This window comes from Pseudomonas sp. B23(2017) (genome assembly GCF_002113725.1).
Lineage (GTDB): Bacteria > Pseudomonadota > Gammaproteobacteria > Pseudomonadales > Pseudomonadaceae > Aquipseudomonas > Aquipseudomonas putida_Z.
On the sequence record NZ_NEJM01000008.1, the window covers coordinates 57672 to 113644 of the forward strand.

General features: G+C 64.6%; 53 protein-coding genes and 1 tRNA gene (2 of these 54 cut by a window edge). 33 read left to right on the forward strand and 21 right to left on the reverse strand.

Features of this window, described 5'->3' with window-relative positions:
* The 3 genes from CAG46_RS14675 to CAG46_RS14690 all read right to left on the reverse strand — a co-directional run.
* A protein-coding gene (locus tag CAG46_RS14675; RefSeq protein WP_038409214.1) for an Mpo1-like protein crosses the window boundary here: on the reverse strand, window positions 1-74 show its start. 295 nt of this gene lie to the left of the window's left edge; the window shows 74 of its 369 coding nt (coding positions 1-74); the start codon lies at window positions 72-74; its stop codon lies beyond the left edge, outside the window.
* Between the two features lie 75 nt (window positions 75-149).
* Complete coding sequence (locus CAG46_RS14680; RefSeq protein ID WP_085617512.1) at window positions 150-1628, reverse strand: methyl-accepting chemotaxis protein; 1479 nt, start codon at window positions 1626-1628, stop codon at window positions 150-152.
* 256 nt (window positions 1629-1884) lie between these two features.
* Entirely contained in the window at window positions 1885-2682 is a 798-nt protein-coding gene (locus CAG46_RS14690; RefSeq protein WP_085617516.1) for a TatD family hydrolase, read from the reverse strand.
* Window positions 2683-2840: 158 nt separating this feature from the next.
* Between CAG46_RS14690 and CAG46_RS14695 the strand changes: the two genes are divergently transcribed.
* The 4 genes from CAG46_RS14695 (at window position 2841) to greB (ending at window position 5815) form a co-directional block, all read left to right on the forward strand.
* Window positions 2841-4247 (forward strand): transglycosylase SLT domain-containing protein, encoded by a 1407-nt coding sequence (locus CAG46_RS14695; protein ID WP_085617518.1) that lies wholly within the window; start codon window positions 2841-2843, stop codon window positions 4245-4247.
* 113 nt (window positions 4248-4360) lie between these two features.
* Complete coding sequence (locus CAG46_RS14700; RefSeq protein WP_015269705.1) at window positions 4361-4798, forward strand: DoxX family protein; 438 nt, start codon at window positions 4361-4363, stop codon at window positions 4796-4798.
* A 223-nt stretch (window positions 4799-5021) separates the two neighbouring features.
* Window positions 5022-5330 carry a hypothetical protein gene (locus CAG46_RS14705; RefSeq protein ID WP_025338428.1) on the forward strand — a complete coding sequence of 103 codons (309 nt, stop codon included), beginning with the start codon at window positions 5022-5024 and terminating at the stop codon, window positions 5328-5330.
* Window positions 5331-5341: 11 nt separating this feature from the next.
* Complete coding sequence (greB, locus tag CAG46_RS14710; protein WP_063914016.1) at window positions 5342-5815, forward strand: transcription elongation factor GreB; 474 nt, start codon at window positions 5342-5344, stop codon at window positions 5813-5815.
* Between the two features lie 126 nt (window positions 5816-5941).
* Here the strand turns inward: greB and CAG46_RS14715 are convergent, their stop codons facing one another.
* Together CAG46_RS14715 and CAG46_RS14720 are read right to left on the reverse strand one after the other, a co-directional pair.
* Window positions 5942-8449: an ABC transporter permease gene (locus CAG46_RS14715; protein WP_085617521.1), complete on the reverse strand. Its 2508-nt coding sequence runs from the start codon at window positions 8447-8449 to the stop codon at window positions 5942-5944.
* Window positions 8449-9132, reverse strand: coding sequence for an ABC transporter ATP-binding protein (locus CAG46_RS14720; protein WP_016714756.1), 684 nt, complete (start codon window positions 9130-9132; stop codon window positions 8449-8451). Before CAG46_RS14720 ends, CAG46_RS14715 begins: the two co-directional genes overlap by 1 nt.
* Before the next feature lie 10 nt (window positions 9133-9142).
* Here CAG46_RS14720 and CAG46_RS14725 point away from each other — a divergent pair, with 10 nt between their 5' ends.
* From CAG46_RS14725 to CAG46_RS14735, 3 genes are all read left to right on the forward strand, one after another.
* Window positions 9143-9748, forward strand: coding sequence for an arylesterase (locus CAG46_RS14725; RefSeq protein WP_085617523.1), 606 nt, complete (start codon window positions 9143-9145; stop codon window positions 9746-9748).
* Between the two features lie 58 nt (window positions 9749-9806).
* The gene (locus tag CAG46_RS14730; protein ID WP_025338431.1) at window positions 9807-10097 is read left to right on the forward strand and encodes a hypothetical protein; all 291 of its coding nucleotides are present in this window, start codon (window positions 9807-9809) and stop codon (window positions 10095-10097) included.
* A 111-nt stretch (window positions 10098-10208) separates the two neighbouring features.
* Window positions 10209-11186, forward strand: coding sequence for a L,D-transpeptidase family protein (locus CAG46_RS14735; RefSeq protein WP_085592905.1), 978 nt, complete (start codon window positions 10209-10211; stop codon window positions 11184-11186).
* Between the two features lie 132 nt (window positions 11187-11318).
* Here CAG46_RS14735 and oprI read toward each other — a convergent pair whose 3' ends face one another.
* Window positions 11319-11570, reverse strand: coding sequence for an outer membrane lipoprotei OprI (gene oprI, locus CAG46_RS14740; RefSeq protein WP_003259780.1), 252 nt, complete (start codon window positions 11568-11570; stop codon window positions 11319-11321).
* 509 nt (window positions 11571-12079) lie between these two features.
* On the opposite strand from oprI, the gene CAG46_RS14745 reads away from it, so the two are divergent.
* Window positions 12080-12361: a GNAT family N-acetyltransferase gene (locus CAG46_RS14745; protein ID WP_025338432.1), complete on the forward strand. Its 282-nt coding sequence runs from the start codon at window positions 12080-12082 to the stop codon at window positions 12359-12361.
* 130 nt (window positions 12362-12491) lie between these two features.
* Here CAG46_RS14745 and CAG46_RS14750 read toward each other — a convergent pair whose 3' ends face one another.
* On the reverse strand, window positions 12492-13568 hold the full coding sequence (locus CAG46_RS14750; protein WP_025338433.1) for a 3-deoxy-7-phosphoheptulonate synthase: 1077 nt from the start codon (window positions 13566-13568) through the stop codon (window positions 12492-12494).
* Between the two features lie 231 nt (window positions 13569-13799).
* On the opposite strand from CAG46_RS14750, the gene CAG46_RS14755 reads away from it, so the two are divergent.
* From CAG46_RS14755 to cysB, 3 genes are all read left to right on the forward strand, one after another.
* Window positions 13800-14747, forward strand: coding sequence for a putative 2-dehydropantoate 2-reductase (locus tag CAG46_RS14755; protein ID WP_085617622.1), 948 nt, complete (start codon window positions 13800-13802; stop codon window positions 14745-14747).
* A 124-nt stretch (window positions 14748-14871) separates the two neighbouring features.
* Complete coding sequence (locus CAG46_RS14760) at window positions 14872-15369, forward strand: universal stress protein (protein ID WP_015269711.1); 498 nt, start codon at window positions 14872-14874, stop codon at window positions 15367-15369.
* 128 nt (window positions 15370-15497) lie between these two features.
* A complete protein-coding gene (gene cysB / locus CAG46_RS14765; RefSeq protein ID WP_013971904.1) occupies window positions 15498-16472 on the forward strand; it encodes an HTH-type transcriptional regulator CysB in 975 nt (324 codons plus the stop codon).
* A 136-nt stretch (window positions 16473-16608) separates the two neighbouring features.
* On the opposite strand, the gene CAG46_RS14770 is transcribed toward cysB, so the two are convergent.
* The 5 genes from CAG46_RS14770 to CAG46_RS14790 form a co-directional block, all read right to left on the reverse strand.
* Window positions 16609-17343 carry a phosphoadenylyl-sulfate reductase gene (locus CAG46_RS14770; protein WP_015269712.1) on the reverse strand — a complete coding sequence of 245 codons (735 nt, stop codon included), beginning with the start codon at window positions 17341-17343 and terminating at the stop codon, window positions 16609-16611.
* A 92-nt stretch (window positions 17344-17435) separates the two neighbouring features.
* The gene (pabB, locus tag CAG46_RS14775) at window positions 17436-18779 is read right to left on the reverse strand and encodes an aminodeoxychorismate synthase component I (RefSeq protein WP_085617525.1); all 1344 of its coding nucleotides are present in this window, start codon (window positions 18777-18779) and stop codon (window positions 17436-17438) included.
* Window positions 18780-18979: 200 nt separating this feature from the next.
* Window positions 18980-19960, reverse strand: a complete 981-nt coding sequence (locus tag CAG46_RS14780) for an alpha-L-glutamate ligase-like protein (RefSeq protein WP_025338436.1) — start codon at window positions 19958-19960, stop codon at window positions 18980-18982.
* A complete protein-coding gene (locus CAG46_RS14785) occupies window positions 19960-21495 on the reverse strand; it encodes an inactive transglutaminase family protein (RefSeq protein ID WP_025338437.1) in 1536 nt (511 codons plus the stop codon). The genes CAG46_RS14780 and CAG46_RS14785 overlap by 1 nt, the downstream gene beginning before the upstream one ends.
* Window positions 21496-21500: 5 nt before the next feature.
* Window positions 21501-22037: an ATP-dependent zinc protease gene (locus CAG46_RS14790; RefSeq protein ID WP_085617527.1), complete on the reverse strand. Its 537-nt coding sequence runs from the start codon at window positions 22035-22037 to the stop codon at window positions 21501-21503.
* 329 nt (window positions 22038-22366) lie between these two features.
* Between CAG46_RS14790 and CAG46_RS14795 the strand changes: the two genes are divergently transcribed.
* The 6 genes from CAG46_RS14795 to prpD all read left to right on the forward strand — a co-directional run bounded on the left by CAG46_RS14795 (window position 22367) and on the right by prpD (window position 31020).
* Window positions 22367-23083: a GntR family transcriptional regulator gene (locus tag CAG46_RS14795; RefSeq protein WP_085592915.1), complete on the forward strand. Its 717-nt coding sequence runs from the start codon at window positions 22367-22369 to the stop codon at window positions 23081-23083.
* Window positions 23080-23970, forward strand: a complete 891-nt coding sequence (gene prpB, locus CAG46_RS14800) for a methylisocitrate lyase (protein WP_003259689.1) — start codon at window positions 23080-23082, stop codon at window positions 23968-23970. Before CAG46_RS14795 ends, prpB begins: the two co-directional genes overlap by 4 nt.
* Window positions 23971-24147: 177 nt before the next feature.
* A complete protein-coding gene (prpC, locus tag CAG46_RS14805) occupies window positions 24148-25275 on the forward strand; it encodes a 2-methylcitrate synthase (protein WP_013971911.1) in 1128 nt (375 codons plus the stop codon).
* A gap of 191 nt (window positions 25276-25466) precedes the next feature.
* Window positions 25467-28055: a Fe/S-dependent 2-methylisocitrate dehydratase AcnD gene (acnD, locus tag CAG46_RS14815; RefSeq protein WP_025338440.1), complete on the forward strand. Its 2589-nt coding sequence runs from the start codon at window positions 25467-25469 to the stop codon at window positions 28053-28055.
* Between the two features lie 135 nt (window positions 28056-28190).
* Complete coding sequence (prpF, locus tag CAG46_RS14820; RefSeq protein WP_085617531.1) at window positions 28191-29381, forward strand: 2-methylaconitate cis-trans isomerase PrpF; 1191 nt, start codon at window positions 28191-28193, stop codon at window positions 29379-29381.
* Between the two features lie 154 nt (window positions 29382-29535).
* The gene (gene prpD / locus CAG46_RS14825) at window positions 29536-31020 is read left to right on the forward strand and encodes a 2-methylcitrate dehydratase (protein WP_085617533.1); all 1485 of its coding nucleotides are present in this window, start codon (window positions 29536-29538) and stop codon (window positions 31018-31020) included.
* Window positions 31021-31196: 176 nt separating this feature from the next.
* Here prpD and acnB read toward each other — a convergent pair whose 3' ends face one another.
* Window positions 31197-33806 (reverse strand): bifunctional aconitate hydratase 2/2-methylisocitrate dehydratase, encoded by a 2610-nt coding sequence (gene acnB / locus CAG46_RS14830; protein ID WP_025338443.1) that lies wholly within the window; start codon window positions 33804-33806, stop codon window positions 31197-31199.
* A gap of 406 nt (window positions 33807-34212) precedes the next feature.
* On the opposite strand from acnB, the gene CAG46_RS14835 reads away from it, so the two are divergent.
* Together CAG46_RS14835 and CAG46_RS14840 are read left to right on the forward strand one after the other, a co-directional pair.
* Window positions 34213-34680, forward strand: coding sequence for a DUF1289 domain-containing protein (locus CAG46_RS14835; RefSeq protein ID WP_161795747.1), 468 nt, complete (start codon window positions 34213-34215; stop codon window positions 34678-34680).
* 71 nt (window positions 34681-34751) lie between these two features.
* Window positions 34752-36020 (forward strand): hypothetical protein, encoded by a 1269-nt coding sequence (locus CAG46_RS14840; protein WP_085617535.1) that lies wholly within the window; start codon window positions 34752-34754, stop codon window positions 36018-36020.
* Window positions 36021-36060: 40 nt separating this feature from the next.
* On the opposite strand, the gene queD is transcribed toward CAG46_RS14840, so the two are convergent.
* Complete coding sequence (gene queD / locus CAG46_RS14845; RefSeq protein WP_025338446.1) at window positions 36061-36417, reverse strand: 6-carboxytetrahydropterin synthase QueD; 357 nt, start codon at window positions 36415-36417, stop codon at window positions 36061-36063.
* 53 nt (window positions 36418-36470) lie between these two features.
* Complete coding sequence (locus CAG46_RS14850; protein WP_025338447.1) at window positions 36471-37550, reverse strand: patatin-like phospholipase family protein; 1080 nt, start codon at window positions 37548-37550, stop codon at window positions 36471-36473.
* Window positions 37551-37829: 279 nt separating this feature from the next.
* On the opposite strand from CAG46_RS14850, the gene CAG46_RS14855 reads away from it, so the two are divergent.
* The 5 genes from CAG46_RS14855 to CAG46_RS14880 all read left to right on the forward strand — a co-directional run bounded on the left by CAG46_RS14855 (window position 37830) and on the right by CAG46_RS14880 (window position 41935).
* Window positions 37830-38141: a PepSY domain-containing protein gene (locus CAG46_RS14855; RefSeq protein ID WP_025338449.1), complete on the forward strand. Its 312-nt coding sequence runs from the start codon at window positions 37830-37832 to the stop codon at window positions 38139-38141.
* Window positions 38141-38455 (forward strand): PepSY domain-containing protein, encoded by a 315-nt coding sequence (locus CAG46_RS14860; protein WP_025338450.1) that lies wholly within the window; start codon window positions 38141-38143, stop codon window positions 38453-38455. The genes CAG46_RS14855 and CAG46_RS14860 overlap by 1 nt, the downstream gene beginning before the upstream one ends.
* Entirely contained in the window at window positions 38456-39124 is a 669-nt protein-coding gene (locus CAG46_RS14865; RefSeq protein ID WP_013971919.1) for a response regulator transcription factor, read from the forward strand. It begins immediately after the preceding gene.
* Complete coding sequence (locus CAG46_RS14870; protein ID WP_085617537.1) at window positions 39121-40440, forward strand: sensor histidine kinase; 1320 nt, start codon at window positions 39121-39123, stop codon at window positions 40438-40440. Before CAG46_RS14865 ends, CAG46_RS14870 begins: the two co-directional genes overlap by 4 nt.
* A 340-nt stretch (window positions 40441-40780) precedes the next feature.
* The gene (locus CAG46_RS14880) at window positions 40781-41935 is read left to right on the forward strand and encodes an HPP family protein (protein ID WP_085617539.1); all 1155 of its coding nucleotides are present in this window, start codon (window positions 40781-40783) and stop codon (window positions 41933-41935) included.
* Here the strand turns inward: CAG46_RS14880 and CAG46_RS14885 are convergent.
* On the reverse strand, window positions 41909-42775 hold the full coding sequence (locus tag CAG46_RS14885; protein WP_085592929.1) for a LysR family transcriptional regulator: 867 nt from the start codon (window positions 42773-42775) through the stop codon (window positions 41909-41911). The genes CAG46_RS14880 and CAG46_RS14885 overlap by 27 nt on opposite strands.
* A gap of 180 nt (window positions 42776-42955) precedes the next feature.
* Here CAG46_RS14885 and CAG46_RS14890 point away from each other — a divergent pair, with 180 nt between their 5' ends.
* Window positions 42956-44845 (forward strand): propionyl-CoA synthetase, encoded by a 1890-nt coding sequence (locus tag CAG46_RS14890; protein WP_085617541.1) that lies wholly within the window; start codon window positions 42956-42958, stop codon window positions 44843-44845.
* Between the two features lie 127 nt (window positions 44846-44972).
* Here the strand turns inward: CAG46_RS14890 and zapE are convergent, their stop codons facing one another.
* On the reverse strand, window positions 44973-46043 hold the full coding sequence (gene zapE, locus CAG46_RS14895) for a cell division protein ZapE (RefSeq protein ID WP_084785133.1): 1071 nt from the start codon (window positions 46041-46043) through the stop codon (window positions 44973-44975).
* A 159-nt stretch (window positions 46044-46202) separates the two neighbouring features.
* Between zapE and CAG46_RS14900 the strand changes: the two genes are divergently transcribed.
* Window positions 46203-46628: a DUF1810 domain-containing protein gene (locus CAG46_RS14900; protein WP_075044616.1), complete on the forward strand. Its 426-nt coding sequence runs from the start codon at window positions 46203-46205 to the stop codon at window positions 46626-46628.
* A gap of 1 nt (window position 46629) precedes the next feature.
* Here the strand turns inward: CAG46_RS14900 and CAG46_RS14905 are convergent, their stop codons facing one another.
* Window positions 46630-46872: a DUF465 domain-containing protein gene (locus CAG46_RS14905; RefSeq protein ID WP_025338457.1), complete on the reverse strand. Its 243-nt coding sequence runs from the start codon at window positions 46870-46872 to the stop codon at window positions 46630-46632.
* A 260-nt stretch (window positions 46873-47132) separates the two neighbouring features.
* Here CAG46_RS14905 and CAG46_RS14910 point away from each other — a divergent pair.
* A tRNA-Gln gene (locus tag CAG46_RS14910) sits at window positions 47133-47207 on the forward strand.
* Window positions 47208-47298: 91 nt separating this feature from the next.
* On the opposite strand, the gene CAG46_RS14915 is transcribed toward CAG46_RS14910, so the two are convergent.
* Genes CAG46_RS14915 through CAG46_RS14925 form a run of 3 tightly spaced genes read right to left on the reverse strand, consistent with a single transcriptional unit; the run spans window position 47299 to window position 52426 of the window.
* Window positions 47299-49686, reverse strand: coding sequence for a response regulator (locus CAG46_RS14915; RefSeq protein ID WP_085617543.1), 2388 nt, complete (start codon window positions 49684-49686; stop codon window positions 47299-47301).
* A 13-nt stretch (window positions 49687-49699) separates the two neighbouring features.
* Window positions 49700-50161, reverse strand: coding sequence for a response regulator (locus CAG46_RS14920; protein WP_015269730.1), 462 nt, complete (start codon window positions 50159-50161; stop codon window positions 49700-49702).
* Between the two features lie 15 nt (window positions 50162-50176).
* The gene (locus CAG46_RS14925; protein ID WP_085617545.1) at window positions 50177-52426 is read right to left on the reverse strand and encodes an ATP-binding protein; all 2250 of its coding nucleotides are present in this window, start codon (window positions 52424-52426) and stop codon (window positions 50177-50179) included.
* A 263-nt stretch (window positions 52427-52689) separates the two neighbouring features.
* On the opposite strand from CAG46_RS14925, the gene CAG46_RS14930 reads away from it, so the two are divergent.
* The 6 genes from CAG46_RS14930 to CAG46_RS14955 all read left to right on the forward strand — a co-directional run.
* Window positions 52690-53217: a spore coat U domain-containing protein gene (locus CAG46_RS14930; protein WP_085617547.1), complete on the forward strand. Its 528-nt coding sequence runs from the start codon at window positions 52690-52692 to the stop codon at window positions 53215-53217.
* Between the two features lie 30 nt (window positions 53218-53247).
* Window positions 53248-53784 carry a spore coat U domain-containing protein gene (locus CAG46_RS14935; RefSeq protein WP_075044621.1) on the forward strand — a complete coding sequence of 179 codons (537 nt, stop codon included), beginning with the start codon at window positions 53248-53250 and terminating at the stop codon, window positions 53782-53784.
* An 18-nt stretch (window positions 53785-53802) separates the two neighbouring features.
* A complete protein-coding gene (locus CAG46_RS14940) occupies window positions 53803-54333 on the forward strand; it encodes a spore coat U domain-containing protein (RefSeq protein WP_075044622.1) in 531 nt (176 codons plus the stop codon).
* Between the two features lie 3 nt (window positions 54334-54336).
* Window positions 54337-54840 (forward strand): spore coat U domain-containing protein, encoded by a 504-nt coding sequence (locus tag CAG46_RS14945; protein ID WP_085617549.1) that lies wholly within the window; start codon window positions 54337-54339, stop codon window positions 54838-54840.
* A gap of 39 nt (window positions 54841-54879) precedes the next feature.
* A complete protein-coding gene (locus tag CAG46_RS14950; RefSeq protein WP_085617551.1) occupies window positions 54880-55656 on the forward strand; it encodes a molecular chaperone in 777 nt (258 codons plus the stop codon).
* 108 nt (window positions 55657-55764) lie between these two features.
* A protein-coding gene (locus CAG46_RS14955) for a fimbria/pilus outer membrane usher protein (protein ID WP_143493478.1) crosses the window boundary here: on the forward strand, window positions 55765-55973 show its start. Its footprint extends 2089 nt past the window's final position; 209 of the gene's 2298 nt are visible here — the first part of the coding sequence; the start codon lies at window positions 55765-55767; its stop codon lies off the right edge, out of view.

Here is a 55973-nt window from a genome sequence, read left to right on the forward strand (position 1 = left end):
TTGGTCGGGTGGCGGTGGTTGTGGTGGTAGCCGCGCCATTGCCAGGCGGGCAGGTTGGGCAGGCGTTTGCTCATGGGCATTTCCTCTCGGTCATGCCCAAAGCTTAGTGCGCCCCCCAGGCGGGGGCCAATCGAGGCTGGCTATGGTGACTATAGCTTGAGCTGGCCAATGGCCTTGTTCAGTTCACCGGCCAGGGTCGCCAGTTCGCTGCTGGTGGTCGCCGAGCCCACGGTCTGTTGCACGGTCTGTTCGGTGACATCGCGAATACTCACCACGGCGCGGTTCATTTCCTCGGCCACCTGGCTTTGCTGCTCGGCTGCCACGGCAATCTGGGTGTTGCTTTCGCGCATCTGCGCCACGGCACCGGTAATCTCGGCCAGTGCTTCGCCGGCCTCCTGGGCCTGCCTGACGCAGTCGTCGGCCTTGTACGAGCTTTCCTGCATGAAATCCACTGCATCGCGGGTGCCCGACTGCAGGGCCGAGACCATGGTGGTGATCTCGTCGGTGGAGTTCTGCACGCGCTTGGCCAGGTTGCGCACTTCATCGGCCACCACGGCAAAGCCGCGGCCCAGGTCGCCGGCGCGCGCTGCTTCGATGGCGGCATTGAGCGCCAGCAGGTTGGTCTGCTCGGCGATGCTGTGGATCACACTGACCACGCCATTGATCTTCTGGCTGTCTTCGGCCAGCTGGCGAATCATCTCGGCAGTTTGCTGAACGCCGCTGGACAGCCCGGAAATCGAGTCCTGCACCCGGCTGACCACCTCCTGGCCACTACCGGCCAGGGTGTCGGCGGTTTGTGACAGGTCACGGGTGGCGCCGGCGTGCTGGGCGATGTGGTGCACCGTCGCCGACATTTCGTTGATGGCGGTAGCGGCCTGGTCGGTCTCGCTCTGCTGGCCGAGCATGCCGTGGCGCACGTCGCTCATGCTTGCAGCCAGGCGCGCCGCACCGGAGTCCAGTTGCGCTGCGGTGTGGGCGACGGTACTGACCACGCGGTGGTAGGTCGCCTGCATGGCATTGAAGGCCCCGGCCATCTGGCCGACCTCGTCGCCACAGGCCAGCGGTACGCGGGCCGACAGGTCGCCGGTTTTTTCCACGTGCAGCATCACATCCTTGAGCGTGTTGAGCTGGCTGAGCAGGAAGCGGATCAGCAGCTGCGAGGCGCCGAGCATGGCCAGCATCAGGATCAGCACGCATACCGCGTAGTTGCTGAAGCGGTCGAGGAACACCTGGCGCAGGCTGGGCGACTGGGCCAGCACGGCCATTTGCTGATCGCCGTTGCGCAGCACCTGCGCGCCCTGTAGCGGGTTGTTGCCCAAGAGCCGGGCGGCGGGCAGTTCGACCCAGCCTTGGGCATTGCGCAGGGCCTCGAGGGGTTCACCCGCGAAGGTGGGCGTTTGCCCGGCTGACCAGCTGATGACGTTGGCCGGGCGGGGCAGCGGCTGGCCGGCCGGCCAGGCAGCCAGCAGTTGGGCCTGCGCGGCCGCCTGGGCCTGCGCGGCCTCGGCGCGGGCGCGTTGCTCCAGGTGCACGGCATAGAGCACCAGCAGCAAGGTCGTGACAAAGGCCACCGCATTGACGGCCCAGAACTTGTACTTCAGGGAAACATTGCTAAGCCAGGCACCCATGGGCAGGTCTTCTCTGAGTTGAGCGGGAACAATATTGGCAAGGTGCCATCATTGTGCCTGCGCAAGCCAGGGCCTTTCTTGATGTGCATCAAGAAAATTCTGCCGCAAGTTCTGACGCGCTTTTGTAGGAGCGGCCTTGTGTCGCGACAGGGGTGCGAAGCGCCCCCAGGTTTTCAGCTTCGCTGCATAGATTGCCGGGGCCGCGTTGCGGCCCTGTCGCGACACAAGGCCGCTCCTATAGGAGAACGCGACGGGTTCAGGGGAGTCGGAAAAACGCCTGCGCCGTTGCCGTGGTATGCGCCGCCGTATGTTCGGTCGACTCGCCCCGGTGCAAGGCCACTTCACGCAACACCTCCGGCAGGAACGCTGGTTCGTTGCGCCCGTTCTTCGGCTTGGGCCGCAGGCTGCGCGGCAGCAGGTAAGGCGCATCGCTCTCCAGCATCAGCCGCCCCTCGGCAATGTTGCCCACCAGCGGGTGCAGGTGGGTGCCACGGCGTTCGTCGCAGATCCAGCCGGTAATACCGATGTGCAGGTCCATGTCCAGGTAGGCGAACAGCGCGTCGCGCTCGCCGGTAAAGCAGTGCACCACTGCGCCGGTCAGGTGGTCGCGGTAATCCTTGAGGATCGCCAGCAGGCGTTCGCTGGCGTCGCGTTCGTGCAGGAACACCGGCAGACGCAGCTCGGCAGCCAGTGCCAACTGTGCCTCCAGGGCTTTTTCCTGCAGCGGGCGAGGGGAGAAGTCGCGGTTGAAGTCCAGGCCGCATTCGCCCACGGCGCGCACGCGTGTTTCATTCAGCAACTGGCGCAACTGGCGCTCGCTGCCGGCATCCCAGGTTTTGGCATCATGAGGGTGTACGCCTGCCGTGGCGAACAGGTGCGCGCCGCTCGCATCCAGTTGCTGGCACAGCTCCAGCGCCTGTTCGCTGACCGCCAGGCTGGTGCCCGTCAGCACCATCTGCGTGACCCCGGCCTCAAGGGCGCGCTCGACGATTGCCGCCTGCTGGTCGTGGAAACTGCTGTTGGTCAGGTTGACGCCGATATCGATCAGTTGCATGGTGCTACCTCGTGCCGCGGGGCGGCCAGCATAGCAAAAACCGTGTTTTTCTGAAAAAACCAAGAACTTCATGCTGTTGCCGTGGTCTTTTACCGTCATTTCTCTCTTGGCGGTGCAACCCCATGGATGCCGCCCACCGACCACGGACACGTTTTCGCATGCAGCGATGCTGGCTCATTTTCCTGCTGACGCTTGGGCTGACCTTGACCGGGCCTGCCCACGCGCGCGTGCCGGGACCGCAGCAGAACATCGCGCCGGCCAAGGTCCGTGACCTGCAACAGATTCGCACCAGCCAGGTGCTGCGGGTGCTGGTCAACCAGAGCCGCAACAGCTCCGGTGAGGTCAAGGGCGAGCCGGTCGGCATCGAATACTATCGCCTGCGTGCCCTGGAACATTACCTCAATGCCCGCGCCGCCGACGGCCAGGAGATCCAGCTCAAGCTGATCCCGCGGGCCAAGGAGCAGTTGCTCGGCGCCCTGGCCCGGGGCGAGGGTGACCTGGCCGCGCCGGGTGAGCTGCTCGACCCCGCCGTGGTGCGTGGGGTCAGCAGCAGCGCGCCGGTGCTCGACCAGGTGCCGCTGCTGCTGGTGGGGCGCAAGGGCGAACGCAGCTTCAGCCATGTCGAGCAGTTGTCCGGGCGTACCGTGGCCCTGACCAGCGCCAGTGCCGCCGGCCCGTTGATCCAGCAGGTCAACCAGCAGCTGGCGCTGCGCAAGCGCGCGCCGATCAAGGTGGAGTGGGTCGACTCGACCTTGGCGGTGGAGGATGTGCTGGAAATGGTCCAGGCCGGCATCTATCACCTGACCGTGGTCGAGCAGCCGATCGCCCGGCGCTGGGCCCGGGTGATGCCGCGCCTGCGCCTGGACAGCCGCGTGAAACTGGGGGCGCCGCAAGCCATGCGTTGGTATGTGAGGCCCGATGCGCCGCAGTTGCAGGCCACGGTCGATCGCTTTCTGCGGGGCTACCGCGCACCGGACAACCAGGACGCCGCGTTCGAGCGCATCTACCGCCGCCAGTACCGGGTGCACGACCCCTTGGCCAGCAAGAATCGCCAGCGCCTGACCGCGCTGCGGGCGGTGCTGCAGAAACACGGTGAGGCGCAGCAGATCGACTGGCTCAACCTGGCCGCGCTGGCCTTCAAGGAGTCGACGCTCAACCCGGCCGCGCGCGGCACCGGAGGGGCCCATGGCCTGATGCAGATCACCCCTTCGGCGGCGCAGCGCGTGGGGGTGAGCAACACCGCCACGGTTGATGGCAATGTCCAGGCCAGCGCCCGTTACCTGGCGCTGATCCGGCGCAAGTTCTTTGCCAGCGCCAAGATCAACGAGCGCGAGCGCATGGCCTTCGTGCTGGCGGCCTACAACCTGGGCCCCGAGCGCGTCCAGGCCATGCGCGCCGAAGCGCGGCGGCGCGGGCTGAATGGCGACCAGTGGTTCTTCCAGACCGAACGTATCGCCATGGAGCAGGTGGGCATGGGGCCAGTCAACTTCGTCAATAGCGTCAACAAGTACTTTGTAGCGTTCAACCGGGAGCGTGCCGCGCTGGAGCGTGTGGCTAAACGCTGACAAATCGATTTTGTCGATTGTTATCTTGGGTTTTTTGCGATTTTCATATCTATTGAATCGATTATGATGGCGCCCATCCCAACACAACTTCCCCGCTTCAAGGAGTCTTCGACATGAACAACGCTACCCTCAACGCTCTGTTCTCCACCCGCGCCGGCGCAGGCCTGAGCGTCATCCGTATCCTGGTCGGCATCATCTTCATTGCGCATGGCGCGCAAAAACTGTTCGGCATGTTCGGTGGCTATGGCCTGGAAGGCACCGGCCAGTGGATGGAGAGCATCGGCCTGGCCCCGGGTTACCTGATGGCCCTGTTGTCTGGTAGTGCCGAGTTCTTCGGCGGCCTGGCCCTGGTGATCGGCCTGCTGGCCCGCCCGGCGGCCCTGGTGCTGGCGGTGACCCTGGTGGTGGCGATCCTCTCGGTGCATATCGGCAACGGTCTGTTCATGTCCAACAACGGCTATGAGTTCGGCCTGGCCCTGCTGGCTGGCACCGTCGCGGTACTGATCGAAGGCGCTGGCCGCTTCTCGCTGGACCGCCTGATCGCCCGCTGATCCACCGCAAATGCCAAGATACAAGCCTCAGGCCGATCACTTTCGGCTTGAGGCTTGTATCTTGCCGCTTGTAGCTCTAGCATACCGTCTGCGCCGATTTAAACAGCTACTTGCGGGGCGCAGGAAAGCCCCTCTCCGGGTCATCCGAAATACCGCTAAAGCGCTGGTTCGGTGACGCCTCCCACCGCTGCCCAGCGGGATTCGCGAGGCGGAGAGAAGCTCCATGAGTTGCCCACGTACCAGTGTCTGTTTGAGTCCCTTGCCTGCCAGCCAGGCGTCCCGCACACCGCGCATCCTGCTCGGCGGCCAGCATCAACCCACTCTTTTACGTCACCTTGAAGGCCTGTCCCGGCGCAAGGGCCAGGCGCGTGCATTTCTGATCCAGTTCGCCGATACCGGCTGCCACCTCGCACAGTATGGCAATGACCGTTTCGACCTGGCCGTGATCCAGGCCCCGGCACCGGACGAGGCCGCCGAAATCATCGGCCACCTCACCCGTATCGCGCGCCAAGGCCTGATTACCCGCCGCTGAGGAGCGCGCTGTTGAGTACCAACATCATCACCACGGAAGGCCATGAGGCGCTGAAGAAAGAACTGGACCACCTGTGGCGGGTATACCGCCCGGAGATTACCCAGAAGGTTACCTGGGCGGCATCGCTGGGCGACCGCAGCGAGAATGCCGACTACCAGTACAACAAGAAGCTGCTGCGCGAGATCGACCGCCGGGTGCGTTACCTGCGCAAGCGTCTTGAAGATGTGAAGGTGGTCGCCTACTCGCCGCAGCAGGAGGGCAAGGTGTTTTTCGGTGCCTGGGTGGAGATCGAGAACGACGAGGGCGAGACCATGAAGTTTCGCATTGTCGGGTATGACGAGATCTATGGGCGCAATGACTACATCTCGATCGACTCGCCCATGGCTCGTGCCTTGCTGAAGAAGGAGGAGGGTGATGAGGTGGTGGTGCATACGCCTACCGGTGAAGCGACCTGGTATGTGAACAGCATCACTTACGGCCAGTGAGTTGATATTGCCTGTGCCGGCCTCTTCGCGGGTAAACCCGCTCCCACAGGTCCGACACAGGTTTCAAGTACTGTGGTGAACCTGTGGGAGCGGGCGCGCCCGCGAAGAGGCCAGCACGGGCTGTCATCAACTCTCGCGTAAAACCGCCAACGGGCTGGCATTCAACGCCCGCCGCGTCCCCAGCACCCCCGCACCACCTACCAGCAGCGCCCCTGCCAGTGGCAACAGCAGCAACCACACATGCGGGCTCCATTGCAGGTCGAAGGCATAGCGGTACAGCACCAGGGTAATCAGCTCGCACCCGACCGCCGCCAGCAAGCCGCTGGCCGCACCCAGCAAGCCGAACTCGATCCGCCGCGCCTTGACCAGCAATGGCCGCGCCGCGCCCAGCGCACGCAGCAAGGCGCCCTGGCGGATGCGCTCGTCTAGCGTTGCCTGCAAGCCTGCGAACAGCACAGCCAACCCGGCTGCCAGCACGAACAGCAACACGTACTCCACCGCCAGGGTCACCTGGGCGAGGATGCTGCGCAGCTGATCGAGCAAGGCATCCACCTGCAGAATGGTCACTGCCGGAAATGCCCGTGACAGCGCCACCACATCCAGGTCATGGCCCGGTGCCAGATAGAAGCTGGTCAGGTAGGTGGTCGGCAGCCCCTGCAACGTGCCGGGCTGGAAGATCATGTAGAAGTTCGGCTGGAAGCTGTCCCAGTGCACGCTGCGCAGGCTGCTGACCCGGGCCTGGCGCTGCTGGCCGCCGATGTCGAAGGTCAGCAGGTCGCCCAGTTGCAGCTTCAGGCTGCTGGCCAGTTCCGCCTCCACCGACACACCGGGGATTTCATCTTCGGCGGGCAACGCCTGCCACCAGTTGCCGCCCGTCAGTGTATTGCCTTCGGGCAGTTCGGCTGCCCAGGTCAGGCTGAGGTCGCGCTGCACGGCGCGCTCGCCTGCCGAGTCCTTGCTGACCACCTGCTGCACCGGTTGCTCGTTGATGCGCACCAGGCGGCCGGGTGTCACCGGGTACAGCGGTGCCGAGGTGGCATTGACCTGCTGCAGGTGTTGGGCGAACGGCTCACGGTCATCCGGCAGGATGTTCAGGGCGAAATGGTTGGGTGCATCCTTGGGCAGCTGTGCTTGCCAGGTGTCGAGCAGTTCCGCGCGCAGCAGCGCGACCAGGGCCATGGCCAGCAGGATCAGGCCGAAGGCCAGGGCTTGGCCGGCAGCGGCCATGGGGTGGCGCAGCAGTTGGCCCAGCCCCAGTCGCCAGGTCAGCGGGGCCCCGGCCAGCAATTGGCGCAGGCTGCGCAAACCGAGCAGCAGCAGGCCACCGAGCAGCAGCGCGGCGACCAGGCCGCCACCGAGCAGGGCGAAGGTGAGCAGCAGGTCGAGGCTCAGGCGCCACATGATCAGGCCCAGTGCGAACAGGGCCGCGCCGTACACCAGCCAGCTGCTGGGCGGTATCGGCAGCAGGTCGCGGCGTAGCACGCGCAGCGGCGGCACCTGGCCCAGCGCGGCAATTGGCGGCAGGGCGAAGCCGGCCAGGGCCACCAGCCCGGTAGCGATGCCGGCCAGGGCCGGGACGATGCCGCCTGCAGGCACCACGCTTGGCAGCAGGCCATGCAGCAGGCGGAACAGGCCCAGCTGGGCCAGCCAGCCGAGCAGGGCGCCGGCGAGCGCGGCGACCAGGCCGAGCATGGCCAATTGCAGGCAGTACAGGCCCAGTGCCTGGCGGCGCGAAAGGCCCAGGCAGCGCAGCAGGGCGCTGGCGTCCAGGCGGCGTGCGGCGTAGCGGCTGGCCGACAGGGCCACGGCGACGCCTGCCAGCAGCACCGCCACCAGGCTGGCCATGTTCAGGTAGCGCTCGGCCTTGCCCAGGGCGCCGCCGACCTGCTGGTTGCCATCGCGGGTGTCGCGCAGGCGCTGGTTGGCGGCCAGGTCCTTTTTCAGTGCCCCGCGGTACTGGGCCAACGCTTCTGCATCGCCGCGCCACAGGTCGCGGTAGGTGACCCGGCTGCCCGGCTGGATCACGCCGGTGGCCTGCAGGTCGGCCAGGTTCATCATTACCCGTGGGGTAAGGCTGTAGAAGTTGTTGGCGCGGTCCGGTTCGTAGGTCAGTACGCGGCTCATGCGTAGCGTCTTCATGCCCACGTCGATGCTGTCGCCAACCTTCAGCCCCAGTGCCGCCAACAGGCGTGGCTCGACCCATGCTTCGCCAGGTGCCGGGCCGCCGCCCGGAGTTTCTGCGGCATAGGGCTCCGCGGCACTGCGAACTTGCCCGCGCAACGGGTAGGCACCATCGGCAGCCTTGACGCTGGACAGTTGGATACCGTTGTCGCCGCCGACCACGCTGGTGAACTCGACCACCTGTGCGTGGCGCAAGCCAAGCGCCTTGCCGGCTTCTATCTGCTGGTCGCGGGCCGGGGCACTGCCCTGCAGCACCAGATCGGCACCGAGGAACTCGCTGGCGCGCAGTTGCATGGCGCCGTTGAGGCGGGCACCGAAATAACCGATGGCAGTGCTGGCCGCGACCGCCACCAGCAGGGCGAAGAACAGCACGCGCACTTCGCTGGCGCGAATGTCGCGCAGCAACTGGCGCAGGGCCAGGCCGCACAGGCGGGACAGTGGCATGTGGTTCATCAAGCCTCCACCGGGGCCACCAGGCGGCCCGCATCCAGGCGGATCTGGCGGCGGCAGCGCCGGGCCAAGCGTTCGTCATGGGTAACCAGCACCAGGGTGGTGCCGCGTTCCTTGTTCAGTTCGAACAGCAGGTCGCTGATGCGCTCGCCGGTGTGGCTGTCGAGGTTGCCGGTGGGTTCGTCGGCGAACAGCACTGCCGGTTGCGCGGCGAAGGCACGGGCAATGGCCACCCGTTGCTGTTCGCCGCCCGAAAGCTGGCGCGGGGTGTGGCTCAGGCGCTTGCCCAGGCCGACCCGTTCGAGCAGGGTGCGCGCGTGTTCGCGGGCATCGCGGCGGCCATCCAGCTCCAGCGGCAGCATGACGTTTTCCAGGGCGTTGAGGCTGTCGAGCAGCTGGAACGACTGGAACACGAAGCCCACATGTTCGGCGCGCACCCGCGCGCGCTGGTCTTCATCCAGCGGCCCCAGGTCGTGGCCTGCGAGGATGACCTTGCCGGCACTGGGCTGGTCGAGACCGGCGAGCAGGCCGAGCAGGGTCGACTTGCCCGAGCCCGAGGCGCCGACGATGGCCAGGCTGTCGCCCTGGGCCAGGTCGAGGGACAGCGCGTGCAGGATGGTCAGGTCACCTTCCGCGCTGGGGACCACTTTGCTAAGGTTCTGCGCAACGAGAATGCTGGGGCCCATGGAGAATCCGATGCGAGTGTGGTGGTTGAGTGCCGGTCTGGCCCTGTATTGCCTGGCCCAGAGCGCGGCGGCGGGAACACTGCTGGTTGTCGGCGATAGTATCAGCGCCGGTTTTGGCCTGGATACCCGCCAGGGCTGGGTCTCCCTGTTGCAGACCCGCCTGCGGGACGAAGGTTTCGACGACAAAGTGGTCAATGCATCGATCAGCGGCGACACCAGTGCAGGTGGCCAGGCGCGGCTGCCGGCGCTGCTTGAAGCGCACAAGCCGAGCCTGGTGGTGCTGGAGCTGGGCGGCAACGATGGCCTGCGCGGGCAGTCGCCAGCGCAATTGCAACAAAATCTTGCCTCGATGATCGAAAGTTCGCGCAAGGCCGGTGCCAAGGTGGTGCTGCTGGGCATGCGCCTGCCACCCAATTATGGCGTGCGCTACACCACCGCGTTCGCCCAGGTGTATGAACAGCTGGCGGCAGAAAAACAGGTGCCGCTGGTGCCGTTTTTCCTCGAGGGGGTAGGGGGCGTGCCTGAGTTGATGCAGGCGGATGGCATTCACCCGGCCCAGGCTGCCCAGCAGCGCCTGCTGGAAAATGCCTGGCCGGCGATAAAACCCTTGCTGTGACGCTTTAAACGGCGCCGGCTTTCGGCTAATGTTGCGCCCCCCGTTTCGAGTGCCACCGATGCCGCGCCCTGCCTGGTCCCTGTATGCCTACCAACTGATCGAGCCTGATGAGCAGCTCGACCTGTTCGCCTGCCAGGAAATCCGCGTCCACCTCGTGGCCCGCCAGCTCGAGCTGGGCGTACCGGCCGACCGCACTCTGTGTGGGGGCCTGCTGCCGGCGCAACCGCGCTGGTCGGGGGTGGCGCGCTCGATCTACCGCGACGGCCGCCTGTGCGACCTGTGCCGCGCCATCCTCGATGCCCAGCGGCGCGGCATGCGCCCGGTGTGGCCGGAGCTGCAGGGCGCCTGAACACCGCGCCTTTCATCATCTGGAACGCTTGCATGGCGCCAATGCCTCCCGCTTGCATCGGCGCAGGTGTACAATCGATTCTCTTGACCCACCTTTCGAAGGATTTACCGGATGTTGCCGCGCTTTCCTGCCGTCACCCGTAGCCTGTCCCTGGCCGCCCTGCTGGTAGCAGGCCCCGCTGCTGCGCTGGAGCTGCCACTGCCACCACCCGGTGAAGACATCATCGGCCAGGTGCATGTGATCAAGGCAAAGTACGAGGACACGTTCGCCGATATCGGCACTGCCAACGACCTCGGCTACCTGGAAATGATCGCCGCCAACCCGGGCGTGGACCCATGGCTGCCAGGTGCCGGCACCGAGATCATCCTGCCGACCCGCTACATCCTGCCGCCGGGCCCGCGTGAGGGCATCGTCATCAACCTGGCCGAATACCGCCTGTACTACTTCCCGAAAGGGCAGAACGTGGTGCATACCTTCCCGCTGGGCATTGGCCGTGAAGGCTGGGGCTCGCCGATCGCCAATACCAAGATCACCGCCAAGACGCCGAACCCGACCTGGACCCCGCCAGCGTCGATCCGTGCCGAGCACGCGGCTGACGGCGACATCTTGCCGAGCGTGGTGCCGGCCGGCCCGGACAACCCGCTGGGGCCGTTCAAGTTCACCCTCGGCGTGCCGGGCTACCTGATCCATGGTTCGAACAAGAAGTTCGGCATTGGCATGCGTACCAGCCACGGTTGCTTCCGCATGCTCAACAACAACGTGCTGGAACTGTCGAAGATGGTGCCGGTGGGTACGCCGGTGCGCATCATCAACGAGCCCTACAAGTTTGGTATCAGTGGCGGCAAGGTCTATCTGGAGGCGCACACGCCGCTGGACGACCAGGGTAATCCGTCGGTGGTCGATAAACACACTGCTGTTATCAACGCCTTGCTCAAGCGTGAAGACCTGGCCAATAACCTACGCATGAACTGGGACATGGTCCGTGACGTGGTGGCCGCGGAAGATGGCATGCCGGTGGAAATTGCCGTGCCGACCGAAAACCAGGGTGGCGCACCTATGGTTTCGAGCATTCCGCCCGAACTGCAGTAAGGTAATTGCGACACACCCGGGCCTGCCTTAGTGCAGGCCTTTTCGTTTCTGCGTGGCGCGTTTGCCTTGTGCGCAGGCAATAAAAAAGCCGACCCACAAGTGGGTCGGCTCCATAACAATCCGTGAGGATTATTACTTGCGGCTGGCTTTGTCCAGCATACGCAGAGCGCGCTCGTTGGCTTCGTCAGCGGTCTGCTGAGCCTTCTGAGCGGCTGCCAGTGCGTCGTCAGCCTTACGGTAGGCTTCGTCTGCACGAGCTTGAGCGCGAGCTGCTGCGTCTTCAGTCGCAGTCAGACGAGCTTCGGTTTCTTTGGATACGCTGCTGCAACCGGTAGCCAGAACTGCGGCCAGAGCCAGAGCAGAGAATTTCAGAACGTTGTTCATCGTGTTCCCCTTCAAGGACTTTCTATTAAATAGCCATCTCTCGGAAAAGAGAAACTGGCCGGCGTACATAGTACCCATTACTTGTAGTAAGTAAACTGACTAAGCGCAAGAACTGCAAAAAAAATGTTGCTTGACGCCTTTCCGACAAGATTTGCGACACGCCTGTGAAAAAAACGTACAGGGTTCGCAAGCGACTGTAGTACAGGAACTTTTTTGTTGAACTAAGGGTGACTTTAACTGTCCTTCGGCGTCTTAAGCCCTAGTACATCCGGTGGCTGCCTGGCGCGTTGCCAAGAATGGCATCTGGCTGCATTTTCGCCATTTTTAACCGCCACCACCTTGAGCAATCCCGCCTGCGGCGCCTACTATCTTGTGAGTGCCAGAGGATCCGAACGATTGCAATCGTCCAGTGGTCGAAGGGGGCAACAGGTGGCGTAGAGGATTCTGTGCCGGATAAACCACCATCGGTTAAGGTATGGGTCTGCCGAGAAGACCTGCGAGGAGTAGTGATGAGCGAAGCGCTGACCATCCACCATGACCAGGCCGGTCATCAGTTCGAGACCAACGTGGACGGTCATCGTGCCTATCTGACGTACATGGACCTGGGCAAGCAGACGCTGGACATCTATCGCACCTTCGTACCCAACGCCCTGCGCGGCCGCGGGATTGCTGCCGCCCTGACCGAACGGGCCCTGGAGTACGCTGAACAGATGGGCTACACGGTGATTCCGTCCTGCTCGTACGTGGAGCGCTACATGGAGCGCCAGCAGCGGCATTCGAGCAAGGTCTGATTCTGTAAAAAAAGCGGGGCCGCTTCGCAGCCCATCGCGACACAAGGCCGCTCCTACAGGAAATCGCATAACCCTGTAGGAGCGGCCTTGTGTCGCGATGGGGCGCGAAGCGGCCCCGCTCTTTATCGCATCAGCCGCGCTTGCGCTGCGGCAGCACATCCTTCAGCTTGGTACGCATGCTGCGCAGGGTCTTCTCGGTAGCCGACCAGTCGATGCAGGCATCGGTGATCGACACGCCGTACTGCAGCTCGTCCAGGTTCTTCGGAATCGACTGGCAGCCCCAGTTCAGGTGGCTCTCGACCATCAGGCCGATGATCGACTGGTTGCCTTCGAGGATCTGGTTGGCGACGTTCTCCATCACCAGCGGTTGCAGGGCCGGGTCCTTGTTGGAGTTGGCGTGGCTGCAATCGACCATGATGTTGGCCTTGATCTTGGCCTTGGCCAGGTCCTGCTCGCAGAGGGCGACGCTGACCGAATCGTAGTTCGGCTTGCCGTTGCCGCCGCGCAGTACCACGTGGCCGTACGGGTTGCCCTTGGTGGTGACGATCGACACGCCGCCTTCCTGGTTGATGCCGAGGAAGCGGTGCGGTTTGGACACCGACTGCAGGGCGTTGATGGCAACAGTCAGGCCGCCGTCAGTACCGTTCTTGAAGCCGACTGCCGAGGACAGGCCCGAAGCCATCTCGCGGTGGGTCTGCGATTCGGTGGTGCGGGCGCCGATGGCCGACCAGCTGATCAGGTCCTGCAGGTACTGCGGGGAAATCGGGTCGAGCGCTTCGGTGGCGGTCGGCAGGCCCATTTCGGCCAGGTCCAGCAGCAGCTTGCGGCCGATGTGCAGGCCATCCTGGATCTTGAACGAGTCATCCAGGTACGGGTCGTTGATCAGGCCTTTCCAGCCGACGGTGGTGCGCGGTTTTTCGAAATACACGCGCATGACCAGGTACAGCGTGTCGGACACTTCCTCGGCCAGCACTTTCAGGCGCTCGGCGTACTCGTGGGCGGCCTTGATGTCGTGGATCGAGCAAGGGCCGACCACGACGAACAGGCGATGGTCCTTGCCGTCGAGAATATTGCGCACCACTTCACGGCCGGCAGTCACGGTCTGCAGGGCTTTGGCGCTGAGGGGGATTTCCTTCTTGAGCTGATCGGGGGTGATCAGGGTCTCGTTGGAGGCAACGTTCAAGTCATCGATCGGTAAATCAGCCATCGTGTTACTCGTCAGGTCACGGGTGCCGGCCGCCAACTATCCCCGTGCGGCCCAGCAGCAAGAATAATTGCAGCGGGGAGCCGAACCTTAGCGCGTTACAGGTGGCGCGACAATGGGCTGGGCCCAGTCCGTGTGGGGTTTTTCCGAGATGGCAGGTGTTTGCCGTGCATGGGCTGCCCAGCGCTGCGCAACCTGTGTAAAAAGAGGGCTGACATTTACCTGGAGATCGGCATGCATCCGCACACACCACGTATCGGCATCATCGGCAGTGGCGCCATCGGCGGCTTCTATGGGTTGATGCTGGCCCGGGCCGGCTTCGATGTGCATTTTCTGTTGCGCAGCGAGTACGAGGTTGTCCGCGAGCAGGGGTTGACCCTGGACAGTGCCGTGCATGGCAACTTGCAGATGAAGGTGCAGGCCTATGCCAGTGCCGCCGACATGCCACCCTGCGACTGGCTGCTGGTGGGGGCCAAGGCCACCAGCAATGACCAGTTGGCGCCGCTGATCGTGCAGGCGGCCGCACCGGGCGCCAAGGTGGTGCTGCTGCAGAACGGCCTGGGCGTGGAGGAGCAGTTGCGCCCGGCCTTGCGCAGCGACATGCACCTGCTCGGCGGCCTGTGTTTCATCTGCGTCAACCGCCAGGCGCCCGGCGTGATCCGCCACCAGGCCCTGGGCGCGGTCAACCTCGGCTACCACAGCGGGCCGGCCAACGATGGTGGTGCCGAGTTGGTCAATGAAGGCGCGGAGCTGTTCCGGGCTGCGGGCATCGACTCGCAGGCCATGCCCGACCTGGCCCAGGCACGCTGGCAGAAGCTGGTTTGGAACGTGCCCTACAACGGCCTGTCGGTGCTGCTCGGCGCCAGCACCACGCCGCTGATGGCCGACAGTCATGGTCGCGCCCTGATCCAGGCCTTGATGGCCGAGGTGGTGCAGGGTGCGGCGGCGTGTGGCCATGTGTTGCCCGAGGGGTATGCCGAGCACCTGTTCCAGGTGACCGAGCGCATGCCCGACTACTGGCCCAGCATGTACCACGACCATGTCCACAAGCGCCCGCTGGAGCTGCAGGCCATCTATGCCGAGCCGTTGGCGCAGGCGCGTGCGGCAGGCTGCCACTTGCCACGCATGGAGATGCTGTACCAGGCGCTGGCTTTCATCGACCGGGGCGAACAGCCCCGCTGAGGGTGGCTCTGGCCCCACCGGGGCCCTCCAGCCCGCATCAGCAGCGCGCCGGACGGCAAAGCGTGCGTCCGGCGCGCTGCTAAGCTGAAGCTTGCTCTGCCGCAGCGGCAGTCGAGGAGGTCGAATGATCCACTCCATGCTGTACGCCACCGACCTCGGTGTCTACGCCCCTTTTGTCATGCAACACGCGCTGGCGCTGGCGCGCACATTCGGCGCCGAGTTGTATGTGATCCACGCGGTAGAGCCCATGGGCCAGTTCGCTGAATCTCTCCTGCAAAGCTACCTCGATGAACAGACGCTCGACCAGCTGCACAGCCAGGGGGTGAACACGGTGATGGCCAATATCGAGCAGCGTGTGCTGGAAAACTTTCGCGACGAACTGGGCGAGGAGGCCGACCTGGCGGTGATCAAGGCGGTGCGAGTACGCCAGGGCGACCCGGCGCAGGTGATCCTCGACCAGGCGCAGCGGCTGAGCGTCGACCTGCTGATTTTCGGTAGCCACAGTGCTGGCGCCGGCGTGGATGTGCCATTGGGGCGCACGGCGGTACGGCTGCTGCAGCTGTCGCCTGTACCGGTGTACATGGTGCCGCTGGCGCAGCATTTGGGGCGTAGGAAAGCATGAAGATGGCCGTAGGCCATTTCCGGGGGTATGTAACAAAATAGTTCTAGATTTATTTCCAGAACCACTAATATAGTTATATATCGTCGCTGCCTGCTGCCGCGGACTCATCGCTGAACCGAGGGGAACCTATGAAGCTTCAACAACTGCGCTACATCTGGGAAGTGGCGCACCATGACCTCAACGTCTCCGCGACGGCGCAGAGCCTGTATACCTCCCAGCCAGGTATCAGCAAGCAGATCCGCCTGCTCGAGGATGAGCTGGGTGTTGAAGTCTTTGCCCGCAGCGGCAAGCACCTGACCCGCGTTACCCCGGCCGGTGAGCGCATCATCAATACCGCTGGCGAAATCCTGCGCAAGGTCGAAAGCATCAAGCAGATTGCCCAGGAATTCTCCAACGAGAAGAAGGGCACGCTGTCCATCGCCACCACCCACACCCAGGCGCGTTATGCCTTGCCGCCGGTGATCAGCAACTTCATCAAGCAGTACCCGGAAGTGTCCTTGCACATGCACCAGGGTTCGCCCATGCAGATTGCCGAGATGGCCGCGGACGGGACGGTGGACTTCGCCATCGCCACCGAGGCGCTGGAGCTGTTCGGCGACCTGATCATGATGCCGTGCTACAAGTGGAACCGCTGCGTGGTGGTGCCGCAGGGCCATCCGTTGACCAAGCTGCCAAAGCTTACCCTGGAAGCGGTCGCCGAATACCCGATCGTTACCTACGTGTTCGGTTTCACCGGGCGTTCGAAGCTGGACGAAGCGTTCAACCACCGCGGCCTTACGCCGAAAGTGGTGTTTACCGCGGCTGACGCCGACGTGATCAAGACCTATGTGCGCCTGGGGCTGGGCGTTGGGATCGTCGCCAAGATGGCGGTGGACACCAAGCTCGACAGCGACCTGGTGGCCTTGGATGCCAGCGAACTGTTCGAAGCCAGCATCACCAAGATCGGCTTCCGCCGCGGCACCTTCCTGCGTGGTTTCATGTGCGACTTCATCGAGAAGTTCGCCCCGCACCTGACCCGTGAAGTGATGGCCAAGGCCATCCAGTGCCACAACAAGCAGGAGCTGGAAGACCTGTTCGAAGGCGTCGAGCTGCCGGTGCACTGATCCAGAATTGCAGGGGCCTCACGGCCCCTGTGGGAGCGGGTTTACCCGCGAAGAAGGCGACGCGGTGTATGGCACCGGCTTCGCCGGTGTTCGCGGCGGTTCGACGCCTCGATGAACCCGCTCCCACAACGGCCCATTATGCCTTGCTGATCAGGTTGCCCGCGTGCAACCCGCATTCCTTCTGCGTCGACTCTTCCCACCACCAACGCCCTTCGCGCTCATGCTGGTTTGGCAGCACCGGGCGGGTGCAGGGCTCGCAGCCGATGCTGATGAAGCCGCGCTCGTGCAGGCTGTTGTACGGCAGCTCCAGCATGCGGATATAACCCCACACTTCCTCGCTGGTCATCTGTGCCAGCGGGTTGAACTTGTACAGGGTGCGCTCGGGGGTGGAGAAGGCGCTGTCGATTTCCACTGCCGCCACCTGGCTGCGGGTGCCCGGGCTCTGGTCGCGGCGCTGGCCGGTGGCCCAGGCGCTCACGGTGGCCAGCTTGCGACGCAGCGGCTCGATCTTGCGGATACCGCAGCACTCGCCGTGGCCGTCCTTGTAGAAGCTGAACAGGCCCTTTTCCTTGACGAACGGGTCGAGCTTGGCGCGGTCGGGGCTGAGGATCTCGATCGGCAGGTTGTACTGCTCGCGGACCTGGTCGATGAACCGGTAGGTCTCCGGGTGCAGGCGGCCGGTGTCGAGGCTGAACACCTTGACCTGCTTGTTCAGCTTCCAGGCCATGTCCACCAGCACCACATCCTCGGCGCCGCTGAAGGAGATCCACAGGTCATCACCGAAGTGCTCGAAGGCAAGCTTGAGGATGTCCTGCGGGGACTTGTTGGCATAGGTCGCGGCCAGTGCTGCGACGTCGAAGGGTTGGCTCATCAGGCGGTTTCCATCGTGGCTGTGGCGCTGTGCGCTCGTAGTGAGGTGATGGTAACAAAAAATGGCGGGGTAGGCGGGCTTGGAGTCGCCGATCACAAGCCCTGCAAGGTCTCCATCAACACCCGCACCTTGGCAATCGACTCTTCATATTCGGCCTGCCACTCGGAGTCGGCCACCACCGCGCCGCCGCCCCAGCAGCTGACCTGTCCACCCTTGACCAGCAGGCTGCGAATGGCAATCGAGCTGTCCATCTCGCCGCGCACATCCACGTAGAGCAGTGAGCCGCAGTACAGCGCCCGGCGTGCCGGCTCCAGTTCGTCGATGATCTGCATGGCGCGGATCTTCGGCGCGCCGGTGATCGAGCCGCCGGGGAAGCTGTCGCCGATCAGGTCCAGGGCGTCCTTGTCGCTGGCCAGTTGGCCGGTGATGCTGCTGACCAGGTGGTGCACATTGGGGTAGCTCTCCAGGCTGAACAGCTCGGGCACCTTCACCGAGCCGATCTCGCAGGTACGCCCCAGGTCGTTGCGCAGCAGGTCGACGATCATCAGGTTTTCCGAGCGATCCTTGGGGCTGTGCAGCAGCTCCTCGGCATTGCGCAGGTCTTCTGCCGGGTTGCTGGCGCGCGGGCGGGTGCCCTTGATCGGCCGGGTTTCCACCTGGCGCTGGCTGACGCGAATGAAGCGCTCGGGCGAAAAGCTCAGCAGGGCGCTGCCGTCGGCCAGTTGCTGGTAGCCGGAGAAGGGGGTGGGGCAGGCTTTGCGCAGGGCCTGGTAAGCGTGCCACGGATCGCCCTGGCAGGGCGCGCGGAAGCGCTGGGTAAGGTTGATCTGGTAGCAGTCGCCGGCCTGGATGTAGCGCTGCACCTGGTCAAAGGCGGCCTTGTACTGCTCGGGCTGCAGGTCGCCGGCCATCGGCGCGAGTAGCTGGAAGCTGCCGCTTTCCGCGTTGTCGACACCTTCGAACAGGGCGATCAGGCGTTCCCGTTCGCTGCCGGGCAGGCTCGGGTGGAACACCAGTTGGCTGGTCGCGCACTGGTGGTCGGTCACCAGCGCCCAGGCATACAGCCCCAGTTGCGCGTCCGGCAGGCCAAGGTCGTCCACGGCCAGGCTGGGCAGGTGTTCCAGGCGGCGGCCGAAGTCATAGCTCAGGTAACCGATCAGGCCGCCAGCGAACGGCAGCTCGCTGCCTGCGGGCAACTGCGCATGGCCCAGTCGTGCCAGACCGGCGCGCAGGCGCTGGAGGAAGGTGCGGCCATCTTCGTCGGGCTGCGCCTGCAGGTGTTGCAGCGGCCAGGCGCTGAGCAGGTCGAAGCGCCCGCGTTCGGCGCCGGGGCGGGCGCTGTCCAGCAGGATCGCACCGGGGGCCTGGCGCAGGCGGGCGAAATAGGCGGCAGGGTCGGGCTGGTAGGGCAGGGGGTGGAGCGTACAGGTCGGCATCAGTGTGGACGGCGATGTAAAAGCGAGGAGGGCGATTGTAGACCTGTGCAGGAAATGCGCCTAGCTTTGTGGCGACATTCAAGCACTGGGTATCGCCCTTGCGGCCCTGTCGCGACACAAGGCCGCTCCTACAGGAGATCGCGTGATCCTGTAGGAGCGGCCTTGTGTCGCGACAGGGCTGCGCAGCAGCCCCGGCGATTTCAGCGCGGGTGCACGTGCCCGAACAAGCCTTGCGATACCCGCACGCGCTGTTCGGCATCTTCGCTGATGCCATCCTTGGCCAGTGCTTCCAGGTGCGCCTCGATGGCGTGTGTGCGCTGGGTCAGGCCGCAGTCGTTGGCGATCTGGATGTTCAGGCCGGGGCGGGCGTTGAGCTCGAGAATCAGCGGCCCCTTGTCCTGGTCCAGCACCATGTCGACACCGATGTAGCCCAGGCCGCACAGCTCGTAGCAGCCGGCGGCCAGCTTCATGAAGCCGTCCCAGTTCGGCAGTTGCACGCCATCCACCGCGTTGGTGGTGTCCGGGTGCTTGCTGATGATGTTGTTCAACCAGGTGCCGCGCAGGGTCACGCCGGTGGCCAGGTCGACACCCACGCCGATGGCGCCCTGGTGCAGGTTGGCCTTGCCGCCGGACTGGCGGGTCGGCAGGCGCAGCATGGCCATCACCGGGTAGCCCATTAGCACGATGATGCGGATGTCCGGCACGCCTTCGTAGCTGATGCTCTTGAAGATCTGGTCGGGGGTGACCCGGTACTCGATCAGCGCACGGTCGCGGTGCCCGCCCAGCGAGTACAGGCCGGTGAGGATGCTCGAGATCTGGTGCTCGATTTCCTCGTGGCTGATGATCTTGCCCGACACTGTGCGGTAGCGGTCCTCGAAGCGGTCGGCGATCACCAGGATACCGTCACCACCGGCGCCCTGCGCCGGCTTGATGACGAAATCGCTGCGCCCGCCGATGATCTGGTGGAGCTTCTCGATCTCTTTCTCGGTCTCGATGATGCCGTACATTTCCGGCACATGGATGCCGGCCGCCAGGGCGCGCTCCTTGGTGATGATCTTGTCGTCGACGATCGGGTACAGGTGGCGCTTGTTGTACTTCAACACGTAGTCCGCGTTGCGCCGGTTGATACCCATGATGCCCCGGGCCTCCAGGGCTTTCCACGTCTTGATCAGGCCAAACATCAGGCGTCAGCCTTCTTCAGGAATGCCTTGAAGCGCACGAGCTCGGTCAGGCGGTAGCCGCGGTAGCGACCCATCGCCAGCATGAAGCCCACCAGGATCAGCAGCACGGCCGGGAAGGTGAACACGAAGTACACCAGCTCCGGCACCATCATCAACAGGTGCGCCAGGGAAGCGGCGAACAGGGTGCCGATGGCCACTTTCATGGCATGGCCGCCGCCACGCTCTTCCCAGGTGATGGACAGGCGCTCGATGGTCATGGTCAGGATCACCATCGGGAACAGCGCTACCGACAGCCCGCGCTCCAGGCCCAGCTTGTGGCTGAACAGGCTGATGGCGGCAATCAGTACCACGACGAAGGTCAGTACCACCGACAGGCGTGGCAGCATCTGCAACTTCAGGTGTTCCAGGTACGAGCGCAGCGACAGGCCCAGGGCGGTGATTACCGTGAACAGCACGATACCGAAGCCAAGCTGGGTCTCGCGGAAGGCCAGGGCGATCAGTACCGGGGTGAAGGTACCCAGGGTCTGCAGGCCGACCAGGTTGCGCAGCACCAGGATCACCAGCACGCCGATCGGGATCATCACCATGATCATGAAGGTTTGCTGGGTCTGCAGCGGCAGGCCGTACAGCGAATATTCGAGGAAGTCGGCGTCGGTATTCTCGTCGGTCAGCTTGGCCAGGCGGATGGCGTTCATCTCGCTGTTGTTCATGCTGAAGGTAACGTTGGCCTTCTTGCCGCCATCGACGGTGATCAGGTTGTCGTCACCGGTCCACCACAGCAGGCGATCGCTTGGCAGGCCCTGCTCGCCGGTGTCCGGGTTGAAGTACAGCCAGTCGGTGCCGTTGAAGCTGCGCAGCCACAGTTCCGGGGTTTGCGGGGTGTCGGCCACCAGGCGGATGGTGTGCACCTTCTCCATCGGTACGTGGGCGATCGACAGCAGCAGGTCGATGACCTGGGCCTTCTTCATGGCCGTGGTGTCGCCGGCCAGCAGCAGCTTGACGTTATCGTCGTTCAGGTTGTTGACCCGCTTGATGGTCTCGCTGACGAAGGTCTCGACGTCGGCCGAGTGCTGGCGGATCGGCGCCATCAGGGCCTCGGCGGCGATCTTCTCGGGGCCTTCCACTGCCAGGCTGTCACGGAAGGTCGGGCCTTTGACCGTGGTCTTCTCGTTGCTGTAGCGCTTGGTCAGCACCAGGCGGTAGTAGAGGGTCTGGTTGCCGCTGGCGCGGCGGGCCGACCAGGTGACCTTGCGGTTGCCGTCGGCACGGTTGACGCTCACCCCGTAGTTGTTGGAGATGAAGCTCTCGTTGAGGCTGACGTAGTCGCGGTTCAGCGGTGGCACGAACATCTGCACCTTGACCGGGTCCTTGGTGCTGGCCACGAACTCGACCTTGGCGTCGATGTTCCACAGGTCGTCGGTTTCATCCTCGGTTACCGGGATGCCGAGTACGAAGATCTGATAAGCCGTGACCGCCACGCCCAACAGCACCAGCACGGTGATCAGGACTTTCAGATGGAGGGTAAGAGAGCGCATCGGGATTACTCTGCTTTGGGAGCGTCGGTGGCACAGGCAGGTTTGCCGGCCGCGTATTTAAGGCTTGGGTCGACCAGCGCGTCGAAGTGCTTGAGCGCCTCGGAGCCGATCAGCAGCGGGAACTGGAAGGCGCTGCGGTCGGTGAGGTTGACTTCGATGGTGCGCATGGCCTGGCCCATGCAGATTTCAAGTTCGATGACCGGGCGCGCGGTATAGGCCTTGCCCGATTCAGCATCATAGTCGCCGGCCCGGCGCTTGATCTTGCTTACGCGTGCCAGCGGGCGTTCGATGGGATGCGAATGGGCGGCGTCGATGGCCAGGTAGAAGCGCACCCAGCTTTCGCCGTTGCGCTTGAAACGCTTGATGTCGCGGGCGCTGAGCGACGCGGTCTTGGCGCCGGTGTCGAGCTTGGCGGCCACTTCCAGGTCCAGGTCGCCCAGGCGTGCATATTCGTTGAGACCGTACACGGTCTTGCCTGCGGCCTGGCCAAGGGCCGGCAGCAGGGTGAGGCAGAGCAGCAATATTGCGGGTGTAAGTCTCATATTCCTGGCGCGGTGCAGTGCAAGGTTCGGGGCTGTTTTCAAAGCCATTTTCAGAGCCGTGTTCAGGGCAAGGCGACTGGCAGCGACTGCGCAAGCTTCCTCGTTCATCTGTCAACAGCATGAATGGATGACAGACAGGCTATCCATACTCCATCGGAGGCGCGGCATTCTATCACGCCGGCGCCTTGACGCCAGCGGTGCGCGTTCTGACAGCACCGGGCTGGCATTAGTTCGTTCTTAGACGATTGTCGACAATATTCATTTTGTCTTTGACTGCTGCGGTCGAATTAGCTAATTTCTGGCAAAGAGATTTGCAAGGTGTCGACAATATGCAGGACCTATCCACCCCCAGCCCGATGCTGGCAGACGAAACGGAAACCTTGTCCGAAAACGTCTTCCGGCGCATCCAGGCGGCCATCGTCAAGGGCGATATCGCCCCCGGCAGCAAGATTTCCGAGCCGGAGCTGGCGCGTACCTACGGCATCAGCCGCGGGCCGCTGCGCGAGGCCATCCACCGCCTCGAAGGCCAGCGCCTGCTGGTGCGCGTGCCGCATGTGGGGGCGCGGGTGGTGTCGCTCAACCACGCCGAACTGATCGAGCTGTACGAAATTCGCGAATCGCTGGAAGGCATGGCCTGCCGCCTGGCCGCCGAACGCATGAGCCAGGCCGACATCGACGAACTGCGCCGGGTGCTCGACACCCACGAGCGCGATGCCGCGTTCCAGGCCGGCTTGGGCTATTACCAGCAGGAAGGCGACTACGACTTCCATTACCGAATCATCCAGGGCAGCGGTAACCAGACCCTGGTCAAGATGCTCTGCGGCGAGCTGTACCAGCTGGTGCGCATGTACCGCATCCAGTTTTCCGCCACGCCCAACCGGCCACGCCAGGCCTTTGCCGAACACCACCGCATTCTCGATGCCATCGCCGACCGTGACGGCGAGCTGGCCGAACTCCTGATGCGCCGCCACATCGGCGCGTCCAAGCGCAATATCGAGCGTCACTACCTGGACGCCCACAACAACAGCCCACGAGGTGAGAAATGACTGTGAAGAGCACCCCCGGTCAGCGTTTCCGCGACGCCGTTGCCGCTGAACATCCGCTGCAGGTGGTTGGCGCCATCAACGCCAACCATGCCCTGCTGGCCAAGCGCGCCGGCTTCAAGGCCATCTACCTGTCCGGTGGCGGCGTCGCCGCCGGTTCGCTGGGCCTGCCGGACCTGGGCATCAGCGGCCTGGACGATGTACTCACCGACGTGCGCCGCATCACCGACGTGTGCGACCTGCCGCTGCTGGTGGATGTCGACACCGGCTTCGGCGCCTCTGCCTTCAACGTTGCCCGTACCGTGCGCTCGATGAGCAAGTTCGGCGCTGCCGCCATCCATATCGAGGACCAGGTCGGCGCCAAGCGCTGCGGCCACCGCCCGAACAAGGAAATCGTCAGCCAGCAGGAAATGGTCGACCGCATCAAGGCCGCAGTCGATGCCCGTACCGATGACAGCTTCGTGATCATGGCGCGTACCGATGCCCTGGCCGTCGAGGGTCTGAACGCCGCTCTGGACCGCGCCGCCGCCTGCGTCGAGGCCGGTGCCGACATGATCTTCCCGGAAGCCATCACCGAACTGCAGATGTACAAGACCTTCGCCGACCGGGTGAAGGCACCGATCCTGGCCAACATCACCGAATTCGGCGCCACGCCGCTGTACACCACCGAAGAGCTGGCCTCGGTCGACGTGTCGCTGGTGCTGTACCCGCTGTCGGCGTTCCGCGCCATGAACAAGGCGGCCGAAAACGTGTACACCGCGCTGCGCCGCGACGGCACGCAGAAGAACGTGATCGACACCATGCAGACCCGCATGGAGCTCTACGATGCCATTGGTTACCACGCCTTCGAGCAGAGCCTCGATGCGCTGTTTGCCCAGAAGAAGGGCTGAAGGCTTTTATTGGAGCGGCTGGCCTCTTCGCGGGCGCGCCCGCTCCCACAGGGACCCCACAGGCCTGGAGTGCCGCGCAGTCCCTGTAGGAGCGGGCGTGCCCGCGAAGAGGCCGGCACAGGCAAAACTGATTAGCCAGCTAGATTTCCATAACAAGTTCAAGAAAGGAGAAACACCATGGCCGAAGCAAAAGTACTCAGTGGCGCAGGCCTGCGCGGCCAGGTGGCCGGCCAGACCGCGCTGTCGACCGTGGGCCAGGCCGGTGCCGGGCTGACCTACCGTGGTTACGACGTGCGTGACCTGGCCGCGGGTGCCGAGTTCGAAGAAGTCGCCTATCTGCTGCTGTACGGCGAGCTGCCGAGCAAAGCCGAACTGGCCGACTACAAGCGCAAGCTCAAGGGCCTGCGTGACCTGCCGCAAGCCCTGAAGGAAGTGCTCGAGCGCATCCCGCGTGATGCCCACCCGATGGACGTGATGCGCACAGGTTGCTCGGTGCTGGGTACCCTGGAGCCCGAACTGACCTTCGAGGCCCAGCGTGACAAGACCGACCGCCTGCTGGCGCTGTTCCCGGCGGTGATGTGCTACTGGTACCGCTTCACCCACGACGGCGTGCGTATCGACTGCACCAGCGACGAAGACACCCTCGGTGGCCACTTCCTGCACCTGCTGCACGGCAAGAAGCCGAGCGAGCTGCACGTCAAGGTCATGAACGTGTCGCTGATCCTCTACGCCGAGCACGAGTTCAACGCCTCGACCTTCACCGCCCGCGTCTGTGCCTCGACCCTGTCCGACCTGTACTCCTGCGTAACCGCTGCCATCGGTTCGCTGCGCGGCCCGCTGCATGGCGGTGCCAACGAGGCGGCAATGGAGCTGATCGAGCGCTTCCAGAGCCCGCAGGAAGCCACTGCCGAGCTGCTGCGCATGCTCGAGCGCAAGGACAAGATCATGGGCTTTGGCCATGCCATCTACAAAGAGTCCGACCCGCGCAACGAGGTGATCAAGGGCTGGTCGAAACAGCTCGCCGACGAAGTGGGTGACAAGGTGCTGTACCCGGTTTCCGAAGCCATCGACAAGACCATGTGGGAGCAGAAGCGCCTGTTCCCCAACGCCGACTTCTACCATGCCTCGGCGTACCACTTCATGGGCATCCCGACCAAGCTGTTCACCCCGATCTTCGTCTGCTCGCGCCTGACCGGCTGGGCTGCGCACGTCTTCGAACAGCGCGCCAACAACCGCATCATCCGCCCGAGCGCCGAGTATGTCGGCGTCGAGCAGCGCCAGTTCGTGCCGATCGAACAGCGCTGACAGGCCGTACCTGTGGGGGCCTGTTCCGGCCTCATCGCCGGCAAGCCGGCTCCCACAGGGACTGCACCAGCCTCAGGAGCAGTGCAATACCTGTGGGAGCCGGCTTGCCGGCGATGAGGCCGGAACAGCTGACACAGGGCTGCAACCAGAAAGCTATCCACGACCGTACCGTGACCGAGCCTGATAACGATATGAACACTGCATTCCGCAAGCACCTGCCAGGCACCGACCTGGACTACTTCGATGCCCGCGCGGCGGTCGAGGCCATCAAGCCCGGCGCCTACGATGGCCTGCCTTACACCTCTCGCGTACTCGCCGAAAACCTGGTGCGCCGCTGCGACCCGGCTACCCTCGACGCCTCGCTGGGCCAGCTGATCGAGCGCAAGCGCGACCTCGACTTCCCGTGGTTCCCGGCCCGCGTGGTGTGCCACGACATTCTCGGCCAGACCGCACTGGTCGACCTCGCCGGCCTGCGTGACGCCATTGCCGACAAAGGCGGCGACCCGGCCCAGGTCAACCCTGTGGTGCCGGTGCAACTGATCGTCGACCACTCGCTTGCCGTCGAGTGCGGCGGTTTCGACCCGCAGGCCTTCGAAAAGAACCGCGCCATCGAAGACCGCCGCAACGAAGACCGCTTCCACTTCATCAACTGGACCAAGAAGGCGTTCAAGAACGTCGACGTGATCCAGCCGGGCAACGGCATCATGCACCAGATCAACCTGGAGAAGATGTCGCCGGTAATCCACAACGACCGTGGCGTGGCCTACCCGGACACCTGCGTCGGCACCGACAGCCACACCCCGCATGTCGACGCCCTGGGCGTGATCGCCATCGGCGTGGGTGGCCTGGAAGCCGAGAACGTGATGCTCGGCCGTGCCTCGTGGATGCGCCTGCCGGAAATCGTCGGCGTCGAGCTGACCGGCAAGCTGGCGCCGAACATCACCGCCACCGACCTGGTGCTGGCCCTGACCGAATTCCTGCGCAAGCAGAAAGTCGTCGGCGCCTACCTGGAGTTCCACGGCGAGGGTGCCCGTGCCCTGACCCTGGGCGACCGCGCCACCATCTCCAACATGGCCCCGGAATATGGCGCCACTGCGGCGATGTTCGCCATCGACCAGCAGACCATCGACTACCTGCGCCTGACCGGCCGCGAAGAGCAGCAGGTCAAGCTGGTGGAAACCTATGCCAAGGCCACCGGCCTGTGGGCCGACAGCCTGGGCGGCGCCGTCTACGAGCGCACCCTGAGCTTCGACCTGTCGAGTGTGGTGCGCAACATGGCCGGCCCGTCCAACCCGCATGCCCGCGTCGCCACCAGCGACCTGGCGGCCAAAGGCATCGCCGGCAGCTGGGAAGAAGTGCCAGGGCAGATGCCAGATGGCGCGGTGATCATTGCCGCCATCACCAGCTGCACCAACACCAGCAACCCGCGCAACGTGATTGCCGCAGGCCTGCTGGCGCGCAATGCCAACAAGCTGGGCCTGGCCCGCAAGCCGTGGGTCAAGTCGTCGCTGGCACCTGGCTCCAAGGCCGTGCAGCTGTACCTGGAGGAGGCCGGGCTGGAGAAGGAGCTGGAACAACTCGGCTTTGGCATCGTCGCCTTCGCCTGCACCACCTGCAACGGCATGTCCGGCGCCCTGGACCCGGTGATCCAGCAAGAAATCATCGACCGTGACCTGTACGCCACTGCCGTGCTGTCGGGCAACCGCAACTTCGACGGGCGTATCCACCCGTATGCCAAGCAGGCCTTCCTCGCCTCGCCGCCACTGGTGGTGGCCTACGCCATCGCCGGTACCATCCGCTTCGACATCGAGAAGGATGTGCTGGGTGTGGTCGACGGCAAGGAAATCCGCCTCAAGGACATCTGGCCCAGCGACGAAGAGATCGACGCCGTGGTGCGTGCCGCGGTCAAGCCGGAGCAGTTCCGCAAGGTGTACATCCCGATGTTCGCCATCGAGGAAGACCGTGGGCCGAAGGTGGCGCCGCTGTACGACTGGCGCCCGATGAGCACCTACATCCGCCGCCCGCCGTACTGGGAAGGTGCCTTGGCCGGTGAGCGTACCCTGCGCGGCATGCGCCCGCTGGCAGTGCTGCCGGACAACATCACCACCGACCACCTGTCGCCGTCCAACGCCATCATGCTCGACAGCGCTGCCGGCGAGTACCTGGCGAAGATGGGCCTGCCGGAGGAGGACTTCAACTCCTACGCTACCCACCGTGGCGACCACCTGACTGCCCAGCGCGCTACCTTTGCCAACCCCAAGCTGTTCAACGAAATGGTGCGCAAGGAAGACGGCAGTGTGAAGCAGGGCTCGCTGGCGCGTATCGAGCCGGAAGGCAAGGTCACCCGCATGTGGGAGGCGATCGAGACCTACATGGATCGCAAGCAGCCGCTGATCATCGTCGCCGGTGCCGACTACGGCCAGGGTTCGTCCCGTGACTGGGCGGCCAAGGGTGTGCGCCTGGCCGGTGTCGAGGCGATCGTCGCCGAAGGCTTCGAGCGTATTCACCGTACCAACCTGGTGGGCATGGGCGTACTGCCGCTGGAGTTCAAGCCGGGCACCGACCGCAAGACCCTCGGCCTGGATGGCAGCGAGACCTATGACGTACTGGGCGCGCGTACGCCGCGGGCGACGCTGACCCTGGTGGTTACCCGCGCCAACGGCGAGCGCCTGGAGGTACCGGTGACCTGCCGCCTGGACACCGCCGAGGAGGTGTCGATCTACGAGGCTGGCGGGGTGCTGCAGCGCTTCGCCCAGGACTTCCTCGAAGCGACCGCCTAATCAAGAGCAGCGCGGTCCTCTGTGGGAGCGGGTTTACCCGCGAATGCGTCAGCAGATACAACATTGTTTTCTGATCGGACGCTTTCGCGGGTGAACCCGCTCCCACAGGGGTGCTGTGCAAGACAGGAATTGAACATGGCTCATGTACCGCAAGTAAAAATCCCCGCCACCTACATCCGTGGCGGCACCAGCAAAGGCGTGTTCTTCCGCCTGCAAGACCTGCCCGAGCAGGCGCAGATCCCCGGCCCTGCCCGTGATGCACTGCTGCTGCGGGTGATCGGCAGCCCCGACCCCTATGGCAAGCAGATCGACGGCATGGGCGGCGCCACTTCCAGCACCAGCAAGACCGTGATCCTGTCGCAAAGCATCAAGCCTGAACACGATGTCGACTACCTGTTCGGCCAGGTCAGCATCGACAAGGCCTTCGTCGACTGGAGCGGCAATTGCGGCAACCTCTCTGCCGCGGTCGGTTCGTTCGCCATCAGCAGCGGCCTGGTCGATCCGGCGCGCATTCCGCGCAACGGTATCGCCACCGTGCGCATCTGGCAGGCCAACATCGGCAAGACCATCATCGCCCATGTGCCGATCACCGAAGGTGAAGTGCAGGAAACCGGCGACTTCGAGCTGGACGGGGTGACCTTCCCGGCCGCCGAGGTGCAGCTGGAGTTCCTCGACCCGGCGGCCGACGAAGATGGCGACGGCGGGGCGATGTTCCCCACCGGCAACCTGGTCGATGACCTCGAGGTGCCAGGTGTCGGTACGTTCAAGGCGACCCTGATCAATGCCGGCATCCCGACGATCTTCGTCAATGCGGCGGATATCGGCTACACCGGCACCGAACTGCAGGACGCCATCAACGGCGACCCGCAGGCGCTGCTGCGCTTCGAGACGATTCGCGCCTATGGCGCCGTGCGCATGGGCCTGATCGGCAACGTCGACCAGGCTGCCGGGCGTCAGCACACGCCGAAAGTGGCTTTCGTCGCGCCGCCGAGCACCTACACTGCGTCCAGTGGCAAAGCGGTGCAGGCGGGTGATATCGACCTGCTGGTACGGGCCTTGTCGATGGGCAAGCTGCACCATGCAATGATGGGGACGGCCGCGGTGGCCATCGGCACCGCGGCGGCCATTCCGGGCACGCTGGTCAACCTCGCCGCAGGCGGGGGCGAGCGCAGCGCCGTGCGTTTCGGCCACCCCTCGGGCACCCTGCGGGTGGGGGCCGAGGCGCGCCAGGTGAATGGTGAATGGACAGTGACCAAGGCAATCATGAGCCGCAGTGCTCGCGTGCTGATGGAGGGCTGGGTTCGCGTGCCTGGCGATAGCTTCTAACGCACCACTGGCGCTCGGCTTTAGTTCGTTGGGGCCGCTTGGCGCCCCTTCGCGGGCTTGCCCGCTCCTACACGGTTTGCGCGGTACCTGTAGGAGCGGCCTTGTGTCGCGAAGGGCTGCAAAGCAGCCCCGGCAATTCTGAAGGGAGCTGGATATGAGCGCCAACGTAGACCTCAACGCCCGCCCGGACTACGACCGGGTGCTGCAAACCCTCGCCGATTACGCCCTCACGTACCGGGTCGAATCCGCCGAAGCCCTGGACACCGCGCGCAACTGCCTGATGGATACCCTCGGCTGCGGCCTGCTGGCCCTGCGCTTCCCCGAATGCACCAAGCTGCTCGGCCCCCAGGTGGAAGGCACCCTGGTGCCCAACGGCGCCCGCGTCCCCGGCACCGCCTACCGCCTGGACCCGGTCAAGGCCGCTTGGGACATCGGCTGCACGGTGCGCTGGCTGGACTACAACGATACCTGGCTGGCCGCCGAGTGGGCCCACCCCTCGGACAACCTCGGCGGCATCCTGGCGGTTGCCGATCACCTGTCGCAGAAGCGCGTGGCCGCAGGTGAAGCACCACTGTTGATGCGCGATGTGCTCGAAGCCATGGTCATGGCTCACGAGATCCAGGGCGTGCTGGCGCTGGAAAACGCCTTCAACCGCGTTGGCCTCGACCACGTGATTCTGGTCAAGGTGGCCTCCACCGCCGTGTGCGCCAGGCTGATGGGGGCCAACCGTGAGCAGATGCTGAGCGCCTTGTCCCACGCCTTCGTCGACGGCCAGGCGCTGCGTACCTACCGCCATGCGCCCAACGCCGGTTCGCGCAAATCGTGGGCCGCCGGTGATGCTTCCAGCCGTGGCGTGCGCCTGGCCGATATTGCCCTGCGTGGCGAGATGGGCGTGCCGGGCGTGCTCACTGCGCCGCAGTGGGGCTTCTATGATGTGCTGTTCAGTCACACCAACAAGGACCTCGCGCTCAAGCCGTCCGAGCAGCAAGAGCTGCGCGTGCCGCAAGCCCTGGGTAGCTACGTGATGGAAAACGTGCTGTTCAAGGTCAGTTTCCCTGCCGAGTTCCACGCCCAGACCGCCTGCGAAGCAGCGGTAACCTTGCATCCACTGGTGCGTAACCGCCTGCACGAAATCGACCGTATCGTCATTACCACCCAGGAGTCAGCGATCCGCATCATTTCCAAGAGCGGCCCGCTGGCCAATGCCGCCGACCGCGATCACTGCCTGCAGTACATGGTGGCGGTGCCGCTGATTTTCGGTCATCTGGTGGCCGAGCATTACGAAGACACCTTCCATGCCAACCACCCCAGTATCGACCGCCTGCGCGAGAAGATGGAGGTGGTGGAAGACCCACGCTTCAGCCGTGAATACCTGGAGCCGGACAAACGCTCGATCGCCAACGCGCTGCAGGTGTTCTTCAAGGATGGCAGCAGTACCGAGCAGGTGGTGGTGGAATACCCGATCGGGCATCGCCGGCGGCGAGGGGAGGGCATACCGTTGCTGGAGGCCAAGTTCAGGGACAACCTGGCGACGCGCTTTGCGCGGCAGCGGTGTGGGGAGATTCTTGAGGTGTGCAAGGACCAGCAAAAGCTGGAACAGATGGCGGTGCACAGGTTTGTCGACCTGTTCGTGATCTGAGGTTGCCTGTGCTGGCCTCTTCGCGGCTAAAGCCGCTCCCACAAGGTCCTGCGCAGCCCTCGACAACTTTGGGGGCCCTGTGGGAGCGGCTTTAGCCGCGAAGAGGCCGGTAAAGGTTGAAACAAGAAAGCCCCGGCATTTCTGCCGGGGCTTTCCTTTACATCTTACAACTCAGCTTACGCCTGAACTACCGGGATCTTGGCGTTGGCTGCCGCTTCGCGGAACTCGGCGATCTGGTCGAAGCTCAGGTAGCGGTAAACGTCGGCAGCCATGCTGTCGATGTCCTTCGCGTACTGCATGTACTCTTCGACGGTCGGCAGCTTGCCGATGATCGAAGCGACAGCAGCCAGCTCGGCCGATGCCAGGTACACGTTGGTGGCGTCGCCCAGACGGTTCGGGAAGTTACGGGTCGAGGTGGAGACCACGGTCGAACCGGTCTGCACACGTGCCTGGTTACCCATGCACAGCGAGCAGCCTGGCATTTCCATGCGCGCGCCAGCCTTGCCGTAGATGCCGTAGTAGCCTTCTTCGGTCAGCTGGTGAGCGTCCATCTTGGTTGGCGGAGCCAGCCACAGACGGGTCGGGATACCGCCCTTGACCTTGTCCAGCAGCTTGCCGGCAGCGCGGAAGTGGCCGATGTTGGTCATGCACGAACCGATGAACACTTCGTCGATCTTCTCGCCCTGTACCGAAGACAGCAGGCGGGCATCGTCCGGGTCGTTCGGCGCGCAGAGCACAGGCTCTTTCACGTCGGCCAGGTCGATTTCGATGATTTCGGCGTATTCGGCATCGGCGTCGGCCGACAGCAGCTCAGGCTTGGCCAGCCAGGCTTCCATGGCCTGGGCGCGGCGCTCCAGGGTGCGGGCATCGCCGTAGCCTTCGCCGATCATCCAGCGCAGCAGGGTGATGTTGGACTGCAGGTACTCGGCGATGGCCTTTTCTGGCAGCTTGATGGTGCAACCGGCAGCGGAACGCTCGGCCGAGGCGTCGGACAGCTCGAAGGCTTGCTCGACGGTCAGATCGTTCAGGCCTTCGATCTCGAGGATGCGGCCGGAGAAGGCGTTTTTCTTGCCTTTCTTCTCGACGGTCAGCAGGCCCTTCTGGATGGCGTAGTAAGGGATGGCATGAACCAGGTCACGCAGGGTGATGCCTGGCTGCAGTTTGCCCTTGAAGCGCACCAGGATCGACTCTGGCATGTCCAGCGGCATGACGCCGGTGGCGGCGGCGAAGGCCACCAGGCCGGAACCTGCCGGGAACGAGATGCCGATCGGGAAGCGGGTGTGCGAGTCGCCACCGGTACCCACGGTGTCAGGCATCAGCATGCGGTTCAGCCAGCTGTGGATGATGCCGTCGCCCGGGCGCAGCGACACGCCGCCACGGGTGCGGATGAAGTCTGGCAGGGTGTGGTGGGTGGTGACGTCGATCGGCTTCGGATAGGCCGCGGTGTGGCAGAACGACTGCATCACCAGGTCAGCGGAGAAGCCCAGGCACGCCAGGTCTTTCAGCTCGTCACGGGTCATCGGGCCAGTGGTGTCCTGGGAACCGACGGTGGTCATCTTCGGCTCGCAGTAGGCACCCGGGCGCACGCCCTGGCCTTCTGGCAGGCCGCAGGCACGGCCGACCATTTTCTGTGCCAGGGTGAAGCCCTTGCCCGAATCGGCAGGCTGCTCCGGCTTCTTGAACAGGTCGGAAGCACCCAGGCCCAGTTCGGCACGGGCTTTTTCGGTCAGGCCACGGCCGACGATCAGCGGGATACGGCCGCCAGCGCGGACTTCATCCAGCAGCACTTCGGTTTTCAGCTCGAAGTTGGTGACCAGTTCGTCGCTGCCGTGACGGCGCACTTCGCCCTTGAACGGGTAAACGTCGATGACGTCGCCCATGCCCAGGTTGGTGCAGTCGAATTCGATCGGCAGGGCGCCGGCGTCTTCCATGGTGTTGTAGAAGATCGGGGCGATCTTGGTGCCGAAGCAGAAGCCACCGGCGCGCTTGTTCGGCACGTACGGGATGTCGTCGCCGAAGAACCACAGCACCGAGTTGGTGGCGGATTTACGCGAGGAACCGGTACCGACCACGTCACCGACGTAGGCAACCGGGAAGCCTTTGGCCTTGACGGCTTCGATCTGGGCCAGCGGGCCGACCGAACCAGGCTGCTGCGGCTCGATGCCGTCGCGGGCCATTTTCAGCATGGCCAGGGCGTGCAGCGGGATGTCAGGGCGCGACCAGGCGTCCGGAGCAGGGGACAGGTCGTCGGTGTTGGTTTCGCCAGGCACCTTGAACACGGTCAGGGTGTACTTGTCGGCGATGGCCGGACGCGAGGTGAACCACTCGCCGGCAGCCCAGGATTCCAGCACGGCCTTGGCGTGAACGTTGCCGGCCTTGGCTTTTTCGGCCACATCGTGGAAGGCATCGAACATCAGCAGGGTGTGCTTGAGCTGTTCGGCCGCGACGGCGCCCAGTTCGGCGTCATCCAGCAGTGCGACCAGCGTTTCGATGTTGTAGCCGCCCTGCATGGTGCCCAGCAGTTCGGTGGCGTGCTTGCGGTCGATCAGAGGCGACTTGGCTTCGCCCTTGGCGACGGCGGAGAGGAAAGCGGCCTTGACGTAGGCAGCTTCGTCGACCCCTGGCGGTACGCGGTTGGTGATCAGGTCTACGAGGAAGGCTTCTTCGCCGGCCGGCGGGTTTTTCAGCAGCTCGACCAGGCCTGCAGTTTGTTCGGCGTTCAGCGGCTGGGGCACGATACCCAGGGCGGCACGCTCTTCGATGTGTTTGCGGTAGGCTTCAAGCACAGTTATTTCCCTCATCAGTGGTCCCTAAAGGGGGTCCGGGACGCTCATCCAGCATTCAATGCACCCATGCGCTGCCACGGCTTTGTGGGCCGCCCAGCCAGAGTCGCAAAGAATCCTTACAGAAGCTGCTTTCAAAGTTTTACGCCTGCAGAACGGGGAGCTGATGAGGGCTGGCACGGGCATGCGAGGGATGCATGGCCCGGGCCAACGCCGTTCTACCGGATGAACTGTGCTCGTGACGCTTTGAAAACAGCTTCCAACGGACATTGTTGCCTTTGAAAAGGCGGGATGATTCTACGGCAAAAAAAGCTCGAACGTAAGGCGGCGAAGATGACTTTAACGAGTGACCCTGGTTAGACAAAGGGCTAACATGAGCCCGTGTTCCACCGCCAAGCTGTTGTTTTTCATGTCCAACAAGTCCATCAAGACCCCTTGCGTCGGCCTGTGCTCCACGGTGTACGGAGACACGGTTTGCCGTGGCTGCAAGCGGTTCCACCACGAAGTGATCAACTGGAACGGCTACGACGATGCGCAGAAGCGCGCCGTGTGGCTGCGCCTGGAGCAACTGCTGGTGCAGGTGATGATGGCCAAGCTGGAGGTGTTCGACAAAGGCCTGCTGCGCCAGCAACTGGAGCAGCGTTCCATCCGCTTTGTCGAGCAGCAGTCGGAATATTGCTGGGCATACCAGCTGATTGCCCGCGGGGCGCGAATGATCCGCGACCTGGAAGCCTACGGCATGGTGCTGCTGCCGGAATTCCGCGACTGGGAGCTGCCGCAGTTGCGCGACGCCATCGACCGCGAGTTCTTCCTGCTGTCCGAGGCGCATTACCAGCGCTACATCGCCCCGGCGTTCCTGCAACAGGCTTTGGAGTAGGCTATTTCCCGCTGATTTCGGGCGGCATCGCTCGCGTAGTGTCCGGCGTTTTCCATGTACAGGAAGCGCCCATGAGCGACTATGTCTACCACCCGGAATTTTCCTTTTTGGCTCGCTGCTGGTGGCAGCTGGGCGATGAACTTCTGCATCCCGATCAGTGGGATGCTTCGACCGCCAGGCTTGCGCCCATGTGGCTGCATTATGGCGGGGCCGGGTTTCACAACGACCACTGGTACCGGTATCTGCGGGCTGAGCCCGGAGGCACCGGGCCATTGCAGCTGGAGCCATGGAGCTACACCTTGCCCAGTCATGTGTATGGCGAGCTGTTCTGGTTCGGAGCCTATGTCAGCGGTACGGACCGGACCGGCGCGACGCTGCGCTATGAAATGCGGCCTTATGACCGAAACTGGAAACCGCTGAACCGGATTGTCTACAGTAAGCCGGGGGCGCTGTCAGGCTTTGCAGGCTATGCGGGCGTAAAGGACCAGACCGAGGCGGCGGCCGGGCGTCAGCATCTGGCCGATCCGCAGCACCTGTGGAACCTTTCGGGTATCAACCACAACGATATCAAGCGCGGGGCGCGGTTATGCAATGTCGTTCTGGTCGACGCCGCCGGGCAACAGGCCAGGCGCCTCGCCAACCGGGAGGCGTGGCTGATAAACACGCTGACTGGCGAGCCAGGACTGATGGCCCTAGAAGTGCTGGACTACGCCCATGAAGCGCGTGATGTCGCCTGGGGCACGGGCCTGCAGCGGGCGGGCAGCAGTCATGTGTTCAAGGCAGAGCACAGTTTCATCGCCAGTTTGTGCTGGCGGCCCGACGAGGCGCCAGCCGGCCCTGCCGGCTCCGCGGATGGCGTGCAGGGCTTGGTGGCAGCTCGCTTTGACGAAGGCTGGGAGTGGAACCCACGTGCAAGGTTGAGTGTGGAGCAGGCCGATTCGTTGGGCACGCGCTGGCGCGACGATGAAACCCGGCCGGCATGCGAGCGTTTCTGGTTTGCCGCTTACCTCGAAAACGGGGTGTATGCGTATGAGATCTGGCCGCTTGACGCGCGTGGTCGGCGCCTGAAGTTCACCCTGCGCAAACAGAAGGGCTGGACCATGAGCCTGGCGCAGCGCTGGCAATCGGTTCGTGCGGAGGCGGATTTTCTCTGGCATCTGGACGGGTTGGACCCGACTGCCTTGCAGGTGGGGGCAACAGTGGCCAACGTGAAACTCAGGCACAGCAGTGGCCGAGTCGTGAAGCTGGCAGATCGCAGCGAACGCAGGCTGGGTACGGAGGCGCTGGGTGAGGAAGGATCCCTGACTGTGCAGGTGGTGGAAACCTCGGCCAGGTTCTAGGGGGGGCGCAAGGGCGCTGCTACAGCGCCCTTGCCGGGGTTCAGTCGCCGCTGTACTCGCAGCCGCTGGTGCAGGTCTCGTGGATGCGGACCTTCGACAGTTCCGGCAGCAGCGGCTTGACCTGGTCCCAGATCCACTTGGCGATCACTTCGCTGGTGGGGTTTTCCAGGCCCGGGATGTCGTTCAGGTAGTTATGGTCCAGTTGCTCGTAGATCGGCTTGAAGATCGCCTTGATCTCGGCGAAATCGCGGATCCAGCCGGTGTGCGGGTCGAGCGGGCCGGTCAGGTGCAGGCCGACCTTGAACGAGTGGCCGTGCAGGCGACCGCATTTGTGCCCGGCAGGGACGTGCGGCAGGCGGTGGGCCGACTCGAATGTAAATTCTTTAAAAATTTCCACGCTGTCATAACTCTGTGTGAATCAAGAATGCGCGCAGTCTACCAGCATGGCCGCTACAAGGCTTGCAGGCGTTCATGCAACCGCCCGGTGGCAATCAGCTCCAGCAGCTCGTCGCCCAGCCGCTGGCTCTCGGCAATGGCCTTGTACCAGTAGCGCTTGCGGCCAGGCGCATCGCCCATGAAACGCTTGAAGTCGTTGCGGTCGGGCAGCTTGCCGTAGGGCAGCGCCGCCAGGTACTGCGGCGAGGGTGTCATCAGCAGCACGTTCTGCAGGCGGGTGGCATCGCCCTTGCGCCAGGGCAGGGCCTTGTCGAACCAGCCGGGTACGACCTTGTCGGTGAAGTGCGGGTACAGCACCAGGTCGTCGCCGCGGTAGGGCAGGTCGAGGTGGTAGTCCAGCAGGCCGCCGTCGCGGTAGGTGCCTGCACCTGCGCCTGGGATGTCTTTCACACCTTCCATGACCATGGGGATGGACCCTGAGGCGAGCAAGGCATGGCGCAGGTTGGCCAGGTCCAGCGGCAGGCAGCGCGAGGGGAAGTCGGTCAGTGCGTCGAGCGGCGGCGTGGCGCGGCCGTCGTGCAGGATGATGCGCTCGAAGTGCCGGGCCAGGCGCGAACGGCCGAGCAGGTTGCTGGCGATCACCGAACCCAGGCCGAGGCCCAGGCGGCCGCGATGGTCGTGGGCGAGCTGGCCATGGCTCTTCACTACCAGGATGTTCAGGCGATAGTGCGGGTTGGCCAGCAGTTGGCCGTCGCGGCCTTGCAGCAGGTTGTCGAGCATGTGTTGGCAGCTGCGGCTGATTTCGGCCGGGGTGACGCCCTTGGCGAAATCCTGCTCGGTGTACAGTTCGCCCAGGCGACGGATGCCTGCGACCGGGTCGTCGAGGCAGGCACTGGCGAAGCGCCAGGCGCCGATCGAGGCGCCGATCAGCGCACGTTGGCGTGGTGCCGACGGCAGCCACTCACCGAACAGCGCCAGGTCCAGGCCCTGGATGCCCAGCGGCTTCGGCCCGCCAGCCGCACCCGGCAGCACACCGACATCGGCCGCCTGCAGGCCGCGCTCGCGGACCTGCCGCAGGGCACGTTGGCCGGCCTTGAAGGTGAGGGCGGGGTACTTGATGTGAATGGCGCTCATGGCGGGTCTCTTGGGCAGCAGGCGGTCATTATAAGGCTTCATGCGAATACCCTGTGGGAGCGGGTTCACCCGCGAAGCATGCAACGTGGTGTATGGCACCGGCTCCGCCGGTGTTCGCGGGCAAGCCCGCTCCCACAGGGACCGCGCGGGATTCGGTGATGGCGTGAAAGCAGCCTGACCTGCGCTATCATGGCGCCAGTTGTTTTCAGGTTGAATTAAGGACCGGTGGTTAATCTTAACCCCGTAGACAACTTGCACAGTTCTCAGGAGAGAAGAACGATGAAACACATGACTGCCCTGTTCACCGTAGCCGCCGCCCTTGCCCTGGGCGCCCATTCCGCCATCGCCAAGGATGTGCAGCCCGACGAAGTGGTCAAGCTGGTCAATGCCAAGACCGTCAAGTCGCTGGACGAACTCAAGGCCGCCGCCGTGGCCAAGCACCCGGGTGCCACCGTCACCGACTCCGAGCTTGAAGACGAGTACGGCCGCTACATCTACAAGGTCGAGTTGCGCGACACGCAGAACGTCGAATGGGACGTGGCGCTGGACGCCAAGACCGGTGAAGTGCTGAAGGACGAGCGGGACAACTGATGACCCACCTACTGCGGCCGGCGCGCTACCTCGCGCTGGCCCTGCTGGCCGTGTGTTCCCTGGCCGTTGCCCGCGACCTGGACCAGGACGAAGCCCTGGAACTGCGCCAGAAGGGCATCATCCTGCCACTCGAGCATCTGCTGGAAACCGCCCTGGGGCGTCACCCCGGGGCGCGCCTGCTGGAGGCCGAGCTGGAAGAAGACGACAATCGCTACGAATACGAAGTCGAGTTGCTGACGGCTGAAGGCGTGGTGCGCGAGATCAAGCTCGATGCCAGCAGCGGTGCCCTGCTCAAAGACGAGGAAGACGACTGAATGCGCCTGTTGCTTGTCGAGGACAATGTACCGCTGGCCGATGAACTCACCGCCGGCCTGCAGCGCCAGGGCTACGCCGTGGACTGGCTGGCCGACGGCCGCGACGCGGTGTACCAGGGCCAGAGCGAACCCTACGATTTGATCATCCTGGACCTAGGCCTGCCGGGCTTGCCGGGCCTGGAGGTACTGGCCCAGTGGCGTGCCGCCGGCCTGGCCACGCCGGTGTTGATCCTTACTGCCCGTGGCTCGTGGGCCGAGCGTATCGAAGGGCTGAAGGCCGGGGCCGATGACTACCTGAGCAAACCCTTCCACCCCGAAGAACTGCAGCTGCGCATCCAGGCGTTGTTGCGCCGTGCCCGTGGCCTGGCCAACCAGCCGACGCTGGAAGCGGCCGGCCTGCACCTGGACGAAAGCCGGCAGTGCGTGAACCGTGACGGCGTGGATATCCAGCTGACCGCCGCCGAGTTCCGCCTGCTGCGCTACTTCATGCTGCATCCGCAGCAGATCCTGTCCAAGAGCCACCTGGCCGAGCACCTCTACGACGGTGAAACCGAGCGCGACTCCAACGTGCTGGAAGTGCACGTCAACCACTTGCGACGCAAGCTGGGCCGCAGCGTCATCGAGACCCGCCGTGGGCAGGGCTACATCTACGCCGGGAGCGCCGCGTGAAGTCGATCCAGGCGCGCCTGAGCCTGGGCCTGGTGGCGGTGCTGGTGGTGGTCGGCCTGGTGCTGGCGCAGCTGACCCTGTGGCTGTTCGAAGTCGGCCTGCAGCGCTACCTGGAGAACGGCCTGCGCAAGGAAAGCGAAAACCTGCTGGTGGCCCTGGTGCGCGGGCCTTCGGGCCTGCAGCTGGATGAGCGGCGTATCTCGGCTGCCTACCAGCGGCCGTTTTCCGGCTATTACTTCCGCATCGATTTCGATAAAGGCACCTGGCGCTCCCGTTCGCTGTGGGATCTGGACATGCCCAAGCCCGCCGCGCCGGGCCTTTCCGACAGCCACGAACTCGGCCCGGAAGGCCAGCAACTGCTTGCCCTGCGTGCCGACTACCGGCGCCTGGGCCAGGACATCTCGATCAGCGTGGCACAGGATTATTCGCCGGTACGCGAAGGTTTTCGGCGCCTGCAGCAGATCGGCCTGGGCATGGGCCTGGTGGCGCTGATCCTGGTGCTGGTGTTGCAGCGCATCACCGTCACCCGCTCGCTGCGGCCACTGGAGCGGGCACGCCAGCAGATCGCCCAGTTGCAGCAGGGCCAGCGCTCGCAGCTGGATGCCGAAGTGCCCAGCGAACTGGCGCCGCTGGTGGGGCAGATCAACCACCTGCTGAGCCATACCGAAGACAGCCTGCGTCGCTCGCGCAATGCCTTGGGCAACCTGGGCCATGCACTGAAGACGCCACTGGCGGTGCTGCTGAGCCTGGCCTCCAGCGAGCGCCTGAAGGACCTGCCGGATGTTCGCGCGCAGATGCGTGAGCAGCTGGAGCAGATTCAGCAGCGCCTGGCGCGTGAGCTGAATCGTGCGCGCCTGGCGGGGGATGCGCTGCCTGGCGCGCAGTTCGACTGCGACGTCGAGCTGCCGGGGTTGCTGGGGACGCTGGGCATGATCCATGGCGAGGGCCTGCAGCTGGCCAGGGATGTGCCGCCCGGGCTGCTGCTGCCTTGGGACCGCGAGGACTTCCTGGAGCTGCTCGGCAACCTGCTGGACAACGCCTGCAAGTGGGCCGACAGCGAGGTACGGCTGGGTATCGCACCGAATGCCGAGGGCTACCAGGTGTGGGTCGATGATGATGGCCCCGGTATCCCCGAGGGCCAGCGGCAGCAGGTACTGGAGCGCGGTTCGCGGCTGGACGAGCAGGTAGACGGGCATGGGCTGGGGTTGGGCATCGTGCGCGATATCGTCGAGGCCTGGGGCGGGCGCTTGGCGCTGCTGGATAGCCCCCTGGGCGGCTTGCGGGTAAGCATCGACTTGCCGCGCAAGGCTCGGTAATGCCGGGTCCCTGTGGGAGCGGGTTTACCCGCGAACACCGGCGAAGCCGGTGCCATGCACCGTGTCGCATTCTTCGCGGGTGAACCCGCTCCCACAAGTTGCGCGGCGCGCTTGAGGAATTTGCTGGCCATATCACCACTGCAAAAAAATTGCAGTACAGCCGCATTTTTTTGAATTAGCCCAATCTCACCCCACCCGGCAAAATTCCCCCACGAAACCCTGCGGTTTCCATCTCTCCACGGACGGAGCCCCTTGTGCTATTGCAACCGCAATACGAGGCCCAGGCCACCTCGGCTGGGCTTTCTTTTAACCAGAAAAACTACAGATTCCGATTACCTACATGTCTGCCTCGCGTTCCGAAAGTCGTCTGCAGCGGCTGTTGCCAGCGCCCCTGAATATTCCCCCCAAAGAATGGTTGCGTGCCGGTATCGGCGCGTTGCTCGGCCTGTTCCTCGCCGGCTGGCTGACCGGCATGGCCTATGGCCCCAGCATCGCCTTGCACCTGCTCGGCCCGCTGGCGGCTTCGGCCGTGCTGGTGTTCGCCGTGCACTCGGGCCCGTTGGGCCAGCCCTGGCCGGTGCTGGGCAGCTACGCCCTGGCCGGCGCGGTCGGCCTGGCCATGCGCCAGGGCTTCGGCCCGGAGCTGTGGGTGGCCGCTGCCGCCCTGGGTATCTCGATCCTGGTGATGTGCCTGCTGCGCTGCCTGCACCCACCGGGTGGCGGGGTGGCGGTGAGCGCGGTGCTGGCCGACCCGGGGCTGACCGCCATGGGCGACCACCTGCTGGAGCCGGTGCTGCTCAACGCGTTGATCCTGGTAGCGGTGGCAATCCTCTACAACCGCCTCACCGGCGTGCGCTACCCGAAAGGCGCGGTGCCGCGCAAGGACCTGCACCACACCCATGACCCGCTGCCCAGCGAGCGGGTCGGCATCCGCGGAGAAGACCTCGACCAGGCCCTGGAAGAACTGGGCGAGTTCGTCGACGTCACCCGTGATGAACTGGAACGCATCATCCTGGCCACCGAGCAACACGCCCTGCAGCGCAGCCTCGGCGGTATCACCGCGGCCTCGGTGATGTCCCGCGATGTGCAGTTCGCCACGCCCGACACCACTCTGGAGCAGGCCTGGAAAATGCTGGCCAGCCACCACCTGAAAACCCTGCCGGTGCTGCAGCAGGGCAAGCTGGTGGGAATAGTCAGCCTCAGCGACCTGGTCGGCCCGGCCATGCAGCGTGGCCGCTTCAGTTGGCGCGGGTTGTTCGGCCGCAAGGCGGTGCGCATGGAGCAGGTGATGAGCCGCCGGGTAATCAGCGTCAGCAGCCAGCACCCGCTGGAGCGCTTGCTGCCATTGCTGTGCGAACAGGGCCTGCATTGCCTGCCGGTGCTCGATGCCGACCAGTTGGTGGGGGTGATCACCCAGACCGACCTGATCGCCGGCCTCAAGCGCCAGCTGCTCAGCAAGGCCGAGGTTTCAGATAACCGGGTCCCAGCGTTGTGACCAGTCGCTGGCGCCGGCGGCCACCAGCCGGCGCAGGATGGCGAAGGCCTGTTGCAGGGCTTCGCTGTCGCGCTTGCGCGGGTACACCAGGAAGGTCGGGTAGGTGAATTCCGGCGCCTGCGGTACCCGCTCGAACACGCCGCTGTCCAGATAGGCCTGCACCACCCGCGTGCGGAAGTAGCCACTGCCGCCCTGGTCGAGTATGAACTGCAAGGCCAGCGGGCCCAGGTTGAAGCTCAGCGCCGGGCGCGCGCAGTCGGGCAGGGCGGCATCGTGCTGGCGACGGAAGGCTTCGCCCCAGTCGATATAGATGTACGGGTCTGGCTGGGCGACCCGGCGCACACGGATCAGCTTTTCCTCCATCAACTGCTCCACCTGCAGGCCCGGGCCGTAGGTCGGCTGGTAGACCAGTGCGGCATCCAGCAGGCCCATCTCGACCTTGCGCAGCAGCGATTCGCCGTCGCTCACCTCGCTGCGGATGGCATGGCTGGGCAGCTCGCGGTGCAGGGCACTGACCCAGTCGAGCAGCATCGGGTTGCCCAGGCTCACCTCAGCGCCCACGTGCAGCACTTGCTGGCAGCCTTCGGGCAGCGGCAGGTCGCGGCGCGCCGCTTCCCAGGTTTGCACCATCTGGTTGGCATAACTGACGAATGCCTCGCCGTCGCTGGTCAGGCTGGCGCCGTTGCGGCTGCGCACGAACAGCTGGCAGCCCAGTTGCTGCTCCAGGCGCTGCACCCGCGCGGTGATCGCCGTCTGTGACACGAACAGGCGTTCGGCGGCGGCGACCAGGCTACCGCAACGCACGATTTCCAGAAAGGTACGGGCCTGATCGATGTCCATGAGCTGCTCGGTGGCTGAAGGGGTGGCCTATTCTAGAGGCTTTGCACCGTTATGGGGCGTTTTTGCGTTGTCTGCAAATTTGCAGGTCGGTTGTGACTTTAGTCCCATGGCGGCGCGGGTGTAGCGGTCCATACTCAAGTTTCGCCCTTCAATAACAACAAGTACCGGGTTTCTTTCGATATGAGCTACCAGCACAGCTACGCCCATTCCATTTCCGACCCTGCCGCTTTCTGGGCGGAACAGGCCGCGCACCTGGCCTGGCACCGCAAGCCTGCCCTCACGCTGCAAGACAATGCCGACGGCACCCACCGCTGGTTTGCCGATGGCCGCCTGAACAGCTGCTACCTGGCCCTCGATCACCAGATCGAGCAGGGCCGTGGCGAGCAGCTGGCGCTGATCTACGACTCGCCGGTGACCGGCGTGCAGCAGGCCTACACCTACCACCAACTGCGCGACGAGGTGGCGCGCCTGGCCGGGTTGTTGCGCCAGCTGGGGGTGAACAAGGGCGATGGCGTGATCATCTACATGCCCATGGTGCCGCAGGCGGCCATGGCCATGCTGGCCTGCGCGCGGATTGGCGCAGTGCACTCGGTGGTGTTCGGTGGCTTTGCCGCCAACGAGCTGGCGTTGCGCATCGACGATGCCCGGCCGACGCTGCTGCTGACGGCCTCCTGCGGGCTGGAGTTCGACCGGGTAATCGAATACAAGCCGCTGGTCGATCGCGCCCTGCAACTGGCCCGCCACCAGCCGCGCAACGTGCTGGTGCTGCAGCGCCCGCAGGCGCGTGCCCAGCTGCAGCCAGGCCGCGACCTGGACTGGCAGGCGGCATTGGCCAAAGCCGAGCCGGTGGCACCGGTGGAGCTGGACGCCGGCGACCCGCTTTACATCATGTATACCTCTGGCACCACCGGCAAACCCAAGGGCATCGTGCGGGAAAACGGCGGCAATGCCGTGGCGCTGTGCTACGCCATGCGCCATATCTACGGCATGCAGGCCGGCGATGTTTGGTGGGGCATATCCGATGTGGGCTGGGTGGTCGGCCATTCGCTGATCGTCTATGGGCCGCTGATGAGCGGCTGCACCACGGTGTTCTACGAAGGCAAGCCGATCCGCACCCCGGACGCCTCGGCCTACTGGCGGGTGGTGGAGCAATACAAGGTCAATGCATTGTTCTGCGCGCCTACGGCCATGCGCGCCATCCGCAAGGAAGACCCCGAGGGGGAGCTGATCCGCAAGCACGACCTGAGCTCGCTGCGCCAGTTGTTCCTGGCTGGCGAGAAACTGGATTCCAGCACTCACGAATGGCTGGAACGGGTCAGTGGCAAGCCGGTGCATGATCATTGGTGGCAGACCGAGACCGGCTGGCCGGTCACCGCGCCCTGCGTAGGGCTGGAAGGCAGCGCGGCGAAGCCGGGGTCGAGCAACCGGGCGGTGCCGGGCTATCACGTGCGCGTGCTGGATGACGAGGGCCACCTGCTGGGGCCCAACCACCAGGGCTCGATCGTCATCGCCCTGCCATTGCCGCCCGGGTGCAGCCAGACGTTGTGGGGCGACCATGAGCGTTACCTGCAGGCCTACCTGCGGACCTACCCGGGGTATTACCACACCGGCGATGGTGGCTACCTGGACGATGACGGCTTCGTCTACATCATGGGGCGCACGGATGACGTGATCAACGTGTCCGGGCACCGGCTGTCCACCGGCGAGATGGAGGACCTGGTGGCACGCCACCCGGCGGTGGCCGAGTGCGCGGTGATTGGCGTGCATGACGAGATCAAGGGGCAGGTGCCGTTGGCCTTGGTGGTGCTCAAGGACGGCGAGGGCATTGCCGAGGCGCAGTTGCTGGTGGACCTGGTGGGTAGCGTGCGCGAGGAGATTGGCGCGTTGGCGTGTTTCAACCGGGTGCGGTTGGTGAAGCGGCTGCCCAAGACCCGCTCCGGGAAGATTCTGCGGGCGGTGCTGCGCAAGATTGCCGACGGGCAGGACTATGTGCCGCCATCGACCCTGGATGACCCGGCGGTGCTGGGGGAGATCGAGGCGGTGCTGGCGGATTTGCCCAGGGCGGGTTGATGTTTTGACTTTGCTGGCCTCTTCGCGGGCATGCCCGCTCCCACAGGTATTGCACAGTTCTCAAGGCTTGTGACATCCCTGTGGGAGCGGGTTTACCCGCGAAGAGGCCGGCCCAGGCAATGCAGTTCTAGGGCCCTACCTGATGCAGCTGCCCCAACCGGCTGCGCGTACGCATCAGGTCGGCAAGCGGCCCGCCCAGGCTTTCTTCCAGCGGCCGTTTGCCGATCACCAGCACCTGCCGGTCCTGGTCATACAGCACATCCACCAGGTTGACGAAACGTTGCTGCGCCGCCAGCGAACATTCAGACAGATCATCCAGCCCATCGATGATCCACTCATCGTACTGCCCGGCCAGCACCAGGTAGTCGATCACTGCCGTGGCCTTTTCGCACAGGTCGTCAAAGCCAAGCACCACCCGCCGGCCATCGACGGCCAGCGCGCGCAGCGGGCGCTTGTTCACTTCCAGCATCACCGGCTGCGGCTCGGGCACCTTCAGCGCCTGGCGCTGCGCTGCATTGCCCGGCCACACATAGTGGCCCCGGGTAAAGCGCTGATGCTCGCGGTTGGCCGGCAGGCTGCGGAAATCGGTATCGCCACCCACTTCCAGCACTTCCATCGCGCTGTTGATCAGGCGGATCACCGGCAGGAAACGTTCGTGGTACAGCGGGTTGGGCAGCAGCCCTTCGGGTGCATAGTTGGACGTCACCAGCAGGAACACGCCGCGGCTGAACAACGCATTGAACAGCCGGGTGAGCAGCATGGCATCGCCAATGTCGTGCACATGGAATTCGTCGAAGCACAGCACCTGGCAATCGCCCACCAGCTCGTCGAGGGTCGCGCCCAATGCATCGTCCAGCGCCCGGTGGCGGTGCATGCCCTGGTGCAGGCGGGCGAAGAAGTCATGGAAGTGCAGGCGCAGCTTGGCCTGCACCGGCACCGCCTGGAAAAAGCCATCGAGCAGCCAGCTCTTGCCCCGGCCTACCGAACCGTACAGGTACAGGCTGCGCGGCTGGCCTTGTTCGAGCTGCGCCAGTTGTTCGGCCATGCAGTGGATCACCCGGCGTTGGCCGTCGCTGAGCTGGTAACCGCGGCTGTGCGCCTTGTCCTCGAACCAGCCGAGCAGTTCGCTCTGGTTGGCGGCGGCGCCGCGCAGGCGTTGGCCAAGCTGGCGTAGCGGGGTAGGGATCCAGGCAGGCAAAAGCAAAGCTCCTTGGGCGATGGCGGGGCAGCGTGCAGCTTGCCCGAGGGCGGCCATTTTGACCAATACAGAAAGTGCGCGGCAATCATCGCCTGATGAGATAGGTTTGCCATGGCAGGCGTACAGTAGAGGCTGGAGCCGATGCGAGGAGGGGCGAGCATGCACGCCGACCATGATCTACAGCGTTTCGTCGAGGCGCAGAACCCTGTGTATGACCAGGTGATGCAGGAGCTGCAGGCCGGGCGCAAGCGCAGCCACTGGATGTGGTACGTGTTCCCGCAGCTCGATGGCCTGGGCCACAGCGCCATGGCCGAACGCTATGCGCTGGCCGGTATCGACGAGGCTCGTGCCTACCTGGCTCATCCGCTGCTTGGCCCACGCCTGGAGGCCTGCGTGACTGCGCTGTTGCAGCACAGCGACAAGAGCGCCCGTGAAATGCTCGGCAGCCCCGACCACCTCAAGCTGCGCTCGTGCCTGACCCTGTTCGCCCGGGCGGCGCCCGACAACCCGCTGTTCCAGCTGGCGCTGGTGCAATTTTACGGCGGTGATCAGGACGCCCTGACCCTGGCCATGTTGCAGGGTTAGCTCAGGCCTTGTGCTCCAGTTGGCGCTCGATCATGTACTTCACTGCCAGCCGACGTTCTTTCAGGCGGCGCAGGTCTTCATCCTCGAAGTTGCCCGCCGAGATCGACTCGGCGGCCAGCACCTGGTTGTCGATGTCCATGTACTCGTCCAGCAGCCGGTCCAGTGCCTTGTCCTGCTGACGGCGTTGCTGGACGATTTCGCGCGGGTAGTGCAAGTCCTGGTAAAGGTCGTGGGAGACAGGCATGGGGTCCTCCTTGGTCAATGCAGATGGCTCATCTGATTGGAAGGGAGGAAAGCGATTGTGTTGAAGCCAAGCGGGCGGAAAACGACGGATGGTCGCCGCGCCAACCCCGAAAATGACTAACTCGCTGTTTTTTGGTAATTTTTTTTCATCAGGGGGTTCACAGACCGAAAGTTTGTTGTTAAAGTGCCGCGCATTCCAAGACAACAACCCAGTTGTCACTCAGTTGGAATTGTCAGAGCAGCAAACGCTGCATCCGATACAGGGGCGTCGCCAAGCGGTAAGGCAGCAGGTTTTGATCCTGCCATGCGTTGGTTCGAATCCAGCCGCCCCTGCCATTTTCTTGCTTCAAACGTATCTCGGTCCGGTGCTTGGAAAGGCAAGCGCTGGGCTTTGTCGTTTCCGCAGGTTTTGTCGCGGGCTGTTCGGTCACCTGGCAGTTCCAAGCATCTCGTTCAGCAAGCGGGCCAGTTCATCGGCCTGTACCGGCTTCTGGATCACCAGGCTGCCCGGCAACTCCAGCCCCTGCAATTCTGCATAACCGGTAAGCAGTACCACCGGCAGGTGCGGGTACCGCTCGCGTGCCGCCACTGCCAGTTGCGCACCGTTGAACTCGGGCATGGCGAAATCGCTCAGTAGCAGGTCGATCTGCTCATCCAGCAAGGCCAAGGCCTGTTCGCCACTGTGCGCCTGGCGCACCTGGTAGCCGTACTGGCGCAACACATCGCCGAGCATGTCGCGTACCAGATGGTCGTCATCCACCAGCAGCACGGTGCGATTACGGCCGCTTTCGCTTATCGAATGGCTGAACAGCGACGGCACCGGTTCGTTGACGGCTTCACCCTTGACTGCCGGCAGATACACGGCCACCTGCGTGCCACGCCCAGGCGTGGTGTCGATGCGCACGCCACCCCCGGACTGTTTGGCGAAGCCGAATACCTGGGCCAGGCCCAGGCCCGAGCCCTTGCCGATATCCTTGGTGGTGAAGAACGGCTCGAATACCTTGGCCAGCACCTCTTCACTCATGCCGCAGCCGGTATCGCGGATGCTCAGCATCACGTACTCGCCAGGGTCCGGGTCTTCCGGGCGCTGCGGGCGGGCGTCGATCCGGGTATTGCGGGTCGACAGCGTCAGTTGGCCGCCGTCGGGCATGGCATCGCGGGCATTGATCGCCAGGTTGAGAATGATCATTTCGGTCTGGGTCGGGTCGGTCAGCGCCTGCCACAGGGTTGGTTCCAGGTCCAGGCGCACCGAGACATTGCCGCCCAAGGTGCGGCGCAGCAACTCTTCCAGGCCGGCCAGGGTGCGGTTGAGGTTCAGCGCCACCGGTTCCAGGCGTTGGCGACGGGAGAAAGCCAGCAACTGCGAGGTCAGCTTGGCGCCGCGCTCGCCGGCTTCGCGGATGTGCGTGAGCCGCGCACGGGCTTTTTCAACGTCGGCTTTGGCCAGGTCGCGCTCGAGGAAGCTGGCACCGGTGAGGATTACCGTCAGCAGGTTGTTGAAGTCGTGAGCCACACCGGCGGTCAGCTGGCCGACCGCTTCCAGCCGCTGCATCTGCTGCAGCGCGGCCTCGATACGTTCGCGCTCGGCGATCTGCTCGCGCAGGCGGGCGTTGGCTTCGGCCAGGCCCAGGGCGGCTTCGCGCTCGCTGGTGATGTCGCGCGCCACCACGTACAACAGGGTGTCTTCCGGCACCACCACCCACGACAACCAGCGTTGCTGGCCACCGGCATCCAGGATACGCCCGACAAAACGGGCGCTGGTGCGGCCATGGGCGAGGGCGGCCAGTTCGGTGAGCAGCAGTTCCTGGTCGGGCTCGGGCAGCAGGTGCAGCAAGGACAACTGGCTCAGGCGTTCGCGGGACAAGCCAAGGCTGGCTTCCCAGGCGGGGTTCAGCGCGACTGGGGTCAGGTCCTTGTTGAGCACGGCCAGCAAGTCCTGCGACAGCTCCCAGGCACGGTCGCGTTCGCGGGTGCGGCGCTCGACCCTTTCACCCAGCATCTCGTTGAGCTGGTGCAGTGCCTGGTTGGCCAGGCGCTGGGCATGGATGTCCTGCAGCACCCCGGAAAAACGCATGCATTTTCCGTCGACGAACTGGCTCTGGCCACTGCTGAGCAGCCAGCGCGGTTCCAGGCCAGCGGGTTGGGCGATGCGGAATTCGACCCGATACAGGCCGCCACTTTCCGGGCACATGGCGTGCTCCACCGCCTCGCGCACCTGCGGCAGGTCGTCGGGGTAGATGCCGGCGTAAAACACCTCGAGGCTCATTTCGGTATCGGCGGGCAGGCCGAACAGGGTCTTGCAGCGGTCATCCCACAACAACAGGCCTTCTTGCGGGCGCATGTCCCAGGTGCCCATGCCGGCAGCGTCGATGGCAATGCGTGCACGTGCCTCGACGTCGGCCAGGGCTTCTTCGGCGCGGCGCCGGCGCTGGCGCTCCTGCACTTCGGTCAGGGCCCGGCGTACGGCCTTGGGCAGCAGCGGCAGGTTCTTCTTGAGTACATAGTCGGTGGCGCCCAGGCGGATCATTTCCACCGCATGTTCTTCGCCATAGATGCCAGACAGGAAGATGAACGGAATGTCCGGTGCCAGGCGCTGGGCGATGGCCAGCACTTCGGTGCCGGACGAGCCCGGCAGCACGCAGTCGCACAGGATCAGGTCGTAGCGGGCCTCGCTCAGGGCTTGCTCGACACCGGCATGGTCGAACACCAGTTGCGCCTGCACTTGCAGCCCGCTGCGCTCCAGGCGCATCAGGGTCAGTTCGGCGTCCATCGAGTTGTCTTCGACCATCAGCAGTTTCAGCGGCGTTGGCTGCATCGTCGCGGGCACCTCAGATGCTGCCACGCCGGTTCAGGCGCAGCGAGCCGGGTGGCGGTTCGTTGAGTACCGCCCAGAACACCCCCAGGTCGGAAATGGCGGCGACGAATTCCTTGAACTCCACCGGCTTGACCACGTACGCGTTCACCCCCAGCTCGTAGGCGCGCAGCAGGTCGGGCTCTTCGCGCGAGGACGTCAGCATCACCGTCGGGATGCTGCGCAGTTCGGCGGTGGCGCGTACTTCCTTCAGCACCTCCAGGCCGTCGACCTTTGGCAGTTTCAGGTCCAGCAGCAACACGGCGGGGTTGCCGTCGTCACGTTCGGCATAGGCATTGCGCCGTAGCAGGTAGTCGAGTGCCTCGGCACCGTCACGCAGCACGATGACCTCGTTGGCCAACTGGCTGCGTTCCAGCGCCAGGAGCGTCAGCTCCAGGTCCCGTGGGTTGTCTTCGACCAGCAGGATGGGTTTGAGCATGATGGTAGCGGTGCCTCAGGTAGTCGCGGGATGGCGCGGGAGGGTGAAGTGGAAGGTTGCACCCTGGCCAACCTTGCCATGGGCCCAGACCCGGCCGTCATGGCGTTCGATGATGCGACGCACGCTGGCCAGGCCGATCCCGGTGCCTTCGAAGTCTTCCATGCGGTGCAGGCGCTGGAACACGCCGAACAGTTTGTTGGCGTAGGCCATGTCGAAGCCCACGCCGTTGTCGCGAATGCAGATCTCGGTTTCGCCCGGGTGTTGCACGGCACTGATGCCGATGCGCGCCGGGGTGCGCCCACGTGTGTATTTGATGGCGTTGGCCAGCAGGTTGTGCAAGGCCATGTTGATGAACGCCGGGTCACCGACCACCTTGGGCAACTGGGCAATGTCCCAGACAATTTCGCGGTTTTGGTAGTCGGGCGCCAGTTCGCTGCGAATGGCCTCGACCAGGGCGTTGAGGTCGACCTCGGACAGGCGCAGGGCAGAGCGGCCCATTTGCGAGAAGTTGAGCAGGTTGTCTACCAGGCTTCCGGCAAAATGCGCGGCTTCCTCGATGTGTTGCAGAAAGCGCCTGCCGCGCTCGCTGAGGCCCTGGCCCTCGATTTCGCCGAGCAGTTCGGAGTAGCCGGCAATATGGCGCAGGGGCGCGCGCAGGTCATGGGACACGCTGTAGGAAAACGCTTCGAGCTCCTTGTTCGAGCGGCGCAGCTCCCCAGCCAGCTGCGCCAGTTCCTCGGCCTTGCGCAGGACAATGCCGAGCACTGCCGTGCGCAGCTCCTGCACGCCTTCGATGACCAGCGGGTGCCAGGGTTCGCAGTAGCCGCGCAGTTTTTCCTGCCAGCTTTCGAAACTGTGCCGCGGGTCGAGGTTGCCCTGCGGCCCGACCTGTTTGTTCGGCTGCCCGGCCCAGTTCACCGTGCGCACCTGCTCGGGGCGGAACCACAGCAGGTAGTGCGAGTGGATCTGCGAAATGGCCACTGCCAGCACACCGCCTGCGTGGGCCGCGAGCTCGGGCAGTTCATCGATGTCGCGGCGCAGGTTGTCGCTGTGGAACACGCTCTCTTCGCCGCGCTGGGAGAGCCAGTGCACCAGGGCGTTTACCTGCGCGGCCGGAGGGGTCTTGCCGATCAGGTCGCAACGTTCGGCGGATATGACCGCGGCACCTTGGGCGCCGGCGAAGGCCAGCAGTACTTCCGGCAAGTCGCGCAGGCCGTCGCCGACACTGTCATGGTCGGCCATGGACGAGATCATGCGCACGATGTGTTGGCGCAGCTCCAGCAACTGGCGAGTGTTGGCGTGAGACTCGCGCGACTCGATCTGCAGCGACAGCACACTGGCCAGCAGTTCGCAGGCGGTACGGGTGCGCAGGTCCACCGGGCGCGGCTGTTCGTGGTGACAGGACACCAGCCCCCAGAGTTGCCCGTCGACCACGATCGACAGCGACATCGATGCCAGGGTACCCATGTTGCGCATGTACTGCAGGTGCACTGGCGACACGCTGCGCAGCGCGGCAAAGCTCAGGTCCAGCGGCTTGCCGGTGCGCGGGTTGGCAGCTGGCAGCAACGGCGAGGCCTGGTAGTTGGCGTCCTCGATCACGCGGATGCGGTTGATTCGGTACAGCTCGCGCGCCTGGCGCGGTATGTCCGAAGCGGGGAAGCACAGGCCCAGGTAGCTCGGGTACCCCGGGTCGGCCACCTCGGCCAGCACCTGGCCGTTGCCTTCGGCATCGAAGCGATAGGCCTTGACCCGGCCGAAGCCGGTGATGCGCTTGAGCTGCAGCACGGTTTGCTGCAGCAGTTCCTCGAGGCTGCCGGCCTGGTGCAGGCGGCCTACGAAGCTGCGCACCAGCGGGTAGTAGTCGCCTTGCCCGGCAAGGTCCGCCGGCAGACGAGGGGGTTCGAATTCGGCGATCAGCACCTGGTCGTGACGATGGACCAGCAGGTGCAGGTTGCCGCGGCAAGGCGCGTCCTGGCGCAGGTGCACATCGCTGATGTGGAACGGAAAGACCTCGTCCTGCGGCAGGCGCGCCAGGTGCAGGCGCAGGTCGAAGGCACCGCTGACCAGTTCGGCGAAGTCGCGACCTATCAGTTCACTGGCCGGTATGCCCAGCCAGTGCTCGACATTTTCGCTGGCCTGGAGTACTCGCATGTCGGTTTCGTCCAGCACCAGCAGGAAACCGTGGGGCTGGATGCTGCCAGGCAGCTGGATCGGCTCCTGGGCGCAGCGCTCGAGGGCTTGGGTGAGCGTGCTGTCTGCAATCATCTATGAAAACGCTCCTGTCGTGTCCTTCCATGCATGCCGCATGAGTCTAGGCAGGATGAAGGGGATACACCCTAACAGAATATCGGTCCGGATAACGGCCTTTGGCCATTTGAGGAGAATGTCGGCGATGCGTTCTGTGTCGTGCGGCTTTTTTTTCAGGTGGTAGCGCTTTTTGGCTAATACAAAAAAATGGCTCGATGCCAGCAGCGTGATGCCACTCCGCTGCTACGCTCAGGTCAGCAGACATCGACAAGGATAATTAGGTGACGGAGCGCTACCTGGCCGCCCTGTTGGGCCTTATGTTGAGCAGCAGCGCCATGGCGGCGGACTTCCTGGTGGAGGTGCGGGTGCTGGTGCAGCGCGGCTGCATGCTGGTCAACCAGCCCCGCGATGCCGGTGCACAGGCGCTTGGGCGCATCGACCTGGGCGCTGCTGCACGGCTGGATGGCCCTGGGGCGCCGCTCACCGGCGCGCTGTTGAGCCAGCGCCCGCCACGCCTGGAATGCAATCCCCACACCCCCTATCAGGTCCGCGTCGACGGTGGTCTGCATGGCGGCGTCGGCGAGTTGCGCTTCCTGGCCAGTGACGATGCCACGGCCCGGCCCATCCCGTATCGCCTTTACCGCGACGCTGCCTGGCGCGAACCGCTGGCGGTGAACGTGGCGCATTCGGCGCGGGTGCCGAACAGCGGTTCGGTCGAGCTGCCGTTGTTTGCTCGGATCGACAAGCTGGCCTGGGTACCGCCTGCAGGCTTGTACGCCGACCTGCTCAAAGTGACCGTCAGCTGGTAGGGATGCCGCCATGCACAAGGACGCGATGCCATGAACCGTACCTCGATCCTGCTGCTTTCCCTGGGCCCGCTGCTGGTGCCCGGTGGTGCCGCGCATGGCACCAGCACCGGTTTCATCCAGGCGCGGCTGGTGATCAGCACCGCTTGCCAGATCAGCAGCAACGAGACGCAACCGGCAACGGTGGGTAACCCCGGCCTGATGGACTTCGGCGAGCGCGGACCGAACTGGGACCAGCCGCTGCGCAGCCGGGTTGATGATGTGAGCGGCGAAGGCAGCCTGCAGATCAGTTGCACGCCCGAGGTGCGGGCGTTCAACGTGCGCATCAACGGCGGCCTGAATGGCAGCGACGGCATACGGCGCCTGAGCAACGGCCGCGAGCTGATCCCCTATCAACTGGCGATCGACCCAGGCGGTAACAGCCGCTACGGCATCGGCCAGGCGCGTGCCTTCACCATCAGCAGTACCCGGCAGATACCGATCCCCATCTACGGTGTGGTAGTGGCGCAACCGCGCGCGCTGCCGGCCGGGCTGTACCGTGACACCCTGAGGGTGACCCTGGACTGGTAACGACACAAGGAGACTTCGATGCGAACGAACCTTTCACGCTGCATCCTTGCCGGCCTGGGGCTGATGCTGGCTTCCCAGGCGCAGGCCGCCACGACCGGGACCATCGACTCGAAGCTGACCTTGACCGCGGCGTGCCAGGTCAATGGCAGCTCGGGCACTTCGGGGGTGAACTTCGGCGCCCTGGACTTCGGTACTCGCGATGCCCTGTTCACCAGCGCAGACGCCCAGGTGATCGGCGGCGGAGGGGGGGCGATCAGCATTCTCTGTTCGGCCGGCACGGTACCCGTGATCCGCGTGGGTGCAGGTTCCCACGATGGCCAGTCGGCCGGGGGCAGCCGTGCGCTGGCAGATGGCATCGGCAACTTCGTGCCGTACGACTTCTACACCGATGCCGGGCGCACGCAGGTGCTGGCCATCAACGGCACCATCACCTTGCCGACCAGCAGCGGTACGGCCCAGACCGTCAACCTGTATGGCCAGGCGCGCGGCAAGGCCGGCCTGCCGGCGGGGGTGTACACCGACACAGTGTCCGTCGAGCTGTCGTTCTGAACCATGCGCAGCTGGCTGGCGGGCGGCCTGAGCGGCCTTGGCGTGCTGCTGGCCGCGCCTCTGGATGCGGCGACCACCAGCAGCTTCCAGGTGACGGCGCAGATCGTTGCCGGGTGCCTGGTGGTGGGCGGTGTGAGCAGCTTCGGGACGCTCGACTACGGTTCGCAATCGGCGCTGGCCACCGGAGTCATCGGCACCTCGTTGGGCGGCAGCACGGTGACCTTCCAGTGCACCCCGGGGGTGGCCTTGAGCATGAGCGTGGATGGCGGGCAGAACAGTGCCAGTGGCACACGCAACCTCAAGCGTACGGGCGGCACGCAGGTGCTGGCCTACCAGTTGTACCGGGATGCGGCATACAGCCAGAGCCTGGGGATCGGCCAGAGCGTGGCCGTGAGCTACACCGACCCGACGGCGATCAAGCTGCCGGTGTACGGGCGGGTCCAGCTGACCGGCACGCAGCCGGCGGGGACCTACACCGATGTGGTGCAAGTGACGGTGACCTGGTGAATGCACCGGCACCAACGACCGGTATTCAAGGAGAGCTTCATGGGGGCAGGCGCGAAGTGGGCGCGTGGATTGATCGGAGCATTGTGGCTGGCGAGCCTGCCGGCCGGGGCGGCTACCTCGGTGCTGATCTGGCCGATCGACCCGGTGCTGGAGGCTGACCAGAAGGCTGGCGCACTGTGGCTGGAAAACCGTGGCACGGCGCCGGCCAACCTGCAGGTGCGCGTGTTCGCCTGGCGCCAGGGTGACTACCAGGAACAGTACCAGGCGCAGCGCGAGATCATTGGCAGCCCGCCGGTGGCCAACATCGCCCCCGGGCAGAAGCAACTGATCCGCCTGACCCGCACCGGCCCCTCGCCAGTCGGCCAGGAGCAGGCCTACCGCATCATCATCGACGAAATTCCGCCCGCCATCCCTGTCGACAAGGCCGAGCCCGGCACCACCGCGGCGATCCGCCTGCAGATGCGCTACTCGGTACCCCTGTTCGTCTACGGCGAAGGCCTGTGGGGCAAGGCCGATCCCGCGGGCAAGCGCAATGCCGAGGGCGTCGGCAGGCCGCAACTCAGCTGGCGTGCGGTGACTGTCCAGGGCAAGCCGTACGTGGAGCTGCGCAACACCGGCGCGGTGCATGCGCGGCTGACCGATGTGGTGGTGCAGCAGGGCAGCCAGAGCAAGCCACTGGCCGATGGCCTGTTGGGTTATGTGCTGCCGGGGGCCAGCATGCGCTGGCCGGCACCGCTTGCACCGAGTGCCGGCAGTGTGCTGAAGGGGAGGGTAAACGGCCAGAGCAGCGCGGACGCCATCCGCCAAAGCCAATGAGCCTGCGCCTGAATGCCGCGCAGGGGCCAGGGAGGACCCGGCAATGGTTGGAAACCGTGTGTGAGGTGGCTGACAGCGAGGACGCACCGCTGGTGCCTGGGGCTGGCCCTGGTCGGCCCTGGCCTGGTGCTGGCCGACGACCTGCCGCCGCCACCCACGGAGCTGTCCGCGATCGCCGATGCCACGTTGTACCTCGAGCTGCTGGTGAACCAGATGCCCAGGGCTGAACTGGTGCCGGTGCAGCAGCGCGCCGGGCAGTTGTACCTGGACAGCGAGGTGTTGCGGGCGGCCGGCGTCTCGCTGCCGGGCAACCCGCA

What these genes read in the sequence shown, in the direction of transcription:
- CAG46_RS14680 (WP_085617512.1), bottom strand. Translation starts at nt 1,628, where the DNA reads ATGGGTGCCTGGCTTAGCAATGTTTCCCTGAAGTACAAGTTCTGGGCC.
- CAG46_RS14690 (WP_085617516.1), bottom strand. Translation starts at nt 2,682, where the DNA reads ATGCAACTGATCGATATCGGCGTCAACCTGACCAACAGCAGTTTCCAC.
- CAG46_RS14695 (WP_085617518.1), top strand. Translation starts at nt 2,841, where the DNA reads ATGCAGCGATGCTGGCTCATTTTCCTGCTGACGCTTGGGCTGACCTTG.
- CAG46_RS14700 (WP_015269705.1), top strand. Translation starts at nt 4,361, where the DNA reads ATGAACAACGCTACCCTCAACGCTCTGTTCTCCACCCGCGCCGGCGCA.
- CAG46_RS14705 (WP_025338428.1), top strand. Translation starts at nt 5,022, where the DNA reads ATGAGTTGCCCACGTACCAGTGTCTGTTTGAGTCCCTTGCCTGCCAGC.
- CAG46_RS14715 (WP_085617521.1), bottom strand. Translation starts at nt 8,449, where the DNA reads ATGAACCACATGCCACTGTCCCGCCTGTGCGGCCTGGCCCTGCGCCAG.
- CAG46_RS14720 (WP_016714756.1), bottom strand. Translation starts at nt 9,132, where the DNA reads ATGGGCCCCAGCATTCTCGTTGCGCAGAACCTTAGCAAAGTGGTCCCC.
- CAG46_RS14725 (WP_085617523.1), top strand. Translation starts at nt 9,143, where the DNA reads ATGCGAGTGTGGTGGTTGAGTGCCGGTCTGGCCCTGTATTGCCTGGCC.
- CAG46_RS14730 (WP_025338431.1), top strand. Translation starts at nt 9,807, where the DNA reads ATGCCGCGCCCTGCCTGGTCCCTGTATGCCTACCAACTGATCGAGCCT.
- CAG46_RS14735 (WP_085592905.1), top strand. Translation starts at nt 10,209, where the DNA reads ATGTTGCCGCGCTTTCCTGCCGTCACCCGTAGCCTGTCCCTGGCCGCC.
- oprI (WP_003259780.1), bottom strand. Translation starts at nt 11,570, where the DNA reads ATGAACAACGTTCTGAAATTCTCTGCTCTGGCTCTGGCCGCAGTTCTG.
- CAG46_RS14745 (WP_025338432.1), top strand. Translation starts at nt 12,080, where the DNA reads ATGAGCGAAGCGCTGACCATCCACCATGACCAGGCCGGTCATCAGTTC.
- CAG46_RS14750 (WP_025338433.1), bottom strand. Translation starts at nt 13,568, where the DNA reads ATGGCTGATTTACCGATCGATGACTTGAACGTTGCCTCCAACGAGACC.
- CAG46_RS14755 (WP_085617622.1), top strand. Translation starts at nt 13,800, where the DNA reads ATGCATCCGCACACACCACGTATCGGCATCATCGGCAGTGGCGCCATC.
- CAG46_RS14760 (WP_015269711.1), top strand. Translation starts at nt 14,872, where the DNA reads ATGATCCACTCCATGCTGTACGCCACCGACCTCGGTGTCTACGCCCCT.
- cysB (WP_013971904.1), top strand. Translation starts at nt 15,498, where the DNA reads ATGAAGCTTCAACAACTGCGCTACATCTGGGAAGTGGCGCACCATGAC.
- CAG46_RS14770 (WP_015269712.1), bottom strand. Translation starts at nt 17,343, where the DNA reads ATGAGCCAACCCTTCGACGTCGCAGCACTGGCCGCGACCTATGCCAAC.
- pabB (WP_085617525.1), bottom strand. Translation starts at nt 18,779, where the DNA reads ATGCCGACCTGTACGCTCCACCCCCTGCCCTACCAGCCCGACCCTGCC.
- CAG46_RS14780 (WP_025338436.1), bottom strand. Translation starts at nt 19,960, where the DNA reads ATGTTTGGCCTGATCAAGACGTGGAAAGCCCTGGAGGCCCGGGGCATC.
- CAG46_RS14785 (WP_025338437.1), bottom strand. Translation starts at nt 21,495, where the DNA reads ATGCGCTCTCTTACCCTCCATCTGAAAGTCCTGATCACCGTGCTGGTG.
- CAG46_RS14790 (WP_085617527.1), bottom strand. Translation starts at nt 22,037, where the DNA reads ATGAGACTTACACCCGCAATATTGCTGCTCTGCCTCACCCTGCTGCCG.
- CAG46_RS14795 (WP_085592915.1), top strand. Translation starts at nt 22,367, where the DNA reads ATGCAGGACCTATCCACCCCCAGCCCGATGCTGGCAGACGAAACGGAA.
- prpB (WP_003259689.1), top strand. Translation starts at nt 23,080, where the DNA reads ATGACTGTGAAGAGCACCCCCGGTCAGCGTTTCCGCGACGCCGTTGCC.
- prpC (WP_013971911.1), top strand. Translation starts at nt 24,148, where the DNA reads ATGGCCGAAGCAAAAGTACTCAGTGGCGCAGGCCTGCGCGGCCAGGTG.
- acnD (WP_025338440.1), top strand. Translation starts at nt 25,467, where the DNA reads ATGAACACTGCATTCCGCAAGCACCTGCCAGGCACCGACCTGGACTAC.
- prpF (WP_085617531.1), top strand. Translation starts at nt 28,191, where the DNA reads ATGGCTCATGTACCGCAAGTAAAAATCCCCGCCACCTACATCCGTGGC.
- prpD (WP_085617533.1), top strand. Translation starts at nt 29,536, where the DNA reads ATGAGCGCCAACGTAGACCTCAACGCCCGCCCGGACTACGACCGGGTG.
- CAG46_RS14835 (WP_161795747.1), top strand. Translation starts at nt 34,213, where the DNA reads ATGTCCAACAAGTCCATCAAGACCCCTTGCGTCGGCCTGTGCTCCACG.
- CAG46_RS14840 (WP_085617535.1), top strand. Translation starts at nt 34,752, where the DNA reads ATGAGCGACTATGTCTACCACCCGGAATTTTCCTTTTTGGCTCGCTGC.
- CAG46_RS14850 (WP_025338447.1), bottom strand. Translation starts at nt 37,550, where the DNA reads ATGAGCGCCATTCACATCAAGTACCCCGCCCTCACCTTCAAGGCCGGC.
- CAG46_RS14855 (WP_025338449.1), top strand. Translation starts at nt 37,830, where the DNA reads ATGAAACACATGACTGCCCTGTTCACCGTAGCCGCCGCCCTTGCCCTG.
- CAG46_RS14860 (WP_025338450.1), top strand. Translation starts at nt 38,141, where the DNA reads ATGACCCACCTACTGCGGCCGGCGCGCTACCTCGCGCTGGCCCTGCTG.
- CAG46_RS14865 (WP_013971919.1), top strand. Translation starts at nt 38,456, where the DNA reads ATGCGCCTGTTGCTTGTCGAGGACAATGTACCGCTGGCCGATGAACTC.
- CAG46_RS14880 (WP_085617539.1), top strand. Translation starts at nt 40,781, where the DNA reads ATGTCTGCCTCGCGTTCCGAAAGTCGTCTGCAGCGGCTGTTGCCAGCG.
- CAG46_RS14885 (WP_085592929.1), bottom strand. Translation starts at nt 42,775, where the DNA reads ATGGACATCGATCAGGCCCGTACCTTTCTGGAAATCGTGCGTTGCGGT.
- CAG46_RS14890 (WP_085617541.1), top strand. Translation starts at nt 42,956, where the DNA reads ATGAGCTACCAGCACAGCTACGCCCATTCCATTTCCGACCCTGCCGCT.
- CAG46_RS14900 (WP_075044616.1), top strand. Translation starts at nt 46,203, where the DNA reads ATGCACGCCGACCATGATCTACAGCGTTTCGTCGAGGCGCAGAACCCT.
- CAG46_RS14905 (WP_025338457.1), bottom strand. Translation starts at nt 46,872, where the DNA reads ATGCCTGTCTCCCACGACCTTTACCAGGACTTGCACTACCCGCGCGAA.
- CAG46_RS14915 (WP_085617543.1), bottom strand. Translation starts at nt 49,686, where the DNA reads ATGCAGCCAACGCCGCTGAAACTGCTGATGGTCGAAGACAACTCGATG.
- CAG46_RS14920 (WP_015269730.1), bottom strand. Translation starts at nt 50,161, where the DNA reads ATGCTCAAACCCATCCTGCTGGTCGAAGACAACCCACGGGACCTGGAG.
- CAG46_RS14925 (WP_085617545.1), bottom strand. Translation starts at nt 52,426, where the DNA reads ATGATTGCAGACAGCACGCTCACCCAAGCCCTCGAGCGCTGCGCCCAG.
- CAG46_RS14935 (WP_075044621.1), top strand. Translation starts at nt 53,248, where the DNA reads ATGAACCGTACCTCGATCCTGCTGCTTTCCCTGGGCCCGCTGCTGGTG.
- CAG46_RS14940 (WP_075044622.1), top strand. Translation starts at nt 53,803, where the DNA reads ATGCGAACGAACCTTTCACGCTGCATCCTTGCCGGCCTGGGGCTGATG.
- CAG46_RS14945 (WP_085617549.1), top strand. Translation starts at nt 54,337, where the DNA reads ATGCGCAGCTGGCTGGCGGGCGGCCTGAGCGGCCTTGGCGTGCTGCTG.
- CAG46_RS14950 (WP_085617551.1), top strand. Translation starts at nt 54,880, where the DNA reads ATGGGGGCAGGCGCGAAGTGGGCGCGTGGATTGATCGGAGCATTGTGG.